This is a genomic window from Fusibacter sp. A1, from assembly GCF_004125825.1.
In the GTDB taxonomy this organism is placed as follows: domain Bacteria; phylum Bacillota; class Clostridia; order Peptostreptococcales; family Acidaminobacteraceae; genus QQWI01.
Genome location: NZ_QQWI01000011.1, coordinates 57672 through 115342, shown reverse-complemented (window position 1 = coordinate 115342; position 57671 = coordinate 57672). Strand labels below are relative to the sequence as shown.

The following is a 57671-nucleotide window of genomic DNA, read 5'->3' as shown; positions in this document are numbered from 1 at the left end:
TGTTCGGTGAAAAACACATAAGGTTCTGTAAAGTAAAGGCTCTTGTTGGCTTTTGCCCCGATGTACCAGGGTCTCACTCTTGGATCGTAGTCCGTTCCCGGTTCCGAAGTGATATAGTCCAGTTCATCTCCATCAAAATAACGCCAGATCGTTTGGGGTTCAGGTGCGTTCGCTTTTACGAATTTAGTGTGTGTCCCACCATTTTCAAATTGGCGATACATCACAAAATCACCAAACTCGTCACCTATCTGCACACTTGCGATCTGAGGATAATGTTTCACAATCTGCCTGGCGATGGATTCTATAGCGATGGACTGCTCTTCAAACTCCATCGTCGGATCCCAAAGCTCCATCATGAGCGTGTCAAAAAGAGAAAGCGGCTCAACGTAATCCTCCACATGGATGAGTACAAGTTCACTGGCGTCATCCACGATGTTGTTGGTCACCTCGTCCAAGCTAAGATTTGCTTGTCTTGTTATCATGATCGACAAGGACAGGACGACGATCAGCACTATCCCTATTCCCCAGATAAACCATCTGCTTATCAAATATCTGATTGCCTCGCGCATACCGTCACCCCCCCTTGGCTTATGTTAATCTGATACCCTAACCGTGCCGTGATACACAATATTGTATCTTAAGTTACCTAAGAAATCATCCTTTTCAGCAACTCAAATGAAAAAAGTCCATATTCCCACTTAAAAATGCTGTTTTTTTTTACCACACCTATTACAAAGTCGTAATCGAATACGATGAGAAATTGACGTTTTTGTCCAATTTTGAATTTTCTAAAAATTTAATGTTATGATGGGTATAACACAATTATAAGGGGGGCAATTTATGAGTGAAATTCAATTTACCAAAAGAACATTATTGCATGACATGACCGACAATATCGCAAAGGTCATGGTTGGAAAACGTGAACCGATAGAGCTTTTATGTCTGGCACTAGCTTGTGATGGGCATGTGCTTATCGAGGACGTGCCTGGAACAGGGAAGACCACACTTGCCATCGCTCTTTCAAAGACGATCGGCGGTTTAAACAATAGGATTTCCTGTACGCCGGATGTCATGCCGTCAGACATCACCGGGTTTTCGATGTACAATCCCAAAGAGCAACGGTTTGAATTCAAGCCAGGCGCGATTATGACGAATGTCTTCCTTGCCGACGAAATCAACCGTACGCCTCCTAAAACACAGGCGGGTCTTCTTGAAGCGATGGAAGAAAAAAGAATCACTGTGGACGGCCAAGTACATACGCTTCCAAAACCATTTTTCGTCATCGCGACACAGAATCCTGTGGAGTATCTTGGCACCTATCCGCTTCCAGAGGCACAGCTTGACAGGTTTTTGATAAAGATCAAAATAGGATACCCTTCACCGGAGGAAGAGGTGAAGATCATCGAAAGATTCGCTACAGAAAACCCGCTTGATACGTTAGAAGCCATCACCGACCTAAAAGCGATTCTAGGGCTCCAGCAGGAAATCCTAGAGGTCAAGGTTAAGCGTAGGGTGAAAGACTATATTGTCAATCTAGTCTCCAAAACGCGTTCACACAATGACATAGCACTGGGTCTTAGTCCTAGGGCGACACTATATATTTCAAAAATGGCAAGGGCCTGGGCCTATTATCAGGGTAGGGATTTTGTCACACCGGACGACGTGAAGCAGATCTTCATTTCCGTCTGTTCCCACCGCATCGTGCCTAAATCAGAAGCGAAATATGAAAACCTGACACCAGAAATGATACTTCAGGATATTCTTGACACCGTAGTCGTTCAGGGGTGATCTTATGACTAAAAACAGACTCGCATACCTTGCAAGTCTTGTCCTGACGTTCGCTTTAGCCTATTATCGAGCAGGATTCATCTCGACCATGCTTTTTTACATGGTGGTGCTGCTGCCTATCGCCGAAGGTTTGATGGTCATTATCACAGCGTCGAGTTTTAGGTTATCGCATGACATAGACAAGAAAAAGGTCAACAAGGGTGAAGCCATCCATTATTCCATAGAGCTTGCGAACATCACCCCGCTTCTTTATGTGCCGCTAACCGTCAATTATACGGGGAGCGACCTTCTTTTCAAGGGCAACACCTTCGATAAGGAACCGAGAATACTCTATCCCTTCAAAGGAGACAGTATTTTTCAGACACTGGAATGCAGGTATCGCGGAACCTACCACATCGGGCTGGACAGTGTGAACATAAGGGGCTTTTTCGGATTGTTCGAAAGGAACTTCAAGAGTATAGAAACACATCACATCACCGTATATCCGAAGATACACGAGTTCAAACGATCAAGCATCAAGCAGTCCATCAGCGAATCGAGTGAGAGCGTCCTGAGCTTCGACAAACTTGATAAAAGCAATTTTTCTGAAGTTCGACCTTATGTTTCGGGTGATTCCCTCAGCAAGATCCATTGGAAACTGAGCGCTAAAAAAGACGAGTGGATGACCAAGGACTATGAAGGCAATGTCAATCATCACGTCAAGCTCTTTGTCAACAACCATCTCATGAGCCTTGACAGCGCCCTGAACATCGTCATCCAGGACCATATCATCGAAAGTGCCGTCGCACTTTCAAAACACTTTTTAGACAACAGCATTGCAACCGATATGTATTGGCACCAAAGTCAGGACAAGCACATCAAAGGCGCCACACCAAACGAGTTCGGCCTCTTTTTCGATGTGCTCGCCAATATGACTTTTGAAAACGTCAATGAAAAAACCCTAAGGTCGATACGAACTGAAACAGGAGATCATGCCAATAAGGCTATGATCGTGCTGTTCACATCCACCCTGACCAGTGAACTGACAGATACCTTGCGAAAATGTTCACGCGACGGTTACGAGGTCAACGTGATGATCAGCCAACTGCCAAAGCGCATACTCGAATCCATGAAGGACCCAATCGACAAGCATCAGCTTTATGAACTTTTAGACGCGGGCGTCCATGTCTATCACCCTATCTTCGAAGACGATCTTTGCAGATTGGAGGTGGTCTGATGTTATTGTGGATGTTCACACTCGGGCTCACACTGATGATCTCCGGAATGCTCGGATACGCTACACCCCTTTACGCCATCGTGCTGCTCGCAAGCGGTACCTATGTCGTAGAAAGGTTCATGTTCAAAACAAAACAGGTTTTCGCAGTCAGCTTCACGCTGATGATGGCGAGTATCGCTTTTGCCGCATATCTCATGCACAGGCAAGAACGATTGGGTGGCATTGTCGATTCTGTCAAAGACTTTTTAAGTGTCTATGTCATCTCGGTTGTAGAACCTACCATCACCATCAGCGGCTTGCACGAGACCGTAATTATCGTACTTATAGCATTTTTAATCAGCATGGTCCTGCATGGCCTGTTTTACACCAAAAACATCCATTTTGGATACCTCGTCGGTTTTATCGTAGGCTTCTCAGTGATCGGTTTCTTATCGTATTCGCTGGATTCAAAGCTTGCCGGCTATGGATTCTACCTTGTGGCGCTGGCATCGATAGGAAACTACTTCTACCATTTTTACAAAACGAGAATATCCTATACAAAGCCCTTCATGCCGATCGTCACGACAGTGGTCATCTTCGCTGTCATCATCGTGCAGTTCGCTCAGTTCGGCTATTCGATCAATCCTTCTCCCTTTGTAAAAACGGGTAAGGGAGCGGGGGGCGGCGTAAACTCAGGACCTGTGCACATGGGCGGAAGGGAAGGTATCGATCAGTTCATCAGAGAGACCTTCGAAATTCAACCGACATTCGAGCACAACAATATTCCCGTACTCAGGATCAAACATGAGTTTCTCAGCTATTTGAAGGCGGATACGTTCGAAATCTATTCAAACGGCATCTGGCTCAAGGATTCGCAAGCTGTTTCTGGGGCTCTTGCCAACATCACCGACAGCATCTATATCGATCCCCTCAGCTTCAAGGACTATTATGTCCTCGAGGAAGTCGGCATAAAGCTGGATGCCATTAAGACCAACGTGCTCTTCTCAAGCGCCTATGGCAATCATTCGACCAATTTCAGCGGCGATCTTGCCATCAGGTATGATAGGATCCGAAATACCTACTTCACCGACGAGAAGCTACCTGAAGCATACGAGTACACCTTTGATGCGATCTCACCTAGGTATGGCTACGCCACCTTCAGGGATTTTGTAAACAGATATGCCAATAGGCAGATTCCTATTGAGGTGATCACTGCAAACAGCTCGCTTCCCGAAGAACTTGATCGGATCAGGTCGCTGGCGGAACAGATAACAAAGGATGTCGACGGAAAGTACAATAAGGCGCTCGCCATCGAAGCCTATCTTAGGGCGAACTACACCTATAACGACCTTCCTCCGGCTGTGACTGAAGACACCGACCCTATCCTCTTCTTCCTATTTGAGAGTAAGGAAGGTTTCTGTCAGCAGTTCAGCTCGGCGATGATTCTGATGCTTAGAAGCATCGACATCCCAGCAAGATACGCCACGGGTTACTATATCGAACCCGTCAATATGGACGATTTTGACATGCCTCCCTCACTAGGAGAGGAATTTACAGACGACGGTTATCAGACGGTCTATGACTCCAATGCGCATACATGGGTCGAAGCCTATTTCCCTGAAGTGGGCTGGCTACTCCTAGAACCGACACCGGGTAGGAACTACACCTATACAGACAACAGTGTCGATGCAAAGACACAAGAAGAGATAGAGGAAGAGCTGGCACTGCTTGACGAGCAGGAGTCTTCACCAGAGTTCGTCTGGAAGTCTGAATACACAAACGCCATCTTGATTATGGCATTCCTGTCTGTCGTCGGCGCGGTGCTCTACGTACTGTATAGACACAAGTACCATCTACGAAAAATGACCGTGAATGAAAAAATCATCTGTTACTTTAAAATCATACAGATGTACTACGCTCACTTCGAGTTTCAGCGTAAAGATTCTGAAACCCCAAGAGAGTATGCGCATCGTGTGGACAACGGCCTGTTGCCGATTCATGAATACACCCTCGAAAAACTGGTGCGGGTCTATGAAAGAATCATCTACGGCGAAATGGATGGCACCGAGGAGGAACTTACCCACTTCATAGGCTACCTTTCAGGTGCCAAGTACTTCCTCAAGTTCCAGATAGGAAAAATGAGATTTACAAGCCTGACAATCATCGAGTTCTTTATGGTCTAACTGAAAAAAGCTATGACGGCTTAGCCGTCATAGCTTTTTTTGCGGTTGACCGCATGTCTTACTTTTAAAGCAGCGCTTTGATCTTATTTACAAAGATATCACCGACAGCTTCGTTCTCACCTAGTCCCACAAGCATGCACTTAACCTGTATGCCGGCGGATTCAAGCTGTGACTTGAACGAATCCTCATCGTCGCCGGCCATATCGTTTCTTGCATGGTCCCCAGCGACAAGCATGAAGGGAGTCACCGTCACCGAGTCGCAGTTATTTTTCACTTCATCCATGACATCCGTTAGTTCAGGATATCCTTCGACATTGGCGATCCATACATCTTTTCTTCTTTCTCTGATGAGCCTCTCCAGCATCACATAGCACGCATTTGCATGATGGTGCGTTCCGTGGCCCATGAGCAGCACACCGTGACGTTCTCTTTCTGAGGGCAGCTGCATAAGTAAGGCGTCTATCACATCCAGATAGTCCTGATGATGGTTCAGAAGTGGGGTACCCAGTCTTATCGCGACCGATTTGTTGTGGCTTGCGACAGCGACAGCTCTTTTCACTTTCTCATACTCAAAACCAGGGATCACGTGAAGGGGTTGGACGATAATCTCCTCGTAACCCTCTTCGATCAGCATGCTAAGCGCCTGCTGTGTGTTGGGTATCTGGATTCCGTCCCGTTCACTAATTTTTTTAACGATCATCCTCGATGTAAAGGCTCTTACAAGACGGTAGTCTGAATATCTATACGTGATCTTCTGTTCAATATTCTCAATGCATTTCTTAAGGGTATCCGGATAACTCGTACCGAAACTTACCACTACGATCGCCTTTTTCATCTCTTCCTCCGCTTTTTTAAAATCCGTCTATTTTCTTCTGATGACTTCAATCTCATACCCGTCAGGATCGGTGACAAAGTAGTACTTCGGTTGTTCGCCGGGGAGTCCCATGAGTTTTGACACCTTGTATCCGAGCTGCCCATGTCTTTGGTGGGACGCTTCAAGGTCTGGGGTTCCGACAGCGATGTGGCTGAATCCGTTTCCGATCACATAGGGTTTTTCCGGATTGTAGTTGTAGGTCAGTTCTATGTCGTGGTTGCCTGACTCGTCACTCAGGAAGACCAAGGTGAACTCATGTTCAGGAAAATCCCTGCGGTTTGTTTCTCTAAATCCGAGCGCCACCTTATAAAAGCTTAAGGACTTTTCAAGGTCCATGACTCTCAAACAGGTGTGCAGCAATGCGTATTTCATAGAAAAACCTCCTTATCAAACTGAACTTAGCGAGTTGTAAACCGCTTACAACCCGCTAAATAATTGTTTTGTTAATATGTTTACACGTTAAACCAGACTTACAAACGTCGCCTGTGCGATACGAATAAGATCCTCTGGAGCAAGCTCCATCTGAAGACCTTTCAGTCCCGCGCTGACGATCATCGACGTCAGTAGTCGTGCGCTTTCATCGACAAAGCTAGCATAGTGCTTTTTCATACCGACAGGAGAGCATCCACCTCTGACATATCCAGTGAGCTTTGTCAGGTCCTTTACAGGAATAAGCTGTATCTTCTTTTCGCTCGCAGCAGTTGCCGCTTTTTTCAAATCCAGCTCATGATGCACAGGGATAATAAAGACATAAAACGATTGGCTTCCTTGGGCGACAAGGGTTTTGAAGACTTCGTCGTTTGACCTGTTGATCTTTCCTGCGACGGCGATCCCATCGATCATTCCATCTGAAAACTCATAGGTCAGAACGTCGTAGTTGATTTTGGCCTGATCCAGTATGCGCATCGCATTCGTTTTTTTCATCCCCTGCCTCCTTACTTGATGGTGAACACAAAATAATTTGTCCTGCCTTCTCTGATGTAGTAGTAGCCCTTTTTATGGAGCCCTGCCATCATCGCCCTATTCATATCGAACTTAAAAGAGGAATGGGAATCCGCCGACCTAAGCTGATTTTCGTAAAGGTTACAATAAAACAGCTTTGAGGTGCCGGAAAACTTTCCAGTTCTTGTGACCATGTAGTGGCAGTTTCTTTTTTTCATTCCACGTCTCACGTTCCTGTAGGTTATTGTTAGAAATAGTCCTAAGAGGACTCCGATGCCTACAAAACTTGTGAGGATACTGCTGATTAGAGGATTTTTAAAGAGAGCGATCTGAACCAAGGATGCGATTACACCGACACCTAGGAACACGCTGACCATCTCCTTATGTTGACTTCGTACATATCTTAAAAACATAGCTACTCCTTTATCGATTACCTAAGCGGATACATCAAACTGACTGTTATATAGATTCGCATAGAATCCTTGTTTGGCTAAAAGCTCCAAATGGGTTCCCTGTTCGACGATATCGCCTTCATCCATAACCAGTATAACATCTGCGTTCCTAATTGTTGAGAGCCTATGTGCGATGATGAAACTTGTCCTGTTCGACATGAGCGTATCCATCGCCTGCTGGATCTGCAGCTCGGTACGCGTATCCACAGAGCTTGTGGCTTCGTCTAGGATCAGAAGCTTAGGATTTGCAAGGATGGCTCTTGCGATTGTCATCAGCTGTTTCTGTCCTTGTGAGATATTCGATGTCTCCTCGTTGAGGACCATCTTGTACCCCATTGGCAGATTGTGCACAAACGAGTCCACATGAGCGGCCTTAGCAGCCTCTATCACCTCTTCGTCTGTGGCGTCAAGTCGGCCATAGCGGATATTTTCCATGATAGTGCCGTTATATAGCCATGTATCTTGAAGGACCATACCGAACTGGTGTCTTAAGTCGCCGCGTCTAAAGTCCTTGATGTTGTGCCCGTCAAGTAGGATCGCGCCGCTACTTACATCGTAAAACCTCATCAGCAGTTTGACCATTGTGGTCTTTCCGGCGCCTGTGGGTCCTACGATAGCGACCTTCTGCCCGGGCTCGATCTTTGCCGAGAAGTCCTTGATGATGATTTTTTCCTCATCATAACCGAATCTCACGTTTTCAAAGGTCACCTGACCCTTAATCCTGTCAAGCGGTGCGGGATCGGTGGTTTCTGCGATCTCGTCTTTTTCATCGAGGAATTCAAAAACCCGTTCCGCTGCAGCGGCGGTCTGCTGAAGGACGTTGGATATGTTCGCAAGCTGCGTGAGGGGCTGCGTGAAGTTTCTCACGTACTGGATAAAGGCTTGAATGTCTCCGACCTCGATCAACTGGCGCGCCGCAAGGGCACCACCCAAAACGGATACGCCCACATAACCGATGTTCGACACGACGTTCATCACAGGCATCATGATACCCGACATGAACTGCGCTTTCCATGCCGATTTGTAAAGCTGGTCGTTGAGTCCGTTGAACTTCTCCACGCTGTCCTTTTCGCCGTTAAAGGCCTTGACAACCACATGCGAGCTCAGCATCTCTTCGACATGTCCGTTGACATTACCCAAATACTTCTGTTGTTCTTTAAAGAATTTTTGCGATTTCTTTACGATAAAAATGACGATGAACATCGAAAGCGGTATGATCAGAAGCGCTACAATCGTCATCATCCAGCTGATTGAAAACATCATGATCAGGACACCCACGACAGTCGTGGCCGAAGTGATGATCTGTGATAAGCTCTGATTCAGTGTCTGGCTGACTGTGTCCACATCGTTGGTTATTCTCGAAAGCACCTCGCCGTGGCTGGTCTTATCGAAGTATTTTAGGGGCATCTTGTTGATCTTCAGTGAGATGTTTCGTCTCATATTGAAGGAGACCTTTTGTGCGACACCTGCCATGATGAATCCTTGAACATAGCTAAAAAGCGCGCTAAGTCCATAAAGCCCCACCAGGGTGAGAATGATCATTCCTATATAGTCGAAGTCGAATCCGACACCCGATCCCGTCATCTGTCCCATGACGCCTTCAAACAGCTTAGTCGTAGCCTTACCAAGCAGTTTTGGTCCAGCTATTCCAAAAGTCGCGCTAGCCATAGCGAAAATGAATACGATCATGAACTGAATCCGATAGGGATGAAGGTATTCTACGAGTCGTTTGATGGTTCCTTTGAAGTCTTTGGCTTTTTCACCCGACATGTTCATACCATGTCGACCGCCTCCACCGCCTGAGCCTTTCATTCTGGCGTTTACGGCACGATCATCTGATTTACTCATGCGAGTTCCTCCTTCGAAAGTTGAGAATAAGCGATTTCTTGGTAGGTTTTGCATGTCTCCATCAGTTGGCCATGGGTTCCACGTCCAACGATTTCACCATCGTCTATAACAAGAATCTGCTCAGCCTGCTTGATAGTGGATATTCTTTGCGCGACGATGATCAACGTGCTTTCACCTGTGTTCTTCTTAAGCGATGCGCGAAGCGCTCGGTCTGTCTTGAAATCAAGCGCTGAGAAACTGTCGTCGAAGATGAAGATCTTCGGTTTTTTGACAAGTGCTCTTGCAATCGAGAGCCTTTGCTTTTGCCCTCCGGAAACATTCGCACCACCTTGTGATATGGTTGCATCGTACTTTTGTGCATTCGATTCTACAAAGTCTGTCGCCTGAGCGATTTCAACGGCTTTTGTCACAGTCTCCTCCGCCGCGTTCTTATCTCCATAGGTCAGGTTTGATCCGATCGTACCTGTGAACAGGCTCGCCTTTTGAGGAACATATCCGATGATGCTTCTCACATCCGCCTGACTGAGTCTTCTGATATCCTTACCGTCAATCGTCACTTTTCCTCCTGTGACATCGTAAAACCTTGGAATCATGTTCACAAGGGTCGACTTACCCGCACCGGTAGAACCGATGATCGCAGTGGTCTCACCTGGTTTTGCTGTAAAACTGATATTCTTAAGCATATCCGCTTCCGCGCCCGGATATCTGAAATTCACGTTCTCGAAGGTGACAGTCCCTTTTCCTGAAGCGTCCATTGCGTCAGGCTCTACAGGATCAAGCACCGTATACTCGGTATCCAGCACCTCTGATATCCTAGCTGCCGAAACCGAAGCTCTAGGTACCATGATAAACATCATCGAAAGCATGAGGAAGGCCATGATGATCTGAAGCGCGTACTGCATAAAGGCCATCATATCGCCGACCTGCATGTTCGAAGCTGCGATCTGATCGGCGCCGACCCATACGATAAGGAGCGTGACGCCGTTCATGATAAACATCATGACAGGGAACATGAATACCATGACGCGGTTGACAAAGAGGTTGACTCCCATCAGGTCCTTATTCGCCCCGTCAAAACGTTTCTCTTCAAAGTCCTGCGTGTTGAACGCGCGGATAACCATCATGCCTGATAGCCCTTCACGCATCACCAGATTGATTCTGTCGACCATTTTTTGTACGAGTTTGAACTTAGGCATGGCAATCGAAAAGATCGTCACAATCAGTCCAAGCAGTACGATGACCGCGATGGCGATGATCCACGACATCGAAGTCGATTTGCCAAGAGCCTTGATCACACCGCCTACACCCATGATCGGGGCATAAAACAGCATTCTGACCATCAGCACCATCAGTGTCTGAATCTGCATGACATCGTTGGTGCTTCGTGTGATCAGCGAAGCTGTTGAAAACTTATCGAATTCAAAATTCGAGAATCCCTCGATTTTTGTGAAAATTGTCGTCCTTAAGTTTCTTCCAAGGCCTGCTGCGATCTTGGCCGCTAAAAAACCGACTGAAATCGCACAAGCAGCTCCTACAAGTGTGATAAGGAGCATGACTGATCCGATCGCGAGTATGTAGTTCCTCTGAAGGGTTTCCACATCGCGTCCGTAGGACTCATAAATCGACCTTACAGACCTTGTTGCTGCTTGTATCAGTATGCTGCTGTCCATGCCTGCCATGCCGTTATCACTTTTGCTTATCATCTCTTCACGGGATTCTGTAGGCATCGATGAAAGCATCTTGAACACGTCTGTACCCGCAGGGAGTGTCTGTCCGCCAAATGCGATTTCTCCATCTCCGCCAGCACTGACCGCTTCTGTAATACTTGTAAAACCAAGGACAGCCTTTGCCATCACACGGTTGATCGCTTCTCTTTCATCCTTATCGAGGTCTTTGATCACATAGATCGCTTCATCCTCGATCTTCTTAAACTTCTTCACCGCTTTTTCGTACTCAGTACTTCCAGAGTACAGCAGTTCATACGCGCTAAGCACTTCTTTTGACTCGGTTTCTGTCAAAAATAAAACGATGCGTTCCATATCGTTTTCTGTAACGACATCAGGGCTTGCATCGGATATTCCGTTTTGCTGGATTCCTACGTTGATGATGTCCGACATGAAGTCCGGCAACGCAAGGTCTGCCTGGGCCTGCGCATAAAGGAGTGCGATTGCAAGCAGCAGCATGGCCGTAAAGGGCTTTAGATACTTCATTAACTTAAACATGGATTAAGCGTCCTCCTCGTTCTGTTTTTTTGCTCTTTTCATCAGTTCTTCAAGCACTCTTAGTCCCTTGATGACTTGCTCGGCTTCCTCGGGTGTGGCTATCTCCATGATCTGGTCCCAGTAAAGATCTCCCCTCTTGAACCTGTTTTTAGATTCCGCCCGAAAGGTGTCTGTAAGACCTACCCTGACAACCCTTCTATCCTGATCGTCACGGATCCTAATCACGTAACTGAGTTTTTCAAGCCGGTCGACGATTCCAGAGACCGTGCTGTTGGAGAGCCCCATCTTTTCACTGATCTCCGATATTTTGAGCGGGCCCTCCTTGATGAGAATGATGACCATCATCCCTTGCGGACCGGTCAGATTCAACTCCTCAAACTCCTTCACCATGGCATGGCGGTGCTCTTTTTGTATCATTTTCATGATTTTAATGATCTTTAGCCCGCGTTTATCCTCGTTCAAACCTATCACTCCTTTAATGTTTCGTATGCAATTGTTTCGTATGCAATTGTTTCGTATGCAATTGTTTCGTATGCAATTGTTTCGTATGCAATTGTTTCGTATGCAATTGTTTCGTATGCGATTATTTTCTATACGAAATAGTTTAGCATGGAATATAATTGCAGGCAACGTACTTTAGAAAAATTTAATAAAAAAAACTTCTGATTCACTCAGAAGTTTTTTGGGGCACTTTCACCACCGACAACAGGGTCCCTTCGACGACTGCGGCCTCCTTGTTATTCGGATCTAGGACGACTTTTCCCAGCCGGTCTGTACATGTCACCTTAAGGCTGTCATCGATGACGAAGCCATAGTTGACAGTTTGTCCGTAAGGTACGATTGTGGTCTTATACCAGATATCCGTACCTGAGATACGCGTCAGTTCGGCTCTCTCGTAATTGAATGTGATATGGTCCTCATGAACCACGATGTTGCTATGGTCCTCCTGTGAAAAATAGAGATGGGTTACCCAGACAAACCTATTGTATCCCTCTACTTCTTCGATGATCGGTGTTCCGCTTTCAATAATTTCTCTTTTAAATGCCTCTGCCGCTTTCGAGTCCTCTTTCAAGGCCTCTTCAAGCGCCCTTATCTTATAACTGATGACGATATCCACCTTTTACCTCCTGATTGCTTATTGGTCGATCAGTACATGCCCTTTCCGTATGCTCCGAAGAAGCTGACGTTCTTGGCGACTTCCTGATGGTTCTCTTTCAATAATTTCAACAGCAGATCCTGAGATTTTGCAAAAGATCCGACCATCATGTATTTGCTGCCTAAAAGATCCATTTCCTCTTCAACAAATGGATCGAACTCAGTCAAAACTCCGGACACCCCGATGATCTGTTCTCCCTCGCCGATGGTAAGAATTCTAAAGGTGGTTGGACAGATATTGGCCAGCCAGTGGATCAGATACGTGTTGGAAAGCTGTTCCTTGATCCGACTTCCACCCGGAACAAGCAGCATATACGCCCTTTTAACCTCTTGAAGCGCATGATCGACTTTAATGGCGAATCCACCGCCTTCCACTTTAACAAGCCCCTTTGTGTTCCCTACACTGACGATTGTCGTCTGGCAGCTGTGCTTTAAGATATTAAAGGAGGAGACGAAGTCGATCGCCCTTGCGCCTTCATACAGATAACTTGCAACCACTTTATTGTTTTTGGACTTACCGATCTTATCATTTAAGCACTTGCGTAAGTGCTTCTCAAAGTGCTTTTGCCTACTTTTAATCCGCGACCACTTTTCTGGATAGTCAGAAGCGCTGAAGACCCTTTCAGGTCCGTCGCCGCTCCAGGGCATAACCTCCTTGGCGGTCTTTTCATCCACAAGGGTTTTTATGCAGTCATAAACCAGCTTATAGTGATACCCGTGGGTCGCTGTGGTCATGTAGCGCAGGTCATGGCAAAACTCGTTCTTCACAGCCGGTATACCTAGTTTTTTTAGTTTTCTATGGTACTTGGGATGTGTGGTGCACTTCACATCTGATAATACGCCCGCCTTTGCCAGCAAATAGGATCCGCTTGCAACGCCAACCGCCATTTTCGACAGCTGGCTCATCTCCTTTAGCCATTTGTGGAGCGCTTGGTCTTCAAACAAATCCGAATGCAGATCCCCGCCGCAAACCCATAACAAGTCCGCATGGTGGATATCCTCTATCCCGTAGGGTACCTGAACGCTGATTCCATCTTCCGACTTGACCATGCCCTTTGTAAGTCCTACGACTTTAACGCTGATCTCGTCCATTTTTCTAAACAGGTCATAAGGCACTGTCATGTCCATTAAATTGAATGCTTCACTGATATATAGGATTACGTCCATTTTTCACCTCTGATTTGATTTCCACTCTATTATATCAAGTTTTATGTAAAAAGAGCAGACTGTTCTCACAATCCGCTCCAAAACCTTTCATCTATGTCTAGTACATGGTTCGTTCCTGATCTTTTTTAAAGATATCGAACGCTTCAAGACAGTGCTCCCTTTCCATCGCTTCCTTATCGAGCGTGTCGTCTTCACGCTTTCCAGATAAGACCGAATACAGGTACTCATCATCAAAACCTATCTCTGCCGCATCCTCCCTGGTCGCGCCATAATAGAACTTCTTGATTTTGGCCCAGTGTATGGCGCTATAGCACATGGGGCAGGGTTCGCATGTGGTATACAGCTCGCAGTCCGACAAATCGAATCTACCCAGTTTTTCAGATGCGATCCTGATGACGACAATTTCGGCATGTGCAGTAGGATCATGTGAGGACACCACTTCATTATGCCCTCTTGCGATGATCTCTCCATCCTTTACGATTACCGCTCCAAATGGACCGCCGTCCCTGACGCCTATGCCTTTCATCGCTTCCAAAACAGCTTCATCCATATATTTGTTCATGGTATACACTCCCTTTTTCTATGACTCGTTCACATCAATCCCGATATGCTTGAAGGATGAGACATCAAAAAGCCCCTCGTCTGTGATTTTAAGCTCCGGTATCACCGGTAGCGCAAGAAAACTCAATGTCATAAAGGGTTCAAGCACCCTTGAGACACCCAATTTGTTGTAGGCGTCCTCCCTAAGCAGTCTAAGCGTCTCCGAAACATCCTCCATGGGTTGGCTGGACATAAGACCTGCTATCGGCAGCGCCAAGGATCCGCAGACTTGACCTGCTGAGACCACGACGATACCGCCCTCTATTTCTTTTAACTGGTTTACAGCCATTGCCATATCTTCATCCGAATCACCGATTACGATGATATTGTGCGAATCGTGGGCAATCGTCGTCGCGATCGCACCACCCCTTAGATTGAAGTTCTCAACAAGACCTATGCCGATCGTCCCCGTTTTTCCATGCCTTTCGAGTACGGCGATCTTTGCAACATCGATCTTTCGATGCGCTTTGAACTTGCCTGCCTCATCCACATGAACCCTTCTGACCACGTGTTCTGTTACGATCGATCCCGGGGTGATCCTTATCACATTGACAATATCCCCCGAAAGCTGCAGCTCAAAGGTTGCTGGTGTCACGTCATGAAGCTTGACCGTCTTGTTTACCCCGTCGATCGGAATCTGCTTAGGAGTAAACAGCGCCTTACCCTTGTCAGCGACAAGCTGCCCTTTTTTGTAGACGAGTTCGATCGAAAAGTTCTCGAAATTGTCAAAGACGATCAGGTCGGCATCATATCCTGGTGCGATCGCTCCGATATCCCTTAAGTTGTAGCATCTTGACGGATTGATGGTCGCCATCTGGATAGCCGTCACCGGATCCAGTCCAAGTTCGATAGCCCTGCGCACATTGTAGTCGATATGCCCGTCCTTTAAAATGTCTTCGGGGTGCTTGTCGTCTGTGCAGAACATGCACTGATGCTTTGTTCTTTCATTTACTCCTTTGATCAGGGCTTCCAGGTTTTTCGCAGCCGATCCTTCGCGGATTGCCACATACATTCCAAGGCCGATGCGCTCTTCCATCTCATCGAGGGTCGTGCACTCATGCTCTGTCCTTATGCCATTGATGACGTATGCGTTCAGGTCCTTGCCAGTGATCGTCGGACCATGGCCGTCAATCGTCATGCGGTCGGCCATGTCCATCTTGTCGAGCAGGTCGTCGTCTCCACCGATCACTCCAGGATAGTTCATCACCTCACCAAGCCCCAACACCATCTTATGGTCGACAAGGGTCTCAAGCTCTTTTCGCTGAAGTACCGCCCCTGCGTTTTCAAAAGCGGTCGCGGGAACACAGGACGGCAGCATGAAGAAGCCGTTAAGCGGAGTCTCCTCTGCCGCATCGATCATATACTTCACACCCTCCATTCCAAGCACGTTCGCTATCTCGTGCGGATCAGCCACCACGGTCGTGGTTCCCCTTGGAACGATGATCCTGGCCATCTGGTCCGGGGCGACCAGTGTGGACTCCATGTGCATGTGCGCGTCGATCAGACCTGGCGCAACATATTTCCCACCCAGATCGACGCATGTCTCTCCCTCGTAGTCGCCTATCCCGATGATCTTGCCCTGATCGATCGCGATGTTCGCATTAATGATCCTTCCGTTGAATACATTGATGACCTTGCAATTTTTCAGTACCATTTCTACCTTGTCATCGCCTCTTGCCAAAAGCGCTCTCCGCTTCATTCTTTGAATACGTTCCATATATGTACCTCCACTATGCTTATTAGTTATACCCACTATGGACATACCCACCCATTAAATGTATTTTACCAGGTGGTGGTACTCGTGCCCCAGCACCTTCATGATGCAGTCCTCTTCATACCCTCTTCTGAGATAGAGCTCTCTTGCACGAGGATTTTCAAGGTCGGCAAGGATGGACAGCTTATCATGGCCCTCAGCTTTAGCTTTCTGCTCAAACGCGTCCAATAGGAGTCCTCCGATTCCTCTGTTCTGAAAGTCGGGATAAACCGCAAGATTATCTATGTAAAACTCGTCTTCGTTCGCCTCGCGGCTGCACAGAAGGTCTCTTTTAACCTGTAGATCAAATGTGATTCCTTCGGATTCGATGATGGCGATGCTGTTGAAGGTCAGCCTCCGCATCTCACCAGCAAGGTATGCAAGTCCCGCTCCGGCCACTTTTCCATCAATCTCGCACACAAGACCGTAAACATGCGAGAACCTTGTTTCCTGAGCCTCGATCAGGCGTTCAAGGCGGCTGTCGATGATATCAATCGCTTCACTTTGAGTAAAAAGCTCCGACAGATCCTCGATCGCCGACCGAATCAGCGGTGCGACAAAGGTCTTGTCTTCTTTTTTCATGGCTCTTATCTTCATAAATTTACCTCTCTTAAATTTATTTTACCAGAATACTTGACCTTACCACAGTGGGAAGCCTTATAATTGAATTATCGATACACTCATGATTTCGGCCGGAATCGCCACTCTCGGAGGTATGTTTTGAAAATTGGAGAATTTGCAAGGCTCGCAGAGGTTTCCCCTAAAATGCTTCGCCATTATGATGCCATTGATCTGTTTAAGCCCCAAAGGCTAGATCACGACACGGGATACCGCCTGTATGATGAACGTCAGCTCACAAGGCTAAACTGGATAGTCACCTTGAAGAACCTGGATTTCTCGCTTAGCGATATTCGGGCGCTCCTTAGCGGACCGGTTGACAGCGCCGCATTTTTGACGGCGATCGCACAAAAGCGGATTGAAATCGCGAACGCCCTGAACGAGCAGCTTGTAAAATCCATCCAAATCGAACGCCTCTTCGACCTTGTCAAACAGGAGGGATTCCGTATGGACCGAACTATCGATTTAAACGCACTTACTACAGAAAGCATCAACGCTATCAAAAAGAACATGCCCAACCTCGAAACCATGCTTGAAAAGGCCAGAACCATCCTCTCGGATGCCGTGGAAGGAAACACCTTCGGACTACTGCGTATGGATCTTAGGCAGTTTAAGGCGGTCAACGACATTGACGGCTATGAGGTCGGCGACAAAGTCATCGTCGCCCTCTATCAGGTGCTCGAAAGCGTACTTGCAACTAGGAACAAGAAGGCCAGCCTTGCAAGAGCGGGTGGCGACGAGTTCGCCATCGTCCTAGAAGGAAAGCCCGATGAGATCGAGGCTACTGCAAAAGCCTTTAAGGAAGGTGTCGAAGCCATCGACTACAAAGCGCTCGGCTGCCATAAGCCTGTACAGATCTACATCGCCGGTATCGTCTCGTCAAACACCGCCTACGAGCACTTTAGGGCATTGCTGGACCAGACAACCGAAGTATTGCTGGACGCCCGTCAGGACGTCGTCAACGGCGGAAGCGGAATAAAACTGATTACAAAAAACTAAAAGAAGCCACCTTGTTTTGCAAGGTGGCTTTTGATCTTCCTATCTTCTACCTAATCTTCTGATCTTGCACACGTTCTTCTTCCACACGTTTCATACCCCTTGTACCGAATCGCTGCAAAATCACCAAAATCAACCATCCGGCGACAAGCAGGTAGGCGATTCCAGTGAAGCCCTTCATCACATCCACCTTATCAGAAAGGTAGGCGAAGAAAAGGCCCACAAGGATTGAGAACCCTCTGTGGAGCATCGAATAGATCGACTCCATCGTCGCCCTTGCATCTGACTCGGTGTGATGGTGCAGATCGCCCATCACAAGTGCCTCGTTGACAGCTGCGACGCCGGCTGCCGCAGCGATCGCAAGGAGCACCCAGGTGCTTTTGAATCGACCTGCGAGCATGAAGCAGACCATCATTGCGACCACCGTCAACCTGTAAAAGGCCAGTTTATGCTCGGGATACTTTCGCAGTAGGGCTGCAAGCTTACCGACAGTTAGGGATGCCAGGATCACACCCGCTGACATCACACCGCTGATAAGTCCGAAATAGAGCGTCTTCACACCTACCAGCTCAAAGTAGTTCTGCCAGAACTCATCAAAGTAGATCATCACACTCCCTACGAGCGCGCCGCTGACAAGCACCTGTTTAAGAAAAGGGTTGGAACGAAGCGTAGTCAGACTTAAGCCTAAGATCTGGCCCGTCTTTAAGCTGACTTGCTCTTCTTGAACATTATCACTGCGCTTGGGTTCTAAAAGAAACATCGCTAAAATCATCGATATGACGCAGCTGACCACCGAAAGCCGGTAAGGGGTGACAAGACCGCTGTAATGGGCGAGCGCGCTACCTACAAGTGCTGCGATCAGACCGCTTGCATAGCGTATGGCTTTGATCCTGCCGATGACTTTCTCAAATCGTTCAGTCGTCTTCAGCTCCTTTAGCGAATCATAGATCAGTGCGTTCACGCTACCGCTTGAAAGCGCCCCGTACACTCCGGATAGGGCGATGGCGAAAGCGAAGGCCCCGAACCCGAAGGCGTAAACCATGATGACCGCGTTGATCAGATTCAAAGTAGCTGAAAAGACGACGAGCTTCGACCTTGAAAACCTGTCCGCCCACACCCCGCTCGGCACTTCAAGCAGCATCACAACCGCCGCGTAGATGAATTCCAAATAGACCGTCTGGGTGATGCTGATCCCTCTCGATCTCCAGTAAAGCCTTTCGACGACGTAGGCGAAAATAAAACTTCTAAAAAAATAATATCCGTAAATAAGTAAAATATTCGCTTTTAAGCGATTCATACGAGTCATAAGTAATCTCCTTGTCCTAGTCAATTGTCCGATAAATCCAAATCAAAATCAACTAAAATCAAGGCGGTCCTCGTACATGTCATCAACTGTGTCCTCTGATACGGTACATGACAACCTCCTAATATGTGTCATTTTAAATTAATGATAGTCAAATGGAATGAACAATCTGTGAACATTCAAAAAAAAAAAAACGCAAAAGCGTTTTTTTGATGTTCTTATCGGTTGATGATGTCTTTTACGATCTCACTTGCGATGATCATTCCGGCTACAGACGGAACAAACGATACGCTGCCTGGAATTGAGCGGCGCTCCACGCAGGTCCTGTCCTTGTTTGGACAGATGCAGTCTGTCGCACAATCTCCACCGGTCTTCATGGGTGTCAGCGGCTCCTCCTTGGAGTAGACCACTTTGAGTTTCTTGACTCCACGTTTTTTCAGTTCACGCCTCATGACCCTTGCAAGAGGACATACGCTGGTCTTGTGGATGTCACTGACTTCAAGCATGGTCGGATTAAGCTTGTTGCCTGTGCCCATCGATGCGATGATCGGCAGGCCTTTTTCCTGGCATCTGACAATTAGATCGATCTTAGCGGATACCATGTCGATGGCATCCACCACATAATCACACGATTCAGGCAAAATCTTATCTGCAGATTCGGTGTTATATAGGTAGGGATGGACTTCGACAATCGCTTTTGGATTGATGTCAAGGATTCTTTCCTTCATCACATCCACCTTAACTTTGCCAACCGTTTTTCTGGTGGCAAGGATCTGCCGATTGATATTGGTCAGGCAGACATCGTCGTCATCGCAAAGGATGAAATGGCCCACACCTGATCTCGCAAGCCCCTCTGCTACGAATGAACCGACCCCGCCTACACCTAGAATCACTACCTTGCTATTTTTTAGGCGCTCAAGGCCTTCTGTACCGATTAACATTTCTGTTCTTGAAAATGCATGTAACATGACAATCTCCTCATTTCTCAACATGTGCAAACTTCCCTTGTAATTTATCAGAGATTCGACGATTTGTCATTAGTTTTTTCATTCCTGCCATACTATGCTATTATCTATATAGGAAAACATAACTATTATAAGTAGGGAGGCAGTCATGTACCATGCTATTATGACGTATCACTTTAAACCGGAGCGTCTGGACGATGCTGTTGAATTATGGAAATCTGGCGTAGCAGGTGTTATCGAAGTTCAACCTGGATTTGTGGAAGTCCGCTTTTATACCGATGCAAGCGGTACTGCGATTGCCATCGGAACCTGGGAATCCGCCGGGCATGCGCAGGAATTTATGAAAACAGGAGTCTTCGCGGATCTTCTGAAATCATTTGAAGGCATGATGACCGATCTTCCTCGTGGTGGTGCGTTTGATCTGATTTATTCAAACAGAAGGTAGAGAAAACATCACCTAGTTTATTTTAAAGGGAAGGGCACACGAAGGTCACCCTCCTTTATTTTTCATGTCAAAATTGGTATCTTATTGGCACATTGTGTATAATAGATAGCAAGCGGCCAGCTAGGGTCCGCTCCACAAATAAAAATAGGTTGAAACTATGTGCGACTTACTATAGACTTTATAAATGGCGTTTCAAACAGAAAGGTTGGGTTTTACATGAAAATAATGATTATAGGCGCAGGCAAGTTGGGTCGAAAACTAGCCGCAGCCATGCTCAATGGTGAGATCAATGTGACCATCATGGACAGCAATCCGGTTGTTCTGGGTAGATTGAAAGACCATTTGGACGTACTGACGATCAACGGCAACGGAGCACGAAAAGATATTCTTGAAGAACTTGAAATTGGTACATATGACCTGCTTATCGCAGTGACAGGACATGATGAGACAAACATACTCATCAGTTCGATGGCTAAAAAAATGGGCTGTAAGGGAACCATCGCGCGCATCAGACAGCCTGAGTACTCAAATCAGTTGGAGTTCATGAAGGAGATCTACGGCATAGACCATATCATCAATCCAGAACTGGCCACAGCCAACGAAATTCTCAGGTATCTGATGGAGAGCTATACCTTTTACTTTGGCAACTACGCACAAGGGAAGGTTTCACTAGTCAACTTCAATATCGGAAACCGACCTGAATTTGCAAATAAGACGATCAGTCAACTGACCACTGTCGATCATATCCTAATCGTCGCAATCTCTAGAAATGGCGACATCATCATCCCTCATGGCGGAACCGTACTTGAGGAGAATGATATCATCTATGTCATGGGACAAACCCACCATGTGGATCATGTCGCGAAGCAGTTGAAGAATAGCGGCAAAAGGAAAAACGTCAAAAACGTGATGATCCTCGGTGGAAGTAAGATAGGATACTACCTTGCGGACGACCTGACAAAAAAGGGAATCAACGTAAAACTTATCGAGTCCGATCTTGATAGATGTAAGGAGCTCGCGGATACCCTTCACGAAAACGCACTGGTGATTCACGGTGAAGGTACCGATATCGATCTGCTTGAAGAGGAGAATCTTGCCGAAATGGATGCCTTTATCGGCGTTACAGGCTTTGATGAAGAAAACCTGTTCATGTCACTTCGCGCAAAGCAGCTCAACACTCAAAAGGTCATCGCAAAAATATCCAGACAGAGCTATGTTCATATCATCGAAAAGCTGGGCATCGATATGGCGATCAATCCTGTGAATATCACAGCAAGCGAAATACTCAAGTACATAAGGGGCGGACGCGTGGTGTCGGTATCGCTTCTGCTTGACGGTCAGGCAGAAGTCACAGAAATCATCGCCGCCAGCAACCTACAGATACTGAACACACCGATAAAGGACATCAACCTGCCAAAGGGAATCATCATTGGTGCGATTGTCCATCAGGGTAAAGTGATCATTCCAAAAGGTGATTCAAAAGTACAGGCTGGTGATAGGATTGTGGTCTTCTCACTTCTTTCCGAAGTTCCCGCGCTTGAAACGTTCTTTAAACTGAAGGATGGACGCTAATGAACTATAGAATGATATTTAAGGTAATGGGATTTATTCTCTTGATTATCGCGGCAGGTATGATTCTGCCGCTTCTGATCGCTCTTTTCACGGGCGAGCATGACTCCATCGCTTTTGCTGTGAGTCTTGTTCTTACCGCGGGTGTGGGATATTCGCTGACAAAAATACCGATTACCCACCCTACCATCAAGACAAAAGAAGGACTTGCGATTGTGACCTTCAGCTGGATCTTCGCCTCGGTCTTCGGCGCGCTGCCTTTTGTACTTTCAGGCAGCATTCCAAGTTTTATCGACGCTTTTTTTGAGACGGTTTCCGGTTTTACAACGACCGGTGCAACCATCATCAACAATATCGAAGTTCTTCCAAAAGGCATCTTGTTTTGGAGATCGTTCACTCACTGGATAGGCGGAATGGGAATCCTTGTGGTCGCAGTGGCCATTCTTCCAATGATGGGCGCAAGCGGCTTTCATATTTTTAAGGCGGAAAGTCCTGGCCCTATCGCAGACAAGATCGTTCCTAGGATTAGGGACACCGCAAAGATTCTCTATTCATCGTATATTCTCGTATCGCTCATCGAATTTGTGTTGTTGATGCTAGGTGGAATGTCCGTCTACGAGTCTGCGATACACACCTTCGGTACGCTTGGAACCGGTGGTTTCTCGACGATGAACGGGAGTGTCGGAGCATTTAACAATTCATACATTTTTATCGTCATCTCGATCTTCATGATCATGTCCGGTGCGAACTTCTCGCTCTATTATGACCTATATAAGGGAAAATGGCGTGATGTCATAAAGAACAGCGAACTTAGACTTTATCTTGGAATCATCGCCATCAGTGTGATCGCGCTGACCATCAACAACTCGTTCCACGTCTACTCAAGCTGGTTCGAATCGTTCACGCACTCCCTGTTCCAAACAAGTTCCATCATCACTACCACCGGATATACCACGGCGGACTATGAACAGTGGTCCACCTTCTCACAAGGTATTTTGTTCCTCTTGATGTTTGTCGGCGGTAGCGCCGGCTCCACAGGTGGGTCGATCAAGGTTATCAGGATTCTCGTACTACTTAAAATCATCAAACGTGAGTTTATCAAGATACTCCATCCTAGGGCTGTGGTACCTGTCAAACTTAGCGGACAGCCTGTTTCGGAGGATACGCTACTCAATATCTCCGGCTTCTTCATGCTTTACATGGTCATCTTCATCATCGGATCTCTTTTGATTTCCCTTGAAGGAAACGGGATCACCTTTATCGGTGCGACCAGTGCGGTGGCCGCGACACTAGGCAATATCGGACCAGGATTCGGATTTGTCGGTCCGACACATACCTATGCCGCATTTTCAAATGCGAGTAAACTCTTGCTGTCGTTCTTCATGCTGCTCGGCAGACTGGAGTTGTTCACTGTGGTCGCGCTACTTTCACCACGATTCTGGCGTTCGTAAGAGTATGTTTTTGAACGATAAACCTACTCTGAGACTGCTTGTAAATGATTAAAAAGGAGAACTCAATGGAGATTTTACGAAGCTATGTTCATCCTGCACTCGACTTATCCGATGACAGCACCTTATATGAACGTGTAACCGCGCGGGCTATCATCCAAAACGAAGACGATTTACTGATGATTTATACAAAGCGCTACGATGACTATGGCTTCCCAGGTGGCGGAGTCGATCTAGGCGAAGACATACGGGATGCCCTTTTAAGGGAGATACAGGAGGAGACCGGCGCGTTAAACGTGCAGATCCTTTCTGAGTTCGGCATCTACGAAGAACTGCTCCCCACTCATCATGAAGGTTACGATGCGACACACATGGTTTCTCATTTTTACATCTGCAGTGCGGATAAGAAGCTTGGCGAATCAAATCCCGAAGCTTATGAGGTTGTAAACGGCTCCGTGCCTGTGTGGGTGTCACTTGACGAGGCCATACTCCATAACCAAAACCTAATCGCATCGAAAGATGATGCGATGGGACTGACCATCGAACGTGAGACTTACGTGCTGAAAACATTAAAAGAGCGATTGAAGTAAACACAACTTCAATCGCTCTTTTTTCATTTCATCTACGACTTCTATTTCTTAAACTTCAATTACCGCTCTTCCATCATCCAAATCATAGATAGCTTGTGCGACATCTTTTGCACTCTTCAGCCTTAACTTGTCTTTGATATGGTCGCTATTGTCCCAAAACGGAGTCGCCATGCCGCCCATGTATACCGCTGTGACATCCAGCCTGTCTTTGAGTTCCAGCTGTAGGCTTTCTGTGAATCCGCGAACCGCATACTTGCTCGCACAGTAGACCGACTCGTTGACTTTACCCTTAAGCCCCGCTGTCGAGATAATGTTGATGATCCGTTCTCTGATATGTGGCATAAAATATTTTGTCGCATTGATCGTACCCCTGATATTGGTATCGATCATCAGGTCAATGTCTTTATCCTCGAGGCTTTCAAGTTCTCCAAAAGCACCATAACCTGCGTTGTTGATGAGCACATCAATGCTCTTGAACCTAACCTCGATGCCTGTAACCGCCTGAATCACCGATTTGACATCGGTGATATCGCATACGATCGGCGTGGCTTCCCCACCCGACGACTCGATTATTTTTGTAACCTCATTCAACTTTTCTACGGTTCGACCTAGCAGTACGACGTGATAGTTATTTTTAGCGTACACAAAGGAAAGTTCTCTACCCAGTCCGCTTCCCGCACCTGTGATCGCAACGATTTTCATAGCCGATCCCAAGTATTTGTCTATGAAATAGACTCCCATCGCAACAGGAGTACCGGTTCCCGCCATATCGTCCATCACCACTTTTTCCTTCTTAAATCCGTTTCTTTCAAGCAGCAGGATGGAGGCTTCGTTTTCAACACTCGTATAGGCTTCCAGTTTTGTCAGGCCTAATTCAGAAAAGCCATATTCCACTGCCCAGTTCAAGGCTTCGGACATATAGCCTTTTCGTTTGAAGTCTTCAAATAGCCCATAACCGATCTCAGCCTGGGTTCTTTCATCATCAAAATTCCAAATCGATATCGTACCGATGATTTCGTCTGTTTCCTTCAAGACGATTGCGTAGCAGTACCACGCATCTAGTTGCATGCCTTCATTCATTTTCCTGATATAGGAGTACGCTTCGTCGACGCTCCTGTAAAGGGGCATCTCCACAAATGGAAAGTTATCCTTTGAGGACCTATACTTAAAAATCGAAGGTGCGTCCTCTTCAATAAGCGCTCTCAAATAAAGTCTTTCGGTTTCAAAATTAGCTGGCATAGTTCTCCTCGCAATCTAGTGCATCTTCATATGTGCTTTGCTATTCCTGTTCAATATGATACCCATTTCTCTGGGATTCACCCTAACCTTAATAAGCAATTTGTGCGATAACTGCGGTCGCCTGACAAGCATCTGAACCTTCAAGTACGGCACTCGGCGCGTCTTTCTTATCTGAGATATGGATTAAGAGGGTATCTCCGCGTTTAAGATCCACCCGTTCATTTTCGTCAATGAAAACGCTAAAGGGTTCTTTTGGACAGTGGACGACAAGCGTCAAGGCATCTTTTTCACAACCTGAGATCTCCTCAGAAATAGGCACCGGTATTGCACCGCCTGTCAATGCCCGGGCAAAAAGCGTCGCTTTTGTTCCAGACCTGTGAATCACATTGAAATCAGTGACAAGACCCTCGCTTTGTGTATGCCATGATCCACTGAAAGCATCCACATCATAGGCATCAAGCACCTTGTCGTGGTGTCCTTCGTGGTTCAGTTTAAGCTTGCCCTCAAGACTCATCAACAATCTGTCGTACCCGTCTAATCGGGTGAACGTAGACGTCTCAAGCTCGACAACTGCGCTGCTGATTCTCCATATGAAGTCCCTGTCACCATACTCGCAGTTATTAGGGAAAATTGCGATCTGTGTGGTCAGCCCGCCAGACCACTTGTTCACCGCTAAAGTTTCACATTTTACTAAATCGATTCTATATGTCATTTACCCACCTCACCTGTCATCATTTGATTTTATTTTAGCATATAACATTGCCTTTACTACACAAACTTTGTTTCGTATCCCACCTACTATATTTCAAAACCATTACAAACTATTACATCTTCAAAACACACCTTGCTATCCGTTAACACCCAATGGATAAAACGGTATACTGGGGTTAATGAACTTTTTGGAGGATAAGATGACAATAGAAATTAAGCAAAAAATCATGCTGGAAATAATAGAATGGACAAAATCCATCGGTTTCGCCCTAGTTATCGGCGCGATCATCCTTATCTTTGTCAGGCCGTCGGTCGTCTTTGGCGATTCCATGCTGCCCACCCTAGAGGATAAGAACTTGCTCCTGCTTGAAAAGACCTCCTATTTATTGGGTGAACCCGAACGCGGCGACATCGTCGTCATAAGATCCGACCTTCAGTTGTACGGATTCATGAAGAAAAAACTCATTAAAAGGGTCATCGGACTGCCTGGCGATACCATCGTGATCGGTGAAAGACAGGTATTCATCAATGGTGTCGCACTTGAAGAGGATTACCTTAAAGACGAGCGTATGTACGACGGTTTTACAGGAACCGTTCCTGAGGGACATGTCTTCGTACTTGGCGACAACCGCAACAACTCCACCGACTCACGAAAGCCAACTGTCGGATTCGTTCCATATAGCAAAATTCAAGGCAAAGCCTATTTTAGGATTTTTCCCTTTGATAAGATAGGTGCCATGTAGCAAAAAAGCAGTAAACCGACTTGTTAACGGTTTGCTGCTTTTTATTTTCGTCTACATAGCTATAAATCCACCATCAAGAGTCCTTCTTCCATGATTGCACTCTCAGTAGTATCAGTATAATCCTTTTAATGAACCTTTGCCCATCCCTACTTTCCTATAACTGTTTTTTGATGAAAAACACATGCCGGATTTGAGAAAATTACGCTTGCAAGTTCCATCAAAAAGCGTAGAATGAAGTTGCAATCATACTTAGTGTTCCAGGGAGGAACCATGCATCAGATCAGAAAAGCAATCATGAGTGATTTAGATTTTTTAGTTACACTGGAACAGGATTCCTTTTCCAAAGACCGAAGGACCTCACGAAGACCATTCGGCACAGCATCGCCAGCGCGCATCTGGAGGTGTTCATCCTGGAAGATGGGCAAAGAATAGGCGCGGCTGTTCTTCATGTGTTCAAACATACGGTTAGGATCTATTCCATCGCCGTCCGCAGCGACGAAGGCGGAAAGGGATACGGAAAAGAACTTCTGGAATTCTGTGAGAACCATGCCAGAGGACTCGGTGTCTTTACGATATCCCTAGAAGCGGATGCGACCGACATGCGCCTGGTCAGCTGGTACCAGAAGCAGCACTATGAAATCAAGGAGACGCTGCCAGATTATTATGCGCAGGGCATCAACGCTTTCAGAATGCATAAAAGCCTTGATAATCTCGTCAGAAAGACCGGCAGACTTCAAAATATAGTCATCACAGAGCGTGAATATGGCTTTTTAAACGGTATTCCCAGCATAGAAGTCATCAGCCCCAATGACTACCTGACACAAAAAAGGTTTCAAACAAGCGGCCAGTACCGGATCTTCAACTTGACGAACTCCTATGCGTATCAGTCCAAAGGCTATTATATGTCGCTTCTCGCTACGGCAAGGGACCACCGGGTCATCCCCAATGTGGCGACGATGTCCGATATCGGAAACCTAGTCATCACAAGCAGCATATCCGATGACATCATGAACCTGGTCGCTGAAAGGTTCCGCTTCGAATCAGGACAGAATATCTCCTATACGATCGTCTTCGGACATGAGATAAGTGGACAGCTCACACCGCTTAGCAAGGCGCTCTATCAGCTGTTCGAAGCGCCTTGCCTTCGCTTTGAATTCGTTAGGGCTGGAAGGTGGCTCATCGAATCATCCGCACTCGTCACAATCAACGAGATGCAGGCTCTAACCGAACTTGATCTGAATGCAATGGCACAAAAATATTTTGGGCAACGAAAGTTCAACCGTATCAGGATTAAAAACTATGAATACGACCTTGCGATCCTGATCGACCCCTGCGAGGTGAATCCGCCTTCAAATCCTATCGCACTTGAAAAGTTCAAGAAAGCCGCCGATAAGGCCGGATTCTTCGTCGAGGTGATCACAAAAAATGACGCACATAGGATCAATGAGTTCGATGCGCTTTTCATCCGAGAGACGACAAGCGTCAATTCCCACACCTATCTGATGGCTAGGCACGCTCATGCGGAAGGTTTGGTTGTCATCGATGACCCTTGGTCGATCCTTAAGTGCTCCAATAAGTTTTACCTTCAGGAGCGTATGCAGATCGCAAAGATACCTATGCCCAAGTCGCAGGTTCTGCACACCGGTATCGACTGGGTCGGCGTCGCAACAGCTAAGCTCAATTTCCCAATGGTCATCAAGCAGCCCGACAGTGCCTTCTCCCTTGGCGTGCATAAGGCCAAGACCATCGAGGATCTGATTTCAATTACCACACATCTGTTTGAAACTTCCGAATTCGTGATCGCCCAGGAATTCATGCCGACCGATTACGACTGGCGCATCGGGATTCTTGACAACCAGCCGCTCTTCGCATGCAAGTACCTCATGGCAAAGGGACACTGGCAGATCTATAACTGGAACTCCGCCGAACAGACCGAGGGGGATTCCATCGCAGTCAAACTGATCGATGTTCCAGAAGCCATCCTTAAGACGGCACTGAAGGCAACTTCATTCATCGGAGATGGATTTTACGGTGTGGACCTTAAGGAGTCAAATGGAAAAGTGTATCTGATTGAAATCAACGACAATCCGAATATCGATGCGGGTGTCGAGGATGTCGTTCTTGGCGATGAACTCTATGAACGGATCATGCTCAACATGAAGGAGCGCATCATCAAGGCTAGGAACATCGATAAATACATCGATATCTGAGGGCACGGATCGCAGATCGGGAGCAATAAAAAAAGCGTACCGCTCAATTTTTAAAAAATGGCGGTACGCTTTTGCTTATAATTTTTTCACATACATCGATTTCAGCTTCATCGCTCCAAAACCGTCGATCTTACAGTCGATATCGTGGTCGTCCCGATCGCCGTCGATCAGTCTGATGCTCTTGACCTTTGTTCCCTGCTTGATCACAGATGAAGATCCCTTTACCTTGAGGTCTTTTATCACCGTCACGGCGTCGCCGTCCTGCAGTATGTTTCCGTTGGCATCTCTTACCGCATTGTCTTCAACCGCTTCTTCTGCATCCATCCACTCGTGCGCACATTCAGGGCAAACCATCATTGTACCGTCGTGGTAGGTATATTCACAGCCGCATTTTGGGCATTTTGGAAAATCGCTCATCGTTAAAACCTCCAGTTTATTCTTGTCAATTCTACAACGCTATCTACAATATCACAGTATATGGCGTTTGGCAACTTACAAACGCTACATCTCCTCGTTGATCACCAGTCCGAAAAGATGGGCGAGTGAAACCGCCTGGACCGGTGAGATCATAGCCCCTCTCACATCCTCGACCCTGACCCCGATACCTTCGATGTCGCAACTACTCAGATCCATTCCCCAAAGCTTGGCCCCTGACATCTGGCACTCTCTGAAACTTGACTCGTCAAATCTGGATTCCTTGAACTGAGCATTTTGAAAATCGGCGAGTTCAAAGGAGCATGCCTCCATCAACAGGTGTTTGAATGTCGAGTACCTGCCGTTCGAGTAGCGGCCCATGCAGTTCTTCATGACCACGTCCTGGAAATTGATGCCGCTCAGATTGGCTCCGACCATCTTGCAGTTGATGAATTCGGTTCTAAAGACCGTCGAATCACTTAGGTTGATATTCGACAGATCACAGTTTTCAAAGACGACATCCTCGATATCGCAACCGATCAGTCCGACCTCCCTGAAGGTGACATTGTTAAAGACCACCCCGCTGATGCGCGCCCTATGTGCCGTAATATCCTCTATGTCGCAGTTGTTGAACTTTTCACCCATGATTTCCACTTCATCTTCAAGCCGATGGGTGAAAAGCTCATTCTCGATGAACGACTTTGGAAGTTTCGGTGCGATAATTCTCAACTCTTTTTTCTTCATCCTATCCATTCCATTTCTCTTATCCGCTTGTTTACCTCTATCCAGTATATCATGAGATTAAACCATGATAAATAATTTGAAAATTCACTCAACAAGTCGACATAAAACGGGTACAATAAGAACAAGACATCGAACAAGGAAGGGAGAATGCGATGACAAGAAAAGACGCACTTGATCTGCTCAAAATGCACGTGACGACAGACAGGGTTTTCAGACACTCGTTAGCAGTGGAGGCCGCCATGATCGCCTATGCGAAGCACTTTGGCGAGGACCCTGTGAGATGGGGGCTTTTAGGCCTTTTACACGACATCGATTTTGAAAAATACCCCGAGATTCACCCGGCGAAAGCGCCAGAACTCTTAAAGGATTCCGGTATGGACCAGTCCTTCATCGACTCGATCCTCTCCCACGGAACGGACTCGCCTGTACCTAGGGACACGCGTGAAAGAAAATGCCTTCATGCGGTGGATGAGATGGCCAGTTTCATTATCGCAGTCGCCCTGATGAGACCGGATAGGTTTGAAGGACTTGCTGCCAAGTCCGTGAAAAAGAAAATGAAGGACAAACCCTTTGCAAGAGCCGTCGATCGTGAGGAACTGATCAGTTCCATGGAGGAGCTGGGCATGGAGTTCAATGAACATATCGCGATTATCGTCGATGGGTTAAGGGTACATAACGAACTGATCGAAAAAGAAGGATATCAGCTGTTATAAGAAAAAGCCAAGGTTCAATCGAACCTTGGCTTTTTAAGTTTTCATCCGATAGGATCCTATTCACTCTTGATCATGTTCACACCGAGTCCGATCCACCATACCATCTGACCCAGTGCGAATACCATCACCGCGTAGTCGAATAATGGAGGTGCGATCGTAAGAAGACCTGCAATACCGACAACCATTCCAAGTACATTGATCCACTTCTTGAAAAGTCCATGCTTAAGAGCTATCAGGCTGATGACAAGCGTCCAGATCGCACCGTTGATTTCATTGCCACCACCTAAGCCGATATGGATCGCGTTTATCATTTTAAAGAACTGACCCGCCTCAACCGGACTAGTGCTTAACATATCGATGGCCATTCCCATGCCGACATTGTGGACCATGCCGCTGGCAATCACAAGTCCTGCCCATATCAGTCCGAACGCGGTGGCTACTTTGCTGAGGAAGACATCAGCAACCTTTAACTTTTCATGGATCGCCAAAGACAATACCACTAGGATGATTCCGAAGACGACATACAATAGTGTGATCCAAGCGTACATCAACACCTCGTGGTCTCTCATAAACTCCACAAGTTTAACTCCATCTGTGATGCTTGAAGTATCAAGCATCGTGACGTTCATCACAATTCCGATTAAGTAGATGACGGTCAAGGCAATTGCTGTGAGTCCGCCGATTTTATTGATTCTCATCTTGATTCCTCCTATGATTGTCTATTGACAGAAATGAGTTCTATTCCCAGATTGTTGATCGTTCTTAAAATTCCGAAAAGTGCTGACTGGTCTACGATCTCCCCGCTCAGGCGCGTCATCGCATTCTCAAGGTTTTCACTATCCATCTCGCAAAAGCGCTCACCGCTAACGCTTTTCAAGTAGCCCTTTACAATGATCTCATATCGCATATGTCCACATCCTTTACAGGCTGGCCGGTTTCCATTTGATCGCTAGTCCCAAGATCACAAGGTTTGCAAGTATTTCCACAGCCGAGAAGAACATGTAGTGAAGCGTCGCATCTGTTCCGACTGCGAATGACCCTAATTGGTACACGATCATCAGTACGGGAACGATCATGTTCATCATTCGATTGGACTTAAAGGGTAGGATTCTCGAAAGTACCACCATCAGAAAAGGAATCTCTAGCGAAATGCCTGCAATCAGGATGAAGCCCTGTGTGAGCTCGATGCCGCCGATATTTCCGATCAGCAGTCCGTTAAGCGCCTCCATCTCCATGTTGCTCAAAACGTCGCATAAGATATAGTTCAGTGAAAGAAAAATCCAAAGTGTCGATAATAGCGTCGGTAGTTCAATTCCTGTCTTTTTAGCCCTGTTTGCGTTCATAAGTAAAACCTCCTGGTCATCATGTTTTGATCTAAGACCATCATACATGAAACCAGGAGGCCGCAACACCAACTTTAGTAGGGTATTTGAGTACTACTTGCTCAAATCAGACCTAAATTTCTAGATACCTGAACCGCTTCTGTTCTTCTAGTGACAGACAACTTGCCGTAGATATTGTGGATGTATCCCTTAACCGTGCTTAGCGCGAGAAACAGCCGGTCGGATATCTCCTGGTTGGATAAGCCGTCCACGATCAGAGCCAGCACTTCAAGTTCTCTCACTGTAAGTGGTTCTGTGAGACGCTGATTGGCAAGCTCCTTCTCCGAACTGACAAGGTCTGTCGTTACAATACACTTATATTCCTTTTCACTCAGGTAGTCGATGAATGGCCGGTAGTACTTTTCGAGTTTCGCGAGCTCCACCGCCTTAGCCATCAGCCGCTTAGCCTCTTCTGTCTTGCCCTGCCTTTTTACGATTACGCTTTTTATGACCCCGTACTCGACCACCTGTCCGCTTCGGCCTTGTTTTTGCGCACTGGCAAGCATGGTCTGGCAGAGCGCACTCAGCTCATCAAGCTTCTTACTGCTCGGTTCAGGACTGAGCGGACTTAGATGGTATTTCATATACAGGCAGGCGCTGGTTTCAAGCAGTACCGGTACACCCTCGTTAAAGTTCATTTCACTTATGGCGTGATTAGCGGTACTTGATCTGCCCTGCTCGATCGCAATCATCACCTCCATGTCCTCGAGTGTGATACGATCAGGAATCGGATTCATGTAATAGTGCTTCTTCCCTTCACTTACGGCATCAAGGGCCATCTCATACAGTCCTTCGCTGCAGTAGATTCTTGAAAGCAGCAGGTAGTACTTGTATTCCCAGTCCATAAACGCATACTTGGCACTATGGGCCTTGCTCTTTGCGAGTAACTCATGCGCGACCTTGTGGTCCGCCCTTAAAAAGGCGACCTTGGCAAGACCCAGATAGAGACTGGCAAGCAGTATTCCCGCTTGCCCCTCTTGTTCGACTCTCCTGATGGTACTTGCAAAGAGATTCTCCGCCTCATTCAATCGACCCTGCTGAATGTACAGTTCGCCGAGCACCATGCTGAAACTGTTGACAGTAAGCGGGTTCACCTGCTTCTCGACATCTTTCCTCGCACCTGCTATTATCCTTTCGGCTTCTTCAAACTCGCCTATCGACCAGTGCGCAAATCCCAGAAGCGTCGCAATGACCCCTCTTTTGTAATAGGCGTGCTCGGGCGTTTTCGCCAAGGCGTCACCCGCATGCCTGAACAGGTTTTCAATGTCTCCCGTACCAGCAGCGATATATCCGTGGGCCGACGCCAGATTGGCAGGAATCAGTTCAAACTGCTTCAGGTCCGAAACAAGCAGTCCGTATTCGTTCCCGACGCTCAAGTATTCCTTATACAAACACTCACCGATCTCAAGCCACTTGACGCTGTTTTCCAAATCACCCGTATCAAGCAGCGACCAAGCGTATCCAACGGCAAGCACCGGTCTTTTCCTTATCACGTCCTCAGGCAGGAGCTCCGCCATGCTTAGCCAAGACGCCGCCTGCAGATTGACATCCATCTCGTCCCATGCGTTTTCGATAAGGCCCGCAGCCTCATCGAAGGCACTGGCTTTAAGGTAATGATGGATGCCTTCCCTTTCATATCCGTTTGATGTGAACCAGTCCGCTGCCTTCTTGTGAATCTCAGTGACAGGTCCATCTGTATGTTCCTGCGCGCTTTCTGTAAGTTTTTGATGGATGAGGTCCCTAAACAGGTGGTGGTATCTGAACCAGCCCCTATCCTGATCGAGCGGGATGATAAACAGGTTCGCCTGTTCTATCTCATGGATGATCTTCTGGCTTGTTCCGTGGTTTGAGTTCAAGAGCGCGTCGCACAAGCCGCCGCAGAAGTAATCTAAGATTGACGTCTTGAGCAAAAAATCCTTGATCTGAGGCGACAAGGCAACCAGCACCTCTTCAATCAGATAATCCATGATGTAAAAATGATTTCCTGAAAACTCCTCGATAAAGGCGTCGATGTTGTCATGCCCCTGCATGGATAGGGCGGCAAGCTGCAATCCAGCGACCCACCCTTCCGTGCGTACCGTCAGAAGACGGATGCTTTCGCCGGTGACCTGGACCTTGAGCTGTCCTTCTAGAAAATCCTTCACTTCTTCTTCGTTAAACTTCAAATCCGATATGCGAATCTCCTTAAGCTGTCCTTTGACCCTTAGTTTCGATATCGAAAGCTGAGGGTCTTCCCTTGTCACGACCACCAACCGCATTGTCTGGGGTGTATGGTCGACAAGCATCTTAAGCACCGTATCGATCTGCGTGTTCTCAATCAAATGATAGTCATCCAAAACCAGCACGTACTCCGTCCTTATCTGATGGAGCAGTCCGATCATCGACCTTAAGAAGGGTTCAAACCCGATGGACTGGAACCCTTCCTGCAACTGCTTCAGTTCGGCTCCGATAGCCGTATCGATGCGCTCGATCCCAGTGATCAGATAAGCGAAAAACAGCTGAAGGTCGTTGTCCCATTCATCCAGGGAATACCAGATATGCTCCAGCCGATTGACAGAAATCCACTCGTTGATCACCGTGGACTTACCTGATCCCGCCGGAGCAGAAACAAGGATCAACCTCTTGCCCTTGTCGTCGTTCAGCTTGGTTTGGATCGCCTTTCTGGTAACGACAGGACCCATCAGCTGTGGCTTATTCAGTTTGGAACTTAAAATAGGAAGGTTCATCTCATTCGCTCCAATCGTATCGTAGATTTGTTAAGTCAATTATAACACTTCACGAGAGTACTTTTTTAGTACATTGCCGGTCTTGGTCCTTTCCTCTGAATAGTAGTTCACATGATACTTGATGATCGGAACCTTTAAAAGCTCCAGCCAACCGTCATAGACCCCGTCGATGAACTCCTGACGCCATGAGGAAAACCCTTCAAGCAGCGGGCAGGCATGCAGCTGATCCTTTTCGATAACAAGCGAGAACTCCCCGTTTTCAAGATGCGGCTCAAAGGGATAGGTCCTGCACTGAATCGGCCGATAATCCCTAAGGCAGCCTTCATCCTGATGGCAGTGGATATAGTAGAGTTTTTTTATCTTTGCCGGCATCTCATAGAGACGGCTTGTGTGTATTTCAAAATCCTTCACAACTTCACTTTGCATATATTCGTACTCAAGCGGTAAAAGGTACATGCCCAGTTTCTCCTCAGAACCGTCGCTTGGCCTACAGCAGTGATATCCGCAGAGCTCACCGCAGTTGCCGCTGATGATGGGTTCGTTCATCAGCTGATAGGCTTTTTCAAAGACTTCCTTATAATCGACTGTATGGGCAGTTCCGGTAGGTCCGTTCTTTTTCATATCGCTCACTTCCTTGATAAACATTGCACTGCATCATCGTCTTATTATATTCAAAAACCCCAGTAAGTCCTATCACTTACTGAGGTTTTATCGTCAAAATCCATTTAGGCTTTGTCCAGGTGCACTTCTTCGAGTACCTTTTTAAAGTAATCCACATCCTGTGCACCCGAAACCGCATACTTGCCGTCGAATACAAAATAGGGCACCCCACGGATTCCAAGCTTCGCAGCTGCTTCCTGATCATTGTGCACCTCTTTGGCAAAGGTCCCGGCATCCAGTACGCCGCTTAGCTCCATCGCATCAAGGTCCACCTCGCCTGCAAGCTTAAGCAGATTTTCCTTGATGCCAAGGTCATACCCTTGTTCAAAATAGGCTTTGAAGAGCCTTTGAACAAGAGGTGCTTCCTTGCCTAGGCTCGCGGCGTATTTAGCCACCTGATGGGCAAGTGCCGTGTTGTTGGGTTTAAGGTTGTCAAAATCATACTCAAGCCCGATAGCGTATGCCGCCTTGACGATCTTGTCGTTGGACGCTCTGGCTTGTTCATAGCCGATGCCGTACTTCTGTGAGATCAACGTGCTGACATCGACGCCCGGATGGCTCGTGGCGTTCACATCAAGCTGAAAACTCTTATAGCTTATCTCCACTTCGCTTTTATGTTCAAAATCATTCAATGCAAGTGCAAGTTTTCTGTCACCAAGATAGCAGAACGGGCATGCATAGTCGGACCAGATTTCTATTTTCATATGAATACTCCTTCATGATTTGCGGTAATGTCAACTACACTACCATTATACTTTTTTCATTTGAGTCCAGTCAAGACAATAGAATTTACATAATCTTTACCCTACAATCACTTTGTCTTAACTTGACTGTTCTATTATGAGTTGAAGTGACACCAATAAGAAGTGACGAAATTACTTGATCGAGGTTAGCAAAGATGAGCAATCAAATGAAAGATGCGCTGGACTATATCGTCAGCAATAAGAAAATCAGAACTGTTTTTCAACCGATCATCTCCCTTAGAGACGGCAGCGTATTGGGTCATGAAGCCCTCAGCAGAATCACACATGATTGTGCGATCAAAAACCCTGATATGCTCTTCACAATTGCCGAAAAGTTTAACAGGCTGTGGGATTTGGAACTACTGTGTAGGACCACCGCCCTTGAATCAGCATTCAAATTCATGATACCCCCCTACGATAAAAAGCTTTTTATCAATGTGAATCCAAACGTAATGCATGATGAAAGCTATAAGTCTGGTTTTACGAAAGCTTTTTTGGATCAATATGAAATCACCCCATCAAATGTTATATTCGAAATCACAGAACGGAATGTCATAACTGATTTGAACGGCTTCAAATCAACCATCGATCACTATAAGAATCAGGATTTTAAAATTGCCATTGATGATGCCGGCGCAGGTTACTCAGGACTGAATCTGATCATCGATGTAAAGCCAAATTATGTAAAACTTGACATGGGGTTGATTCGCAATGTGGATCAAGATCGTTTGAAATATGCACTCGTAAAGGGCATGGTTGAATTTTCGAGAGCGTCGAACATACTCCTAATTGCTGAAGGCATTGAAACTTTTGAAGAGTTAAGCACACTTGTCGAATTAGGTGTGCAATATGGCCAAGGATACTTTATTCAAAAGCCTGATGATGAGATTAAGGAAATCAATACGGAAGTATTGACGGCGTTGGAGTCAATAATAAGACGAACAGTGATTCGAAATCCACAAAGTGATGTCAACGTCTTGGCATTACGCTATTAACTGGGTTTGGACACACAGTATGGAGGGTATTTCAGATGGAAACAAACCAAACGAGCGATCATTCGGAAATGATAAAAGATAAGAATCCTATCAAGCGACGCCTAAGAAAAGGGGCTTCCAAATCACCATTCGGTTTGAAGGCTATCGGCTTGAAAGCGCTGAAAACCGCAAATGCGAAACAAACGGTAGGAGGATTCAACCTGAAGAATTTCCAGCTGCGAAAAACCTCGCTCAACACGCAGATCATAGTCATGATGCTGCTGATTACATTGATTCCGATCTCACTGATCACATTGCGTACGACAGATCAGATCCATTCGGATATGCTTGAACACAATACGGAACTCCTAGCCCTGAACAATGAAATGATCGCTCAGGGCATTCAAATGGAACTCGATGCATCGAAACAGCTGCTAGAAGTTCTAGGTAACCAAGTAAGCCTGCAGTCCATGCTTCACGATCTTCAGGATGGGGCCACGATACAGGGGAATAAAAAGTATGATCCTCTTTTTGAAACACTGTCCAATACGATTAAAAACTCCGGCGGGATCTATGAGACACTCTTCATTTCTGACGCATACGGGAACATCATCACCAACAACACTGCGCACAAAGAGAACTATCGTTTGCTGATGATCAGCAATAAGCCTTACTTCGCTGAGCTGAATGCGACTTCAAGAACCTATATCGGTGAGACAATGGAGTCTGGTGCCACGGGCAAGCACATTATTCCGTTCTCTTACCTGATTCAGGATGAGGACGTCGCTCTTGGTGCAATGGTGATCTTCTTTGATATGGAATCGCTTCTTTCCGGCATTCCAGACAACCAGAAGTCCATTGTGTACGATGAATTCGGCCATATCGTCCATCACTACTCGAAAGAAGCGATGATGAGCGATTGGAATCCGAAAGTCAGTGGACAGATACTGACTGCGCCAGAGGGCGACGAGTACTTTCACGTTGAACGGACCCTTGGTTCGACAGGGTGGAGGATCCTGTCTCTGGTTGAAATCCAAGGATTTTACGCATCTATAAATTCCGTCAAGAAAGAAACGGCAATCATTGCCGGTATCTTGGCCGTGTTTGTGTTTATCATAGCGGTTGTTTATTCCAGCATGTTGCTAAAACCACTGCACGTGCTTGCAGACAACTTTAGGCGACTAGCTGACGGTCAGCTCAACTTGCGGGTGGATGAACATTCCAATAAGGAGATCGAGAAGATGAACGGCTCCTTCAATGAAATGGTCGGTTCCTTGCAGGATTTGATGAAAACCATCCACCAGTCGGCAGACGATCTTAAGGAAGCGTCTATGGAGATGGGTACGGTTTCCGACATCGCTTTTGAGCGGACTGCCGCCAGCAAGGAAGCTATTGGGTCTATTGCCGTTTCCACTTCGGATTCTGTGGCAGAAATGCAAACCGGTGTGGCAAGCCTTCAGACCATCGCCTGTCAGATTGATGTGATCTCTGCTAACTCCATGCAGGCGGTTTCTACATTGAAGCAGACTGAGAACGAAAGCAGAGATAGTATGGAAAAGGTAACGGTTATTGAGGACAATGCCGAGAAGAGCAGCTCCATTTCAAGGGAACTGATGTCTGAAATGAAGTGTCTGATGAGTTCTGTTGAAAATATCGACCAGATCAACGACACAATTACCAAGATATCCAAACAGACGAACCTGCTTGCTTTGAACGCATCGATCGAAGCTGCAAGAGCAGGAGAACATGGCTTAGGTTTTTCGGTAGTCGCTAATCAAGTGCGCGAGTTATCCGATATGATCGCCAGGGAAACTAAAAGCATTCAAAAGATCATTGGCGAGCTCAGAGGACGTTCCGCTACCGTTGAAACGCACGTAGCTACCAATGAGGCGATTACCGTTGATCAGAAGGATGCCATCGTAGTTATGAATCATGCGTTCGATCGTGTGATCAGATCCATTGAAGAGAACAACAATAGAATTTACGAAATCATCGATCTCATCGAGCAGGTTAGCAAAGAAAAGGATGCGGTCATAGATGTTATGACTGGGGTTTCTGGAAGGTTGAGCGACAACGCCGGAGCAGTTGACAAGCTGATCGAGTACTCTCAGGAGCAGTTCAGCACAATCAAAGTTCTGAAGGTTGAAGGCCAGCGTGTGCAGTCCCAGGCGCGACAACTAAGAACTGAAATGAACAGATTTGAACTGACATAAGTTAAAAAAGTAAAAAGAACAGGATCTTCAATTTAAGATCCTGTTCTTTTTTGTAACGATGCTTCTCACGAAAATTATCGCTCAAGATGAAGGACAATCCCTGTGTGGGCACCATATAGAAGCAATCGCTCTCTTGAAACAAGTCAGACACTAAAGAAGGTAACAAAGCACAACCCTCAATGACTACCTTGTCACAGTCAATCTCCTGAAGAATGTCTCTTTTCAAGAACTCCCATTCTTCCTTATAAAACATGATTTCCTCTCTTAATTGCTCATCCACTTCACGCGAAAAGAGTTCATGCCAAGGATTCGTTTTCCACCTATGTAAAACCGGATGTTGTTTTTCATCAGCTTCCTCGATATGCTTTGTAATCATGATTGATGAGTATTTTCTGATGTCCAAATACTGTGGGCTACTGAGTGATGTTATTCCATCAAAGCGACACCTTATCAGATGAAAGACAATAAACAACAGCAACGCAAAGGAAAGCGTCGCTGTTGTTTATAAACTATGATTCCATCATGCTTTTTTCATTTGTTTCCAGTCAAGATAGTAGAGCAGCGCTGTCAATAAGGCCGGCAACGAAAGGATCGAACTGCTGATGAGCGCATCTTTAAAGTCGAATGTCATGAAGAAGAATGCGACAAACAGATAGATTAATCCTCCGGCTAAAAAGGTGAATGCGCCAACCAGTGGTCTTTTCCATGCAAAGTAGGTCAATATGGCCAGTACCATGGTCGGTAGGTTATGCATGAAAAAACCTACCACGATCTCCGTCCACTTTCCTTCTTCAAACACGTCAAAGGACAACATAAGCAGTAAACCGATCAGAGCGATCGACAGCACCCTCGGAATCCAATGAACCGCTTTCCCATAACATCATCTCCTCGGTGGGATCTCCTCCTTATGATATATATCCTTTTTTCAACTGAGTAAGATTCAAAATCGAGTTTTTTCTAAAACTCATACACCTGTCGCAGTTCAACTTGACCCTCACCGTTTCCTTGAGGGTCAGGCATTCTTTTCGCCCAATATACAGCTTCATCTTTCGATTTGACATCAATCAATATAAAACCAGCAACTATATCACCGGTATTGTCAAACGGTCCGTCAACAATTTCTGATATGCAATTATCTTCACCATAATATATCCGCATAGCGTTGGAACTAGGATGCAGTCCCTTTGCCATTACCCTTACGCCCGCTTCAACAAGATCCTCGTTATACCTGCTCATCGCTTGCATCAAAACTTCACTGGGAAGATTCCCTTTCTCTGAATTCTCGGAAGCCTTTACTATCAACATAAACAACATTAGCTACCTTACCTCCTTTGCGCCATTTAAAACCGTTGTCACTTGTGATACGGTTCACCGTATCACACTTAACTGCGATTTTTATCAACACTTTTCAGTTAAATATGAAATTGCTTTCAACGAAACTTTTTAATGTTCATTCTCTATTCATCAGCTTATTCTTCGATTTTTTTTCATACATTAGCTCATCAGCTCTTCTAATCAACTCATTACCATCAACATCATTTTCTTTTCTAGACATTGACCCATATGAAAATTTCATCTTTACATTGTTAGCATCAGTATTGTTCATATTTCTGTTAATATCATCTAATATCTCTTTTACATTATGATGTTCTTCTTCTCTAATGATAGCAACGAACTCATCTCCACCAATACGATAAAATTTATCTGAATTTCTTAGTCTTCTCATTATAGAAGCTACAAAACTAACTAAATAGGTATCTCCTCTCTGATGGCCATATTTATCATTTACAAGCTTAAATTCATCTAAATCTATAAAAACTAAAACATAATTGATTGATTTTCTTATGAAATCATTCTCAAATACATCCAAGTCTTCATATAGGGCACAACTATTCCATGCCCCGGTCAATGAATCTACTCTATTTAAAACATTAAGTTCTTCTATCAAACGCATCATTTTATCTTTATTATAATATATCGTAATTAATATTCCAGATATGATTACAGAAACACCAACCAGACGACCAAGACTAAAGATTTCAAGCTTAACATCATTCACACGATAAATCATATCAATATAAACAAGAATTAATATCAGCCCTAAGTATAAAGCAGTAAAAATAATTGAACTAACTCTCTTATAAATCATAATAATAACTTGTCCTACAATGACAGAATATACTATAAACATCGGATGAGCAGAGCCCAACTGATACCACATTCCAATCAAAATGAATGTAACATAATAAGAAAGTGACATTATTTTAAATAAAAATAACTTCTTTACTTTAGTGATAAAAAAGTAAAATGTGATACTCACAAGTATATTAAAAAGTTGAATAACGATGGCAAAACTAAAATATATATTATGGAATACTATTGAAGAGAGTATTCCTCCGAGACCTGCTATAGAGTTTACAATAAAAAACATCTTTAAAGTTTTGATTGAAATTGAATCATAATTTATCATTGTATTATCACCAAACTTCCTATTCTTTCACTTATAGGTGCAATTATTTTATTTAAATAGAAATCGGTGTCATGATTCCACTTTTCATAAAAATTATAATCACACAAATTAGTTTTACTTTCTATACAATAATACCACAGAAGCTTAAAATAATCACACACTGAGAGTTTATCGATTTCAAGTAAAGCTTTTCCTAAATGTACACAGATTAAAAAGCTATTAAAACATTCAGTAGGTTTATTTCCATTATTTTCGCTGAAGTGTATGTAATTATCTTTAAAGGCGTATTGCTCTGGTAATTATAAAATAATATATGTTAATATCATTATTTAAGAAATCACTTCACTATTCACAGCAGGCATCGGAGCTATCAAACAAAAAACCGCAGTTACTTATGATACGGTTCTGCGTAACGGGTGTAAGCGCGGTTTTATAACTCATTAAATACATTAATCAGAAAATACATTAATCAGAAGTAAATTGTACTATTGGGGCAACAAGTGATGCTTCAAACATTCAGTCCCAATAAAAAAAAATCATTGAGTGCTGAAAACACTCAATGATCCATCATTCATATTTTAATGACTCTATGAATATACTAAAATCTTTTTTTGCAACTTCACTAAATACATATGATCCTTCATTTATGCACCAATCATAGATTAGCCCTCTAGAAAACTTCATCAGTAAATTAGCAATTGTAGTACAATCTATATCATCACGTATTTCCCTGTTTGATTGTCCTTCTTGTATCAAGCTAACAAGAAAGTCTGTTGTTTTTTCACCTTCAACAATATAATATTTTAAAGGTTTTTCCAATTGGTGCTTGTATATCTGTTTAGCAAATTCCAATCCTTGATCATGTATCAGCATGAGCAATTTATACGTTATTTCTTCGATCAATTCAACCGTATTCGTTGAATTATATTCTGATCTTTCTATATCAATATTGTCTAACACTCTAATTTTGTAGTATTCAGCTACTATATCAGACTTTGAATCAAAGTGATGATAAAAAGCACCTTTGGTTACATTGGCTTTATTGCATATTTGGTTGATTGTTACAATATCGAATGATGCACTTTCTATTAGATCGATAGCAACCTCAATAATTGTTTCCTTAGTCTTCTGAGATCGTTGTTCTCTGATATTCATGGTCATCCTTTCATATCATTTACTAATTGGAGTCCGTTATAATCTGCTATATTATAACATAATGAAAACAAAAGAGATAATCAGATTTGATTATCTCCTTACTAATTAACTTAATTTCTTACCTATAATGAAAATCAACTAAATGTTCAGTGCTATTTTAGATGCAGCTCTTACCGCTTCCAACACACGGCCAGGTTTCAGGTTGTCACCTATTTGATATACTTCTTTTGCAATATTATTTTTTACGCAGCTGTAATATAATGTGTCATTATTCCTAGTTCCCATTGCAAGCACCACTAGGTTTGCATTGATACGCAAATCTTTATTGTCACATTTGATTGACTTAGATAGTGGTACTTCAACATTTTCAGGTAGTAATGGTGCCCAAGTTATAAATGGATCAGGTACTGTAGGTGACATATTTTTTGCAACTTTTACATGATCTGACTCTATACTATTCAACTTGGTGCAGTTGTGTAATTTAATACCTGCTTTTTCGGCGTAATGAATTAGATGCCCTCTATTTGCAGTACATGTGTGATTCATAAAATAGGGTGACATTTCAATCACTTCAACATTCTTTTGCATCTCATAACTTAAGTAATATGCAGCTTCAAATCCGACAACACCACCGCCAACAACTACAATATTCTCTGCATTCTTAGCCAGCTCTGGATTCTGGAACAAATCGATCGCATAGATTACATTTTTATTGTCAATACCAGCTATTGGGGGCTTCAACTGTTCAGCACCAGTTGAAACCAGGATGGCATCATAACCTTTGCCTTTCAGTTCATCAGCATTAACTTCATGGTTCATGAAGATATTAAAGCTGTCAAGTTCAGATACTTTTCTTAATGAACTTTCCAAATAAGTTAAATAGTTCTTAACTTCGTATTTGATTTTAGGAATTGAGCCTGGGATCAACATTCCGCCAACTTTGTCTGATTTTTCATAAATGTCAACACTGTGTCCTCGCTGAGCAAGGGTAATTGCAGCTTCAATACCTGCAGGACCCGCACCAATAACCGCAGTACGCTTAGCTAAGTCAGCCTTTTGCTGCAAGAACTGTATTTCAGATTCAAATCCAGTCTTTGGATTCACAGCACACTGTGGATGTCCCCCTTCAATGAACTCATTAACACATCCCTCTTGACATCCTATACAAGGAATGATGGAATCAATATCTCCTCTATACATCTTATTTGAAAAATCTGCATCTGCAAGAAGTTGACGTCCTAACATGATCATATCGCATTTATCGTCGCGTAGAGCTTGTTCTGCTAAATCTGGGTAACCAAGTTTTCCAACAGCTACCACAGGAACTTCAACACCAGCATTTGAAAGAATTTTGTTTTGCTTGAAGTGTTTTTTTACGATTTCAGATATAGGTAAGAAACATCCCGCAGGCATTGATGATGGAGGATGAGGCAACCACCAGTTATCGTAACATCCCAAGTCGACATCAAAAATGTCCACACCCGCTTTGACAAGGTTACTCATGTACTCCAGCGTCTGCTTTATTGTCCGTTCGTTCTTGAACTTCGTCAGAGATTTTTCTGTATCCATCCTGTCCCCGTATGTCGCATTTAGTGCCAGCGATAGGTCTATACGGTACATAATTGGATAGTCTTTTCCACATCTTTCCCTAATCTCTTTTATGACTTCAATTCCAAATGCTTGCCAATCCTTGTATTTACCTAGTTTTCTTCTGTTGAATGCTGGGTTTGTAAGCTGCTCCATTAAATAGCCTTCATGACCATGTAAGTAAACACCATCAATATTGGCTGCTTTTGCATCTGCTGCCGCTTGACCAGTATTTTTGACTATCTTTGTAATCGCACGATCAGAAAGTCTTTTGCACGGAACGATACCCATATAAAAATTTGGATTCCACGAAGCACTTACCGGCATTCTTTTCTGTGTAACAAGACATTGTGGATTCCCAACTCTACCCATGCCTGGTGTCAGCTGAATAAAGAGAGTTGATCCGTGAGCATGGCATGCAGCCGAGAGGTCGCGCCACCCTGCAAATACAGTACGACTTCTATCTATTCTTGGAAAAATTGACATTCCACCAGGTTCGACTAGAGAAGGATCAATTCCATAACTCGTTGGTACAAGCCCAGTAGTTATTAATCCAACTCCACCTTTTGCACGATCCTCAAAATATGAAATCATTTTTTCGCTTGGTCTACCTGTTTCATCTGCCATACAGATATTTCCCATAGGTGCCATAACAATACGATTTTTTACTTTCGTCTTGTTAATCATGATCGGAGAAAATGTATGATTATATGGGTAAAGATCTTTGGTCATCTCTGGAATTTCATACCCTTTGTTAAACCAATCTCCAAAATCATTCTCCAGCGACTCTAATATATGTTCATAATTACTGCTCATAATCCGCTTTCCTTTCTATTGTATTGAATCTATCCCTAAATTGGTTTCGTAATGTATTCAGTCCCTAGAAATACTGGAATTGCACCACCAAATTTGCCTGGAACGGCATTTTTTACTTGTATAGCATGAGGCAGACCCGCAGGAATATATACAGCAGATGGCACATTTACATCATAAACTTCATCTCCTAGAGTAATTTCAAAAGTTGCTGCGTCATCTTCACCTACTAGCAAGTACATCTCATCTTTATCATGTGTATGCGGAACCGCTTTTCCCATCATTCCCAATTCAATGGCCTTACTGACCTTTTCATCAACTTTCATAAGAGCAGGGCATACCCATACTTTTGCTGCATCAACAAACTCATTACTCATAATTACTGGATATCCTTTTTCACCAATCTGCCCTTCATGATGTGGTAGGTCTTTAACCCACTGCATGTCTTTGACTATTAGCTGCTCTGTGCTTTCTATTTTTAGTGGGTTCTCAGGGACTGGATAAGTTTCATATGATGTTCCAAAGAAGACTGGACACGCACCGCCAAATTTACCCGACGTCGCTCTAAGAGGAGTGATTGAATGAGGCAATCCTGCAGGAATATAAACAGCGGCAGGTGTTGTCAGTTCATAATAATCCTCCCCTAAAGTCACGGCTACTGTTGTGCTTCCTTCCTCACCAACGATTAGATACATTTCATCCCCGTCATGAACATGTGGAACAGCCTTGCCCATCATCCCCATTTCAATGGCCTTACTAACTCTTTCATCAGCAACCATTAATGCTGGGCACACCCAGACTTGGGCTTCTTTAACAAGATCATTACTCATTATTACAGGGTAACCTTTCTCCGTAATCTGTCCTTCATGATGTGGTAGCTCTTTAACCCATTGCATACCTCGCACAATCAAATTTTCATAATTCATGTTATTCTCCCTCCAGAGTCAGCTTTTACATACCGCGGTATGTTCATTTGATAATAATATAACATACCGCAGTATGTGAAACAATATAAACTTTAATTTTTTTGGACAATCATAAAAAAATATTCACTATCCTATAAAATTGTAAGCAAAACAAAATGCCTACTCCCTTAAAGAGTAGGCATTTTCATATTCTAAGTTCTGACTTTTGTTAACCTCAGTTAAGTAGTGTACGCTTCACACACCGTAACGGATCTATCAGCAGTTTATTGCTTATTCTTATTGATTTGATTTGTAAAATCAGAAAAAACGATATCTAGCCAATCTTTCTGCCATTCTGTATAGAATTTGATATCATCTTATTTTGGAGTCGGATTTGTTTCTTTTATATTAACTATACATGGTGTAGTTATTGCATCTCCTACAAAAAGTACCTCTCTTTGCTCAAGTGAAGATAATGCATCACCATAGCTAACAACAGCCTCTGGCAAAAGCCTTTTAACATATGATTGATCATCTGGACACACACTGAGCAGCCCAACAAAAAACCGCCTTTACTTATGATACGGTTCATTCCTAATAATCCTAAATGCCCGATACACCTGCTCAAGGAGCACCACCTTCATCAACTGATGCGGGTAGGTCATTTTACTGAAACTAAGGCTGAAGTCGCTACGTTTTTTCACGCTGTCGGCAAGTCCTAGACTGCCTCCGATAATCAGTACGATGCTTGATTTACCTGTGATGCCAAGCTGGTTGATGTGGTTTGCAAGTCCTTCTGAGGTGAACTGCTTGCCCTCTATTTCAAGTGTCATGACATAGTCGGTGTCTTTGACCTTTGCTAGAATCCTTTCGGCTTCTTTTTCTTTGATCTGTTCCATTTGCGCTGCAGAAAGGTTTTCGGGTGCTTTTTCGTCAGGCACTTCGATTTGTGTGAGTTTGCAGTATTTTGTTAGTCGCTTTGCGTATTCGTCGATAGCGCCTGTGAAGTACTTTTCTTTTATTTTTCCTACGGTGATCAGGGTGATGTTCATATGTGGCCTTCCTTGTCTTATTAGTTTTATCTAGTGCTTTGTTACAACTGTTTGATGATCTTTGCGGGGTTTCCGCCGACTACGACATTGCTGGGAACATCCTTTGTAACCACAGCACCTGATGCAACAACCACGTTGTCGCCTATTGTAACACCTGGTAGGATGACCGCACGTCCGCCTATCCATGCTTTGTTGCCTATCTTCACAGCTATGCCATACTCAGGACCTATTATCCGTTCGTTCGCATCCAGTGGATGACTGGCAGTATAGATATGGACTCCCGGCCCCAACATGCAGTCATCGCCTATTTCTATCTTACAGACATCTAAAAAGACGCAGTCAAAATTGTCAAAAAAGTTCTTACCTACATGAATATTGTACCCGTAATCACATCTGAAATTGGGCTCAATTTTTAGCCACCCCTGCGTACTGCCAAATAAGCTGCGAAGGATCTCTACTCTTTCGTCTTCGCTGTCAAAGGGCAGAGTGTTGAAGGCCTGCATCACTTTTCTGGCATGTTTTCTTTCTTCGATGAGTTCAGCATCCCAAGACTCATATAGTTCCCCAGATAACATCTTTTCTTTTTCTGTTCTCATTCTTCCTCCATCAAAGCTCATCTATTTAAGTAGGTTTTTCGACCACAGCTCTAATTTTCTAGTATTATCATATCATTTTATCCCTTTAAGCACCTTAGAATGCTACTATTTGTTAAGATTAATAAGGCTTACTTCTGGTATATTAAGAGAAAAGGGGGGAGTTTGTATGAAAAATTTACTTGCAGTACTATGTATGATCGTGGTGATTTTAGGTGTTAGTTGTAGCCGGCAGGAGCTATCTACAGAAAATCCGGTAGATGCAGCTGTTATCGAAGAGGGTACTGATGCTGTTTTTGAGGAGGAAAACGATCAGGTCCTCATGGACCGCATCGATGAAATTCTTACGGAGCTCGAGTCGCTTAACCAGCTACAAAACTTCACCATTACACATCATGGCAAAGTCATTACTGAAACCTATTTTAACAGCGGCAGTGGAGAAAAAACAAGCAACATCTATTCCGACACAAAAAGCGTTACCTCGCTACTTGTAGGCATTGCCATCGATGAGGGATTTATCAAAAGTGTCGACCAGTCCATCGGCGACTTCATTGACCTTTCACCTTACGAGAACACTGACCGCCTTGCAGAAATTTCGATCCGGGATCTACTCACGATGCGCCAAGGGCTTGTGTGGAATAGCAGCGACCTGTCTAGCGAGTATCACGGACTCAAGAATGCCAAGGATCCTGTCGCACATGTCCTGTCGAGAAAGATGCCTTTCGCGCCAGGCACTACCTTCAACTATAGCGACGGTGCGGCTTATTTGACTTCTGTTGTTTTTACAAACGCCACAGGAAGATCACTGCTTGAGTTCGGAAATGAAAAGCTCTTTGCTCCACTGGGCATCAAGGAACCCGTATGGCATAAGGACAAAAGCGGAAACAACTACGGTGGCTTTGATTTGTTTCTCACCGCTCAGGACATGATGAAAATAGGGGATATGGTATTGCACCGGGGAGTATACGAGGGTGTGCGCATTGTTTCTGAAGACTGGATCCTAGAATCAACAAGCCATCAGGCCTATTCGGATGGCGGCAGTCCTGATAACAACCGCTATGGCTATTACTGGTGGTTGGGTGAAAAGGATGGCCTAGCGCTTGTTGCCGCCTATGGACATGGTGGTCAGTTCATTTATGTGGTCGAAGAGCTTGATCTTGTGATTACTGCGCAGTGTTATGGTGCTGTATCGGATGACCTGGCAGCGCAGCATTTTGTTACGCTCCATCAGGCGATTGTGCATGATGTGATTCCACTTTTTATGGACTAGGAAGACTTAGGTGCAGGAGAAACTCTTACTTTGGAGAGGGGCTGTTTTCTAGCAATGCAACTGCTATTTTTTCTACTATAAAATTAGAAAGCCCACGCTTAGTAGCGTGGGCTTTTCATTTAACCTAGAAACAGTTTAATATCATCTTCAACAGTTCCAATGCCTGCGATACCAAACGTATCTACAAGAACTTTCGCCACATTCGGTGATAGGAATGCTGGAAGCGTTGGTCCAAGGTGGATGTTCTTAACACCTAGTGCAAGTAGTGCAAGTAAAACGATGACCGCTTTTTGCTCGTACCATGCGATGTTGTATGAAATCGGCAGTTCGTTGATGTCTTCAAGTGCAAAGACCTCTTTTAGTTTTAGCGCGATCACAGCAAGTGAGTAGGAATCGTTACACTGACCTGCATCCAAAACTCTTGGAATACCGCCGATGTCGCCAAGGTCCAGTTTGTTGTACTTGTATTTTGCACAGCCCGCTGTAAGGATTACTGTATCCTTCGGTATTTCCTGTGCGAACTCCGTGTAGTAGTCACGTGACTTCATTCTACCGTCACAACCCGCCATCACGAAGAATTGCTTGATCGCTCCTGTTTTAACCGCATCTACCACTTTGTCGGCAAGGGCGAAGACCTGAGCATGAGCGAAACCGCCGACGATTTTTCCTTCTTCTATTTGAGTTGGAGCCGGTAGCGTCTTAGCCATTTCGATGATCGCGCTGAAGTCTTTCGTACCCTTTACTTCATCGATGTGTTTGCAGCCTGGGAATCCTGATGAACCGGTTGTGAAGATTCTTTCAACCACCTCACCCTTTGGCGGTACGATGCAGTTTGTGGTGAAGAGTACTGGTCCGTTGAATGTCTCAAACTCCTCTTTTTGCTTCCACCATGCGTTACCGTAGTTGCCTACCAGGTTGTCGTACTGCTTGAATTTAGGATAATAGTTCGCAGGAAGCATCTCTGAGTGGGTATAGACGTCCACTCCAGTCCCTTTGGTCTGCTCAAGCAGCATTTCAAGGTCGTTCAGGTCGTGACCTGTGATTAGAATCGCGGGATTGTTTCTTGTGCCCAAGTTGACTTCTGTGATTTCCGGGTTTCCATAAGCTGTCGTATTCGCCTCATCAAGGAGCGCCATGACTTTCACACCAAAATCACCGGTCTTAAGCGTAAGCGCGACAAGTTCTTCTGCGCCAAGAGTGTCGTCCGTTAATGCAAGTAGAGCCTCTTCGATGAAGGCATTGATCTCTTCGTTCTCCTTGCTTAAGTGCAGCGCATGCATACCGTATGCAGCCATACCTTTCAGACCGTAAGTGATCAGCTCTCTTAATGAACGCACGTCCTCGTTTTCAGTCGCAAGTACGCCGACAGTCGCTGCTTTTGCTTCAAATGACGCTCTAGGCGCAAGCCAAGTCGCCGAATCGTGCAGCACCTCTGGTAGATCGATGTTGTTTTTGATTAGTCTGAGCTTAACAGCCTCTCTCTCATTGATAGCTGCTTCTATCTTACTTAGGAAGACGTCTTTGTCAAAGTTCGCGTTTGTAATCGTCGCGAACAGTCCGTCTAATATTAGCTTATCCGTTTTCGCCTCATTCAGGTTGTTCTTTCTCGCAAGTGAGTTGTACTGGGCGACACCTTTTAAGACGAACAGCAGCAAGTCTTGCAGGTTCGCCACATCTACAGGTTTTCCGCATACGCCTACTTTTGTACATGCCACACCGCCCGCTGCTTCCTGACACTGATAGCAATACATTTCCTGTGCTGTCATATCCTTTGTGCTTATCATGTCTTCCTTACCGAAAAGTTTGTTGATGATTGATTTAATAGCCATTCTTGTTCTCCTCTTATGTTTCGCATTTGATTCGCGTTGATTTCTAAACATAGTATAGCGGCAATTGAACAATATAGGCGTAACCGATGTTACCGCTGGAGAAGCAAATAAAAAAGGCGCACACATGTGGCTGACATGCCGCGCCCTACTCCTATGCTTTTCCTGTCATTGCTGATGTAATCACCGATTCAGGAAACCCATGCCTTTTGAGATCCTCGACGATCAGGGTGTTGTCATAGGGTACATATATGATTTCGGCCTCTACTGTTTTGTCGAGTAGCGAAAGCAGCACATAGGTCGCTTCGATCGATCCGATTTTTGGCTTTCCGACACTTCCTGAATTGATGTACCATTTATTGCCAAATTGTTCGATTAAGGGAAAATGTGTATGCCCGGCAAGCAGAATGTCCGCATCCAGGGTCAGCATTATCGATTCGGTGTTGTCCCCATCCGCATACATGTATTCAGAAATATTGTCAGGACTCCCGTGAACACATTGAAGGGTAAGGCCTTCAACAACCATGAGATGTTCTGGCGGTAGGCACTCGAGGTATTCTCTGTTCTCTTTAGTGATGTGTTTAGCCATAAAGCTTCCTACAACATCCTTCGGATGATCGTTTCTCAAGTACTTAAGGTCGTGGTTTCCCATGATTGTCGTTGCACCTGAACTTTTGATTAGGTCGATCACTTCATTTGGAAATGTATGGTATCCAACGAGATCTCCAAGGCAGATAATACCGTCAACCCCTTGCCCTTTGATGTGTGTAAGTACTTCTTGCAGTGCGACATGATTGCTGTGTACATCAGATATTACCGCGTATTTCACTCGAATTCCTCCTTTTGATGATAAATGGTAAAAAAATACACGTTCCACGTGAAACTAATACCATATTTTTACATTAGCTCCTTACCTGTCGCTTTCATTCTCACGATCGCTTCAAAGGTGTCTTCTGTGACCCTGTAATCGACCGCAGCACCCAGTTGTTCAGATAATCTGCTGACGATGTAAAGCCCAAGTCCTCTTCCATCGAGCGACTGTCTGTTTCCCCTATACCCAGCATAGCCTAGTTGTTTGACATCTAACTCTATTTCTGCCGTCTTTTTGTTATGGATCGCGATCTCGATGAAATCACCTGATCTTTCGACCTTGATAGAAACAAATCCAGGTGCAAGCGCATACTTCTGCGCATTGACAAGCAGGTTTAAAAGAATCGACTTCAGTTTGATTTTATCGCTGTAGAGGATTGGACGCACGTTCTGAGTCAGCATCACAGTCAGTCCTCTTTTTGAAAAGTTATACTCGGTTCGCTGAACCACTGCCTTTAAAAAATCATGCAACTCGATGTTCTCAAGATGTACCTGCTCGAACTCTTCTGCCAGCTCCTCGGCGTTTTCAAGGCCTTCCACCAGCCGAGACAGTTCATGGACCTCTTCTAGCATTTGACCGACCCGGTCGCCATCCAGTTCGACCATACCATCCTTGACGGCCTCCAACTGGGTTCTTACGATGGACAAAGGCGTTTTCACTTCATGTCCCATCTGTTCCATCATCCGCCTCCTAAGCTGGGACTGAACCGACAGCGACTGCGCCATGGTATCGATGGACCGGTTCAGTTCGTCCAGTTCCTCAATCCCGCAGTCTTTACGTGCGACGACCTTGTAGTCCCCTCGTTTTACTTTCTGGGCTACCCCGATCGCGCCGTATACAGGCGCAGTGATTTTTTTGGACATATGCCTGCCCAGTAGGATGATGAAGATGGCACTCAAGATTCCAGCGACGGACATCGAGATCAAAAGCGTCTGCTTGAACTCCATTGCAGCAACTGATGCGTTAAAGTCGCCCTGGTACCTTATGATCAGATTACCGACTGTTTTTCCGTCTACTGCGAGCGTTCTCTCTTCAGTTTTCTCACTGATCATGCGGTTCATCATATTTCTATGGTCTCTCACTTCTCCTGCGACCATGATCGTTTGACCCTCTTCGCTCTGTATCGCCAGAATGTAGCCTGTGCCGGAAAGGATATTTTCAAGTTCATTGAACTCAGTCTTAAACTCCTCTTCAGTCGACGCGGTGATCAATTCCAGCACCTGTTTTTCGAGCATGTCGAGCTTGTCCTTATGCTCCTTGAACAAAAAGGTGTTGAACTTTTGGTTGATCACAAGCGTCGTCGTAAGAAAGATAAATCCGATCATCAGTACGAGAGCGATCAGAAGCATTCTGGTGAAGTAGCTGTTCAGTTTCATAATCCGCCTCCGTAATAATACCCTATTCCATACTTTGTCCGTACAATCTCTGGACTTTTTGGATCTATTTCGATTTTCTGCCTGATATTTTTGATATAGGTATCTATATTGCGCGGAGTCGCTTCATAAGCGTAACCGAAAGTCAGTTCAATCACCTGTTCACGCGATAGGACACGGCCCTTCTCTTTGACCAGGGTCATTAAAACACGTACCTCGTTGGTGGTAAGATCGATCCGGTTGTCATTAAAAAAGAGTTCATAGGTCTTTGTGTCGATATAAAGCTCCTTGCTAATTTTAAGTTGTTCCGCCTTTCCGTAGGTTCTGATAAGAATCCTTTTAACCCGGTGCACAAGTTCAATATTGCTGTAGGGTTTGGTGACATAGTCATCCACTCCTAGCTCAAACCCTTTGATACGGCTTACTTCATCGGATAGCGAGGTAAGCATGATAACCGGTAAGTCGGAGCTTTCACGTAGTTTTTTTAAGATATCCTGCCCGCCATAGATCGGGAGGTTGATATCAAGAATCATCAAAGAAGGCAGTTCACCTTCTAGCGCGTTCATTGCCGATAGGCCATCCATAAACTGGGTGACCGAATAGGACTCTTTTTCCAGATACGCTTTTATGATGTCCGATATGCTTTTTTCATCTTCCACTATCCAAATCGAATACGACATAGCCACCTCCTTGTCTTATTATACCCCATATAATGAATAAAAACGCTCCCTTGGTGGGAGCGCTCAATTCATGCTTTATCTGCTGCTAATCCTGTGTGTCTTGATTGAAACAAGGGTGTGAACCGCGTGTAAAGCCGTCAGGTCTTTCGAAATCACCGTTTCTTTGTCCGAACATACCCATTCCTGGTCCGCCAGATCCATGCATCCCCTTACCCAAGCCATACATGCCTCCACTGAAAGTAAATCCGTTTTCCTCGTGATAGGCTTCCATCTCTTCCATGTGCTCCAACCATAACTCTGCATCTTCCTGAGTCAGATCACCTGATTCGACAGCTTCGCCTATTCTTTCGGTTCTCCATTTGAGCATGTCGTTGAACCACTGCGGTACTTCTTCTGTATCCGCAAACGATGCAATTCCTATAGCTCCAAATGCCAGTACCAAGGTCAATATGATCGCGATATTCTTTTTCATGTGACACCTCCATCTATTTGATAGTTTAACTATAGCCCATAAATGTGTGCCAATTATGTGTCAGGTTGAAAGAGGACATTTTCCCTCAATCCGATAAACCTTGTTTTCCTTGATGTGCATTGTGATATCCACGCCAAATGCCAGCCCCTCGCCGTTTTTACAGCATACGCCGGTCACTTGGTCCGCACATGCCTTAAAATCGGTCTGAGACAGCTTTGAAACGACTGAGATGATCTTTGAATCCTTGACTGCCTGTCTAAAGAGCTGTAGATGGACACTTTCTATATCTGCAGGGACCCTTGACTGCTTAAATGTGTTGCAGCGCTTACAGCTGCTGACAAGATTAAAATAGTCGCAGGTGCCGCCTTCTGATTTGGGTTCATAGTGGTCCAAGGTGACTTGCCCAAGCTTGAGCTGCTTTTCGCAGTAGTAGCACCTTTGGTCTTCTCTTAGATAGATGTATTTTTTATCGATATAGTTGGGTTTCATTTAAGATGTGATTTCCTCGGTTGAAGTCTCGCTGCTTGCATCAACCTCTTTAAAGGTCAGTCTGATCTGTTTTCTGCTCATGATGAACGAAGTAAGCACCACGATGCCCGCACCAACAAAGACAAGCATGCTCGTCGCTGAAAAAATCGGCATCACAAACGCGCTGATCACGACCATAAGCGGCATTCCGATGCTCGCAAGCATACCTATCAGACCGAAGACCCTGCCACGCATGTTCTCTGGAATGATCTGCTGCTCAAAGGTGATGATCGGCACCGTAAAACTAGGCAGTGCGAATCCGACTGTGAAATGTGTCACTGCAAGGATGATCGCAGCTGTCAGTTCTGGATAAGTTAGTCCGAATGCGAACGGGAGCCCCATAAACAGTACGCTGAGCCCTATGACGCACGCATAAAGATAAGTGCTCTTATAAAGCGGACCTGGACCTCTTTTTCCAAGAATCAGGCTGCTTACCAGTATTCCTATGGATAAAATCGCTTCGATCAACCCGATCGTCACACTGTTCATCTTGAGTATTTCATTCATCAGGTATGGAAGAGGCACTCTGATGCCAAGTCCTATAAGCATGTTGATGCCAAGTGACAGTCCGATGATGTATACGATGATTTTCTTTGATCTGATAAACTGAAAGGCTTCTTTATATTCTGAGCGCATGGACCCTTTTACAGGCTTTTCTGTTTTCGCTACCTTTTTTCTGTTGAATGTGAAGTCGATGAAGCTTTCTGAAAGTCCGGACATGATGAACGACAAGCCATTGACAAGAATGATGGTCTCGATGCCGAAATTGAGCATGATTCCACCAAGTGCAGGGCCTATGATATCCGCTGCGGACATTGCCGACTGGGCGTATGAGTTTAGTTTGAACAGTCCGTCATCCGATACGATATCCGGTTGAGCCGCCTGAAACGCGATTTCAAAGAAAGTCTGTACAAGACTGAGTACGACGATGACCGCATAGAGCGAGGTGATCGATACGGTTGACTGGAACAACAACAGCAGCACCACTAGCCCGCTGATCAGGTCTCCGCCGACTACCAGCAGTTTTCTGTCGATCCGGTCCGCAAGTACGCCTGCATATGGAGATATGATAAGCTTCGGTAACGAATAGAGTATGATCGAAATAGCGAGTCCCATCGCTGAACCGGTTGTTCGCAGTATGTAAATCGCCAGAGCGAAGGTGAATGCCATTGTACCGGTTTTCGATACGATAATACCGGCAAGCATAAGCCTTATGTTCCGTAATTCCTTCACTCGATTACCACTCTTGTTTTCCATAATGCTCCCCCCTGAAATTGTGTGAATACTCCGCAACTTCAAATATACCTAAAATTTGGGCATTTAACAAGAGTTTTGTAACATTTTCTTAATAACTGATTCAAACTACTCGAATACCACCTCGAACTCAAGCACCACTCCTAGGCGATTGACCTTGATATAGGCCGCTTCTCCAGATTTGTAGCTATAGAGGGCGGTCAAGAGGTTATGAAAATTGTTGATCACAACACCGTCGATATGTGTGATGATATCATCCTTCTTGATTCCAGCGATTTCTGATACTGATCCCGGAAGGACCCTCATGACCACTATACCGCTATCCATCGTTGAATATTTGCCCGTCAGCTCCTGATAGGTAGTAAGCGGAAGTGCCGATACACCAAGCTCCACCGCATTGAAAGCTCCGTTTTTTGTAACTTCTTCGACGATCATCTTTACGCTGTTGATCGGTATCGCAAATCCAAGACCTTCTGCCGTATCCATCTTTATGGTGTTTATGCCGATCACTTCCCCTTTTGAATTCACAAGAGGTCCGCCGCTGTTTCCAGGATTGATCGATGCGTCTGTCTGAATGAGGTTCTCTATCACAAACGTCCCATCCAGCTCAATGGTCCTGTCCAGTCCGCTGACGATTCCTGAGGTCACTGTTTTCTGAAATTCCAGCCCCAACGGGTTTCCAATCGCAATGGCCGTTTCACCGATGACAAGCTTATCCGAATCTCCCATTCTTATTGGAACCAACTCAAGTGCGTCTACTTTGATCATGGCAAGGTCAAGCCGTTCATCAAGCCATATGACTTGACTTTCAAGCTGCGTACCCTCGGACATGATCACAATCACGGTATCCGCCTGACCCTTTTCGATCACATGGGCGTTGGTGAGAATATATCCGTCATTTGTGACGATGACTCCCGTTCCCACAGCTTCGTACCTTACTTCCTCGATGCCAACTCCTCTAAACGTCACAGAAGAGATTCCAACGACTGAGGGCATGACATAGTCTGCCGCACTTGCTATCGTAAGATCTCTAGTGAGCCCTATTCTTTGCTGCTCTTTTAAGGAGTCAAGCTCAGAGCTGTAGTAGCTGAAGATCATGTAGTGAGAAAGCAGACTGGCACCTACCACTACGACTAGACTCACAATCACGATCCATGTAATCTTTGAACTTTGTTTTCTATGATAATAATTGGACACGACAATCCTCCCTTATTTTCGTCTATTAAAAAAGGTACCC

Annotated in this window: 56 protein-coding genes (1 of these 56 only partly in view); 14 read left to right on the top strand and 42 right to left on the bottom strand. The window is 45.1% G+C overall.

Annotation, left to right across the window (positions count from 1 at the left end; translation table 11 throughout):
* Positions 1-569, bottom strand: partial view of a sensor domain-containing diguanylate cyclase gene (locus DWB64_RS15450; RefSeq protein ID WP_129489152.1) — the beginning only. 985 nt of this gene lie to the left of the window's left edge; the window shows 569 of its 1554 coding nt (coding positions 1-569); its start codon is at positions 567-569; the stop codon falls past the left edge of the window.
* Positions 570-840: 271 nt separating this feature from the next.
* On the opposite strand from DWB64_RS15450, the gene DWB64_RS15445 reads away from it, so the two are divergent.
* Genes DWB64_RS15445 through DWB64_RS15435 form a run of 3 tightly spaced genes read left to right on the top strand, consistent with a single transcriptional unit; the run spans position 841 to position 5166 of the window.
* Positions 841-1788 carry a MoxR family ATPase gene (locus tag DWB64_RS15445; protein WP_129489151.1) on the top strand — a complete coding sequence of 316 codons (948 nt, stop codon included), beginning with the start codon at positions 841-843 and terminating at the stop codon, positions 1786-1788.
* Positions 1789-1792: 4 nt separating this feature from the next.
* Positions 1793-3004: a DUF58 domain-containing protein gene (locus DWB64_RS15440; protein WP_129489150.1), complete on the top strand. Its 1212-nt coding sequence runs from the start codon at positions 1793-1795 to the stop codon at positions 3002-3004.
* Positions 3004-5166 carry a transglutaminase domain-containing protein gene (locus DWB64_RS15435; protein ID WP_129489149.1) on the top strand — a complete coding sequence of 721 codons (2163 nt, stop codon included), beginning with the start codon at positions 3004-3006 and terminating at the stop codon, positions 5164-5166. The genes DWB64_RS15440 and DWB64_RS15435 overlap by 1 nt, the downstream gene beginning before the upstream one ends.
* A gap of 64 nt (positions 5167-5230) precedes the next feature.
* Here the strand turns inward: DWB64_RS15435 and DWB64_RS15430 are convergent, their stop codons facing one another.
* The 12 genes from DWB64_RS15430 to DWB64_RS15375 form a co-directional block, all read right to left on the bottom strand.
* Positions 5231-6001, bottom strand: coding sequence for a sirohydrochlorin cobaltochelatase (locus DWB64_RS15430; RefSeq protein ID WP_129489148.1), 771 nt, complete (start codon positions 5999-6001; stop codon positions 5231-5233).
* 27 nt (positions 6002-6028) lie between these two features.
* Positions 6029-6412, bottom strand: coding sequence for a VOC family protein (locus DWB64_RS15425; protein WP_129489147.1), 384 nt, complete (start codon positions 6410-6412; stop codon positions 6029-6031).
* Positions 6413-6499: 87 nt separating this feature from the next.
* Positions 6500-6964, bottom strand: coding sequence for a Cys-tRNA(Pro) deacylase (gene ybaK, locus DWB64_RS15420; RefSeq protein ID WP_129489146.1), 465 nt, complete (start codon positions 6962-6964; stop codon positions 6500-6502).
* 11 nt (positions 6965-6975) lie between these two features.
* Complete coding sequence (locus DWB64_RS15415) at positions 6976-7395, bottom strand: hypothetical protein (RefSeq protein ID WP_129489145.1); 420 nt, start codon at positions 7393-7395, stop codon at positions 6976-6978.
* Between the two features lie 21 nt (positions 7396-7416).
* Entirely contained in the window at positions 7417-9282 is a 1866-nt protein-coding gene (locus DWB64_RS15410) for an ABC transporter ATP-binding protein (RefSeq protein ID WP_129489144.1), read from the bottom strand.
* Complete coding sequence (locus tag DWB64_RS15405; RefSeq protein ID WP_129489143.1) at positions 9279-11504, bottom strand: ABC transporter ATP-binding protein; 2226 nt, start codon at positions 11502-11504, stop codon at positions 9279-9281. Before DWB64_RS15405 ends, DWB64_RS15410 begins: the two co-directional genes overlap by 4 nt.
* Before the next feature lie 3 nt (positions 11505-11507).
* Complete coding sequence (locus DWB64_RS15400) at positions 11508-11966, bottom strand: MarR family winged helix-turn-helix transcriptional regulator (RefSeq protein WP_129489142.1); 459 nt, start codon at positions 11964-11966, stop codon at positions 11508-11510.
* A gap of 205 nt (positions 11967-12171) precedes the next feature.
* Entirely contained in the window at positions 12172-12621 is a 450-nt protein-coding gene (locus DWB64_RS15395; protein ID WP_129489141.1) for a hypothetical protein, read from the bottom strand.
* Between the two features lie 29 nt (positions 12622-12650).
* A complete protein-coding gene (locus tag DWB64_RS15390) occupies positions 12651-13826 on the bottom strand; it encodes a DJ-1/PfpI family protein (RefSeq protein ID WP_129489140.1) in 1176 nt (391 codons plus the stop codon).
* 97 nt (positions 13827-13923) lie between these two features.
* On the bottom strand, positions 13924-14388 hold the full coding sequence (locus DWB64_RS15385; protein ID WP_129489139.1) for a nucleoside deaminase: 465 nt from the start codon (positions 14386-14388) through the stop codon (positions 13924-13926).
* An 18-nt stretch (positions 14389-14406) separates the two neighbouring features.
* Positions 14407-16143 (bottom strand): adenine deaminase, encoded by a 1737-nt coding sequence (gene ade, locus DWB64_RS15380; RefSeq protein WP_206736688.1) that lies wholly within the window; start codon positions 16141-16143, stop codon positions 14407-14409.
* A 54-nt stretch (positions 16144-16197) separates the two neighbouring features.
* Positions 16198-16776 carry a GNAT family N-acetyltransferase gene (locus tag DWB64_RS15375; protein ID WP_129489138.1) on the bottom strand — a complete coding sequence of 193 codons (579 nt, stop codon included), beginning with the start codon at positions 16774-16776 and terminating at the stop codon, positions 16198-16200.
* A gap of 123 nt (positions 16777-16899) precedes the next feature.
* On the opposite strand from DWB64_RS15375, the gene DWB64_RS15370 reads away from it, so the two are divergent.
* On the top strand, positions 16900-17796 hold the full coding sequence (locus DWB64_RS15370; RefSeq protein WP_129489137.1) for a diguanylate cyclase domain-containing protein: 897 nt from the start codon (positions 16900-16902) through the stop codon (positions 17794-17796).
* 46 nt (positions 17797-17842) lie between these two features.
* Here DWB64_RS15370 and DWB64_RS15365 read toward each other — a convergent pair whose 3' ends face one another.
* Both DWB64_RS15365 and DWB64_RS15360 read right to left on the bottom strand, forming a co-directional pair.
* Positions 17843-19099 carry an MFS transporter gene (locus DWB64_RS15365; protein WP_129489136.1) on the bottom strand — a complete coding sequence of 419 codons (1257 nt, stop codon included), beginning with the start codon at positions 19097-19099 and terminating at the stop codon, positions 17843-17845.
* A gap of 215 nt (positions 19100-19314) precedes the next feature.
* Positions 19315-20064: a ThiF family adenylyltransferase gene (locus DWB64_RS15360; protein WP_129489135.1), complete on the bottom strand. Its 750-nt coding sequence runs from the start codon at positions 20062-20064 to the stop codon at positions 19315-19317.
* 145 nt (positions 20065-20209) lie between these two features.
* On the opposite strand from DWB64_RS15360, the gene DWB64_RS15355 reads away from it, so the two are divergent.
* The 4 genes from DWB64_RS15355 (at position 20210) to DWB64_RS15340 (ending at position 24113) form a co-directional block, all read left to right on the top strand.
* Positions 20210-20506, top strand: a complete 297-nt coding sequence (locus tag DWB64_RS15355) for an antibiotic biosynthesis monooxygenase (RefSeq protein WP_129489134.1) — start codon at positions 20210-20212, stop codon at positions 20504-20506.
* Between the two features lie 216 nt (positions 20507-20722).
* Positions 20723-22078 (top strand): Trk system potassium transporter TrkA, encoded by a 1356-nt coding sequence (gene trkA / locus DWB64_RS15350; protein ID WP_129489133.1) that lies wholly within the window; start codon positions 20723-20725, stop codon positions 22076-22078.
* Positions 22078-23526, top strand: a complete 1449-nt coding sequence (locus tag DWB64_RS15345; protein ID WP_129489132.1) for a TrkH family potassium uptake protein — start codon at positions 22078-22080, stop codon at positions 23524-23526. The genes trkA and DWB64_RS15345 overlap by 1 nt, the downstream gene beginning before the upstream one ends.
* A 65-nt stretch (positions 23527-23591) precedes the next feature.
* On the top strand, positions 23592-24113 hold the full coding sequence (locus DWB64_RS15340; RefSeq protein WP_164980440.1) for an NUDIX hydrolase: 522 nt from the start codon (positions 23592-23594) through the stop codon (positions 24111-24113).
* Positions 24114-24161: 48 nt separating this feature from the next.
* Here the strand turns inward: DWB64_RS15340 and DWB64_RS15335 are convergent, their stop codons facing one another.
* Entirely contained in the window at positions 24162-25352 is a 1191-nt protein-coding gene (locus DWB64_RS15335; protein WP_129489130.1) for an SDR family NAD(P)-dependent oxidoreductase, read from the bottom strand.
* 88 nt (positions 25353-25440) lie between these two features.
* Complete coding sequence (locus DWB64_RS15330) at positions 25441-26064, bottom strand: HutD family protein (RefSeq protein ID WP_129489129.1); 624 nt, start codon at positions 26062-26064, stop codon at positions 25441-25443.
* 199 nt (positions 26065-26263) lie between these two features.
* Between DWB64_RS15330 and lepB the strand changes: the two genes are divergently transcribed.
* Both lepB and DWB64_RS15320 read left to right on the top strand, forming a co-directional pair.
* Complete coding sequence (lepB, locus tag DWB64_RS15325; protein WP_207713470.1) at positions 26264-26806, top strand: signal peptidase I; 543 nt, start codon at positions 26264-26266, stop codon at positions 26804-26806.
* Positions 26807-27174: 368 nt separating this feature from the next.
* Positions 27175-29016, top strand: coding sequence for a GNAT family N-acetyltransferase (locus DWB64_RS15320; protein WP_256369618.1), 1842 nt, complete (start codon positions 27175-27177; stop codon positions 29014-29016).
* Positions 29017-29091: 75 nt separating this feature from the next.
* Here the strand turns inward: DWB64_RS15320 and DWB64_RS15315 are convergent, their stop codons facing one another.
* Together DWB64_RS15315 and DWB64_RS15310 are read right to left on the bottom strand one after the other, a co-directional pair.
* Positions 29092-29433, bottom strand: coding sequence for a zinc ribbon domain-containing protein YjdM (locus tag DWB64_RS15315; RefSeq protein WP_129489127.1), 342 nt, complete (start codon positions 29431-29433; stop codon positions 29092-29094).
* Between the two features lie 84 nt (positions 29434-29517).
* Positions 29518-30183 (bottom strand): pentapeptide repeat-containing protein, encoded by a 666-nt coding sequence (locus DWB64_RS15310; RefSeq protein ID WP_129489126.1) that lies wholly within the window; start codon positions 30181-30183, stop codon positions 29518-29520.
* 143 nt (positions 30184-30326) lie between these two features.
* On the opposite strand from DWB64_RS15310, the gene DWB64_RS15305 reads away from it, so the two are divergent.
* Positions 30327-30887, top strand: a complete 561-nt coding sequence (locus DWB64_RS15305) for an HD domain-containing protein (RefSeq protein ID WP_129489125.1) — start codon at positions 30327-30329, stop codon at positions 30885-30887.
* A 56-nt stretch (positions 30888-30943) separates the two neighbouring features.
* Here DWB64_RS15305 and DWB64_RS15300 read toward each other — a convergent pair whose 3' ends face one another.
* The 6 genes from DWB64_RS15300 to DWB64_RS15275 form a co-directional block, all read right to left on the bottom strand.
* Positions 30944-31585 (bottom strand): DUF4386 family protein, encoded by a 642-nt coding sequence (locus DWB64_RS15300; RefSeq protein ID WP_129489124.1) that lies wholly within the window; start codon positions 31583-31585, stop codon positions 30944-30946.
* 11 nt (positions 31586-31596) lie between these two features.
* Positions 31597-31794 carry a hypothetical protein gene (locus tag DWB64_RS15295; protein WP_129489123.1) on the bottom strand — a complete coding sequence of 66 codons (198 nt, stop codon included), beginning with the start codon at positions 31792-31794 and terminating at the stop codon, positions 31597-31599.
* 13 nt (positions 31795-31807) lie between these two features.
* On the bottom strand, positions 31808-32230 hold the full coding sequence (locus DWB64_RS15290; RefSeq protein ID WP_129489122.1) for a DUF6326 family protein: 423 nt from the start codon (positions 32228-32230) through the stop codon (positions 31808-31810).
* Positions 32231-32331: 101 nt separating this feature from the next.
* Positions 32332-34995, bottom strand: coding sequence for a LuxR C-terminal-related transcriptional regulator (locus DWB64_RS15285; RefSeq protein ID WP_129489121.1), 2664 nt, complete (start codon positions 34993-34995; stop codon positions 32332-32334).
* A gap of 39 nt (positions 34996-35034) precedes the next feature.
* The gene (locus DWB64_RS15280) at positions 35035-35616 is read right to left on the bottom strand and encodes a hypothetical protein (RefSeq protein WP_129489120.1); all 582 of its coding nucleotides are present in this window, start codon (positions 35614-35616) and stop codon (positions 35035-35037) included.
* Positions 35617-35720: 104 nt separating this feature from the next.
* On the bottom strand, positions 35721-36359 hold the full coding sequence (locus tag DWB64_RS15275; RefSeq protein ID WP_129489119.1) for a DsbA family oxidoreductase: 639 nt from the start codon (positions 36357-36359) through the stop codon (positions 35721-35723).
* Positions 36360-36553: 194 nt separating this feature from the next.
* Between DWB64_RS15275 and DWB64_RS15270 the strand changes: the two genes are divergently transcribed.
* Together DWB64_RS15270 and DWB64_RS15265 are read left to right on the top strand one after the other, a co-directional pair.
* Positions 36554-37393 carry an EAL domain-containing protein gene (locus DWB64_RS15270; protein ID WP_129489118.1) on the top strand — a complete coding sequence of 280 codons (840 nt, stop codon included), beginning with the start codon at positions 36554-36556 and terminating at the stop codon, positions 37391-37393.
* 35 nt (positions 37394-37428) lie between these two features.
* Entirely contained in the window at positions 37429-39585 is a 2157-nt protein-coding gene (locus DWB64_RS15265) for a methyl-accepting chemotaxis protein (RefSeq protein WP_129489117.1), read from the top strand.
* Between the two features lies 1 nt (position 39586).
* On the opposite strand, the gene DWB64_RS15260 is transcribed toward DWB64_RS15265, so the two are convergent.
* The 9 genes from DWB64_RS15260 to DWB64_RS15220 form a co-directional block, all read right to left on the bottom strand.
* Positions 39587-39988, bottom strand: coding sequence for a hypothetical protein (locus DWB64_RS15260; RefSeq protein ID WP_129489116.1), 402 nt, complete (start codon positions 39986-39988; stop codon positions 39587-39589).
* Positions 39989-40105: 117 nt separating this feature from the next.
* A complete protein-coding gene (locus tag DWB64_RS15255) occupies positions 40106-40432 on the bottom strand; it encodes a hypothetical protein (RefSeq protein ID WP_129489115.1) in 327 nt (108 codons plus the stop codon).
* Positions 40433-40542: 110 nt separating this feature from the next.
* Positions 40543-40899, bottom strand: a complete 357-nt coding sequence (locus DWB64_RS15250; protein ID WP_129489114.1) for a YciI family protein — start codon at positions 40897-40899, stop codon at positions 40543-40545.
* A 136-nt stretch (positions 40900-41035) separates the two neighbouring features.
* Positions 41036-42055 carry a GGDEF domain-containing protein gene (locus DWB64_RS15245; protein ID WP_129489113.1) on the bottom strand — a complete coding sequence of 340 codons (1020 nt, stop codon included), beginning with the start codon at positions 42053-42055 and terminating at the stop codon, positions 41036-41038.
* A 567-nt stretch (positions 42056-42622) separates the two neighbouring features.
* Entirely contained in the window at positions 42623-43210 is a 588-nt protein-coding gene (locus tag DWB64_RS15240) for a TetR/AcrR family transcriptional regulator (RefSeq protein WP_164980439.1), read from the bottom strand.
* Between the two features lie 138 nt (positions 43211-43348).
* On the bottom strand, positions 43349-45613 hold the full coding sequence (locus tag DWB64_RS15235; protein ID WP_206736687.1) for an FAD-dependent oxidoreductase: 2265 nt from the start codon (positions 45611-45613) through the stop codon (positions 43349-43351).
* Positions 45614-45648: 35 nt separating this feature from the next.
* Complete coding sequence (locus DWB64_RS15230) at positions 45649-46536, bottom strand: hypothetical protein (protein WP_129489111.1); 888 nt, start codon at positions 46534-46536, stop codon at positions 45649-45651.
* A 551-nt stretch (positions 46537-47087) separates the two neighbouring features.
* Positions 47088-47567, bottom strand: coding sequence for a 23S rRNA (pseudouridine(1915)-N(3))-methyltransferase RlmH (gene rlmH, locus DWB64_RS15225; protein ID WP_129489110.1), 480 nt, complete (start codon positions 47565-47567; stop codon positions 47088-47090).
* 41 nt (positions 47568-47608) lie between these two features.
* Positions 47609-48163, bottom strand: a complete 555-nt coding sequence (locus tag DWB64_RS15220; protein WP_129489109.1) for a maltose acetyltransferase domain-containing protein — start codon at positions 48161-48163, stop codon at positions 47609-47611.
* A 166-nt stretch (positions 48164-48329) separates the two neighbouring features.
* On the opposite strand from DWB64_RS15220, the gene DWB64_RS15215 reads away from it, so the two are divergent.
* Positions 48330-49430, top strand: a complete 1101-nt coding sequence (locus DWB64_RS15215) for a serine hydrolase (protein WP_164980438.1) — start codon at positions 48330-48332, stop codon at positions 49428-49430.
* Between the two features lie 119 nt (positions 49431-49549).
* On the opposite strand, the gene hcp is transcribed toward DWB64_RS15215, so the two are convergent.
* From hcp to DWB64_RS15175, 8 genes are all read right to left on the bottom strand, one after another.
* On the bottom strand, positions 49550-51181 hold the full coding sequence (hcp, locus tag DWB64_RS15210; protein WP_129489170.1) for a hydroxylamine reductase: 1632 nt from the start codon (positions 51179-51181) through the stop codon (positions 49550-49552).
* Positions 51182-51410: 229 nt separating this feature from the next.
* Complete coding sequence (locus DWB64_RS15205; RefSeq protein WP_164980437.1) at positions 51411-52085, bottom strand: metallophosphoesterase; 675 nt, start codon at positions 52083-52085, stop codon at positions 51411-51413.
* A gap of 68 nt (positions 52086-52153) precedes the next feature.
* Complete coding sequence (locus tag DWB64_RS15200) at positions 52154-53503, bottom strand: HAMP domain-containing sensor histidine kinase (protein ID WP_129489106.1); 1350 nt, start codon at positions 53501-53503, stop codon at positions 52154-52156.
* Positions 53500-54180 carry a response regulator transcription factor gene (locus DWB64_RS15195; protein WP_129489105.1) on the bottom strand — a complete coding sequence of 227 codons (681 nt, stop codon included), beginning with the start codon at positions 54178-54180 and terminating at the stop codon, positions 53500-53502. The genes DWB64_RS15200 and DWB64_RS15195 overlap by 4 nt, the downstream gene beginning before the upstream one ends.
* A gap of 85 nt (positions 54181-54265) precedes the next feature.
* Positions 54266-54652: a DUF2680 domain-containing protein gene (locus tag DWB64_RS15190; RefSeq protein WP_129489104.1), complete on the bottom strand. Its 387-nt coding sequence runs from the start codon at positions 54650-54652 to the stop codon at positions 54266-54268.
* Positions 54653-54712: 60 nt separating this feature from the next.
* On the bottom strand, positions 54713-55141 hold the full coding sequence (locus DWB64_RS15185; RefSeq protein ID WP_129489103.1) for an HNH endonuclease: 429 nt from the start codon (positions 55139-55141) through the stop codon (positions 54713-54715).
* A complete protein-coding gene (locus DWB64_RS15180) occupies positions 55142-56437 on the bottom strand; it encodes an MFS transporter (protein WP_129489102.1) in 1296 nt (431 codons plus the stop codon).
* A 105-nt stretch (positions 56438-56542) separates the two neighbouring features.
* Complete coding sequence (locus DWB64_RS15175) at positions 56543-57631, bottom strand: S1C family serine protease (protein WP_129489101.1); 1089 nt, start codon at positions 57629-57631, stop codon at positions 56543-56545.
* Between the last annotated feature and the right edge of the window lie 40 nt (positions 57632-57671).

Excerpts from the sequence above, each read along its gene's own strand:
- DWB64_RS15445 (WP_129489151.1), top strand. The coding sequence starts at position 841 with ATGAGTGAAATTCAATTTACCAAAAGAACATTATTGCATGACATGACC.
- DWB64_RS15440 (WP_129489150.1), top strand. The coding sequence starts at position 1,793 with ATGACTAAAAACAGACTCGCATACCTTGCAAGTCTTGTCCTGACGTTC.
- DWB64_RS15435 (WP_129489149.1), top strand. The coding sequence starts at position 3,004 with ATGTTATTGTGGATGTTCACACTCGGGCTCACACTGATGATCTCCGGA.
- DWB64_RS15430 (WP_129489148.1), bottom strand. The coding sequence starts at position 6,001 with ATGAAAAAGGCGATCGTAGTGGTAAGTTTCGGTACGAGTTATCCGGAT.
- DWB64_RS15425 (WP_129489147.1), bottom strand. The coding sequence starts at position 6,412 with ATGAAATACGCATTGCTGCACACCTGTTTGAGAGTCATGGACCTTGAA.
- ybaK (WP_129489146.1), bottom strand. The coding sequence starts at position 6,964 with ATGAAAAAAACGAATGCGATGCGCATACTGGATCAGGCCAAAATCAAC.
- DWB64_RS15415 (WP_129489145.1), bottom strand. The coding sequence starts at position 7,395 with ATGTTTTTAAGATATGTACGAAGTCAACATAAGGAGATGGTCAGCGTG.
- DWB64_RS15410 (WP_129489144.1), bottom strand. The coding sequence starts at position 9,282 with ATGAGTAAATCAGATGATCGTGCCGTAAACGCCAGAATGAAAGGCTCA.
- DWB64_RS15405 (WP_129489143.1), bottom strand. The coding sequence starts at position 11,504 with ATGTTTAAGTTAATGAAGTATCTAAAGCCCTTTACGGCCATGCTGCTG.
- DWB64_RS15390 (WP_129489140.1), bottom strand. The coding sequence starts at position 13,826 with ATGGACGTAATCCTATATATCAGTGAAGCATTCAATTTAATGGACATG.
- DWB64_RS15385 (WP_129489139.1), bottom strand. The coding sequence starts at position 14,388 with ATGAACAAATATATGGATGAAGCTGTTTTGGAAGCGATGAAAGGCATA.
- ade (WP_206736688.1), bottom strand. The coding sequence starts at position 16,143 with ATGGAACGTATTCAAAGAATGAAGCGGAGAGCGCTTTTGGCAAGAGGC.
- DWB64_RS15375 (WP_129489138.1), bottom strand. The coding sequence starts at position 16,776 with ATGAAGATAAGAGCCATGAAAAAAGAAGACAAGACCTTTGTCGCACCG.
- DWB64_RS15365 (WP_129489136.1), bottom strand. The coding sequence starts at position 19,099 with ATGACTCGTATGAATCGCTTAAAAGCGAATATTTTACTTATTTACGGA.
- DWB64_RS15360 (WP_129489135.1), bottom strand. The coding sequence starts at position 20,064 with ATGTTACATGCATTTTCAAGAACAGAAATGTTAATCGGTACAGAAGGC.
- DWB64_RS15355 (WP_129489134.1), top strand. The coding sequence starts at position 20,210 with ATGTACCATGCTATTATGACGTATCACTTTAAACCGGAGCGTCTGGAC.
- trkA (WP_129489133.1), top strand. The coding sequence starts at position 20,723 with ATGAAAATAATGATTATAGGCGCAGGCAAGTTGGGTCGAAAACTAGCC.
- DWB64_RS15345 (WP_129489132.1), top strand. The coding sequence starts at position 22,078 with ATGAACTATAGAATGATATTTAAGGTAATGGGATTTATTCTCTTGATT.
- DWB64_RS15340 (WP_164980440.1), top strand. The coding sequence starts at position 23,592 with ATGGAGATTTTACGAAGCTATGTTCATCCTGCACTCGACTTATCCGAT.
- DWB64_RS15335 (WP_129489130.1), bottom strand. The coding sequence starts at position 25,352 with ATGCCAGCTAATTTTGAAACCGAAAGACTTTATTTGAGAGCGCTTATT.
- DWB64_RS15330 (WP_129489129.1), bottom strand. The coding sequence starts at position 26,064 with ATGACATATAGAATCGATTTAGTAAAATGTGAAACTTTAGCGGTGAAC.
- lepB (WP_207713470.1), top strand. The coding sequence starts at position 26,264 with ATGACAATAGAAATTAAGCAAAAAATCATGCTGGAAATAATAGAATGG.
- DWB64_RS15315 (WP_129489127.1), bottom strand. The coding sequence starts at position 29,433 with ATGAGCGATTTTCCAAAATGCCCAAAATGCGGCTGTGAATATACCTAC.
- DWB64_RS15310 (WP_129489126.1), bottom strand. The coding sequence starts at position 30,183 with ATGGATAGGATGAAGAAAAAAGAGTTGAGAATTATCGCACCGAAACTT.
- DWB64_RS15305 (WP_129489125.1), top strand. The coding sequence starts at position 30,327 with ATGACAAGAAAAGACGCACTTGATCTGCTCAAAATGCACGTGACGACA.
- DWB64_RS15300 (WP_129489124.1), bottom strand. The coding sequence starts at position 31,585 with ATGAGAATCAATAAAATCGGCGGACTCACAGCAATTGCCTTGACCGTC.
- DWB64_RS15295 (WP_129489123.1), bottom strand. The coding sequence starts at position 31,794 with ATGCGATATGAGATCATTGTAAAGGGCTACTTGAAAAGCGTTAGCGGT.
- DWB64_RS15290 (WP_129489122.1), bottom strand. The coding sequence starts at position 32,230 with ATGAACGCAAACAGGGCTAAAAAGACAGGAATTGAACTACCGACGCTA.
- DWB64_RS15285 (WP_129489121.1), bottom strand. The coding sequence starts at position 34,995 with ATGAACCTTCCTATTTTAAGTTCCAAACTGAATAAGCCACAGCTGATG.
- DWB64_RS15280 (WP_129489120.1), bottom strand. The coding sequence starts at position 35,616 with ATGAAAAAGAACGGACCTACCGGAACTGCCCATACAGTCGATTATAAG.
- DWB64_RS15275 (WP_129489119.1), bottom strand. The coding sequence starts at position 36,359 with ATGAAAATAGAAATCTGGTCCGACTATGCATGCCCGTTCTGCTATCTT.
- DWB64_RS15270 (WP_129489118.1), top strand. The coding sequence starts at position 36,554 with ATGAGCAATCAAATGAAAGATGCGCTGGACTATATCGTCAGCAATAAG.
- DWB64_RS15265 (WP_129489117.1), top strand. The coding sequence starts at position 37,429 with ATGGAAACAAACCAAACGAGCGATCATTCGGAAATGATAAAAGATAAG.
- DWB64_RS15250 (WP_129489114.1), bottom strand. The coding sequence starts at position 40,899 with ATGTTGTTTATGTTGATAGTAAAGGCTTCCGAGAATTCAGAGAAAGGG.
- DWB64_RS15245 (WP_129489113.1), bottom strand. The coding sequence starts at position 42,055 with ATGATAAATTATGATTCAATTTCAATCAAAACTTTAAAGATGTTTTTT.
- DWB64_RS15240 (WP_164980439.1), bottom strand. The coding sequence starts at position 43,210 with ATGAATATCAGAGAACAACGATCTCAGAAGACTAAGGAAACAATTATT.
- DWB64_RS15235 (WP_206736687.1), bottom strand. The coding sequence starts at position 45,613 with ATGAGCAGTAATTATGAACATATATTAGAGTCGCTGGAGAATGATTTT.
- DWB64_RS15230 (WP_129489111.1), bottom strand. The coding sequence starts at position 46,536 with ATGAATTATGAAAATTTGATTGTGCGAGGTATGCAATGGGTTAAAGAG.
- rlmH (WP_129489110.1), bottom strand. The coding sequence starts at position 47,567 with ATGAACATCACCCTGATCACCGTAGGAAAAATAAAAGAAAAGTACTTC.
- DWB64_RS15220 (WP_129489109.1), bottom strand. The coding sequence starts at position 48,163 with ATGAGAACAGAAAAAGAAAAGATGTTATCTGGGGAACTATATGAGTCT.
- DWB64_RS15215 (WP_164980438.1), top strand. The coding sequence starts at position 48,330 with ATGAAAAATTTACTTGCAGTACTATGTATGATCGTGGTGATTTTAGGT.
- hcp (WP_129489170.1), bottom strand. The coding sequence starts at position 51,181 with ATGTATTGCTATCAGTGTCAGGAAGCAGCGGGCGGTGTGGCATGTACA.
- DWB64_RS15200 (WP_129489106.1), bottom strand. The coding sequence starts at position 53,503 with ATGAAACTGAACAGCTACTTCACCAGAATGCTTCTGATCGCTCTCGTA.
- DWB64_RS15195 (WP_129489105.1), bottom strand. The coding sequence starts at position 54,180 with ATGTCGTATTCGATTTGGATAGTGGAAGATGAAAAAAGCATATCGGAC.
- DWB64_RS15190 (WP_129489104.1), bottom strand. The coding sequence starts at position 54,652 with ATGAAAAAGAATATCGCGATCATATTGACCTTGGTACTGGCATTTGGA.
- DWB64_RS15185 (WP_129489103.1), bottom strand. The coding sequence starts at position 55,141 with ATGAAACCCAACTATATCGATAAAAAATACATCTATCTAAGAGAAGAC.
- DWB64_RS15180 (WP_129489102.1), bottom strand. The coding sequence starts at position 56,437 with ATGGAAAACAAGAGTGGTAATCGAGTGAAGGAATTACGGAACATAAGG.